Source organism: Streptomyces sp. NPDC037290 (assembly GCF_055603245.1).
This window is the reverse complement of sequence record NZ_JBVJVZ010000002.1, coordinates 523848-581424: the sequence shown is the minus strand read 5'-3', so window position 1 is coordinate 581424 and position 57577 is coordinate 523848. Positions and strand designations below refer to the sequence as shown.

Below are 57577 nucleotides of genomic sequence, written 5' to 3'. Positions count from 1 at the left end.
GACGACCCCCCAGGGACCTCCGCCTCGGGGGCCTGCTGCCTTGGGACAACCCGCGCTGGCCCGAAGGATGGGGTCCCCCCCCCCCCCCCCCGCCCCCCCCCCCCCCCCCCCACGGGGGCGAGCGCGGCCCTGGTGAGCCTCGTCGACCAGCCGGGCATCGGACCGGCGGCCGTGGCGCGGGTGCTCGATGCGTACGAGGACGAGAAATCGCTGGTCTCGGCGGCCTACGACGGTACGCGCGGGCATCCGGTGCTTTTCGGCCGGGCCCACTGGCCGGGCATCGCGGCGGCGGCCACCGGGGACCGCGGGGCGCGTGCCTATCTGCAGGAGCACGCGGGACGCGTCCGGCTGGTGGAGTGCGCGGACGTGGCCGAGCCGTACGACATCGACACGGAAGCCGACCTGCGCCACCTTGAGTGAACGGGGTGGCACTGGGCGCCACCTTGCCTCGACTCAGAGAATCTCGACATCAACAAACCATTGAAGTTCCACAATGAGGAAACTACTATCCACTGTTCAGAAGCGCCTGCCCGCACAGCTGGCGCTGTTTGCCCTATACGTTCCACTAGGCACCCGGTGCCACCGCTGAAGGAAGTGACAGCTCATGTCCGCACCAGCGCCGTCCCCGCTGGCCATCGTCGACGCCGAGCCCCTGCCCCGGCAGGAAGAGGTCCTCACGGACGCGGCGCTCGCCTTCGTGGCGGAGCTGCACCGGCGGTTCACCCCGCGCCGTGACGAACTCCTCGCCCGCCGGGCCGAGCGCCGCGCCGAGATCGCCCGCACCTCAACGCTCGACTTCCTGCCCGAGACGGCCGCGATCCGCGCGGACGACTCCTGGAAGGTCGCCCCCGCCCCGGCCGCGCTGAACGACCGGCGCGTCGAGATCACCGGCCCCACCGACCGCAAGATGACCATCAACGCGCTCAACTCGGGCGCGAAGGTGTGGCTCGCCGACTTCGAGGACGCCTCCGCGCCCACCTGGGAGAACGTGGTCCTCGGCCAGGTCAACCTGATCGACGCCTACACCGGCAGCATCGACTTCACCGACCCGAGGTCGGGCAAGTCCTACGCCCTGCGCCCCGACGAGGAGCTGGCCACGGTCGTCATGCGCCCGCGCGGCTGGCACCTGGACGAGCGGCACCTGGCCGACGCCGACGGTACGCCGGTCCCCGGTGCCTTCGTCGACTTCGGCCTGTACTTCTTCCACAACGCCCAGCGGCTGCTGGACCTCGGCAAGGGCCCGTACTTCTACCTGCCGAAGACCGAGTCGCACCTGGAAGCGCGCCTGTGGAACGACGTGTTCGTCTTCGCGCAGGACTACGTCGGCATCCCGCAGGGCACCGTCCGCGCCACCGTCCTGATCGAGACCATCACGGCCGCGTACGAGATGGAGGAGATCCTCTACGAGCTGCGCGACCACGCCGCGGGGCTGAACGCCGGCCGCTGGGACTACCTGTTCTCCATCGTCAAGAACTTCCGTGACGGCGGCGCCAGGTTCGTCCTGCCGGACCGCAACGCGGTGACGATGACGGCCCCGTTCATGCGGGCGTACACCGAACTCCTGGTCCGCACCTGCCACAAGCGCGGAGCGCACGCGATCGGCGGCATGGCGGCCTTCATCCCGTCCCGCCGGGACGCCGAGGTCAACAAGGTCGCCTTCGAGAAGGTCCGGGCCGACAAGGACCGCGAGGCGAACGACGGTTTCGACGGCTCCTGGGTCGCCCACCCCGACCTCGTCCCGATCGCCATGGAGTCCTTCGACAAGGTCCTCGGCGACAAGCCCAACCAGAAGGACCGGCTGCGCGAGGACGTCCACGTCGAGGCGGCCGATCTGATCGCGATCGACTCGCTGGACGCGAAGCCGACGTACGCCGGTCTCGTCAACGCCGTCCAGGTGGGCATCCGGTACATCGAGGCCTGGCTGCGCGGGCTCGGCGCCGTCGCCATCTTCAACCTGATGGAGGACGCGGCCACCGCCGAGATCTCCCGCTCCCAGATCTGGCAGTGGATCAACGCGGGCGTCGAGTTCGAGAACGGCGACAGGGCCACACCCGAACTGGCCCGCAAGGTCGCCGCCGAGGAACTGTCCGACATCCGCAAGGAGATCGGCGAGCAGGCCTTCGCCGCCGGCCACTGGCAGGAGGCCCACGACCTGCTGCTGAGGGTGTCCCTGGACGAGAACTACGCCGACTTCCTCACCCTGCCGGCGTACGAGCAGCTGCGCGGCTGACACCGCATGTGAACGCCCCCGGCACCGAGCGGTACCGGGGGCCTTCACGTGGGTAGCCCGTGCCGTCGGCGCTCCTCGGCGGTCAGCTCGGCCGGCTCGGCCGCGGCCCGTTCCAGGAGCGCTTCGCAACTCCGGGCGTCCGTGCCGTCGGGCAGCGTCCAGGTGTAGCGGCGGTGGTCCTCGCCGGTGACGACGAAGGAGCGGCCGTCGCCGGACCAGCGCGCGTCCAGCGGCAGCCGGCACGCCAGCCGGGACACGGCCTGGCACGCTCCCGTCTCCGCCCGCCAGAAGGCGACCCACCCGCCCCCCGCGGTCGCGAGCAGGCGGCCGTCCGGGGACCACAGGAGCACGGTGGCACCGCCGTAGGTGGCGGCTGAGCGCGCCAGGGGTGTGCCGTCGGCGGCGTCGCAGATCCGTACGGCCGACTCCCCGTCGAGGAAGGCGAGCCGGCGTCCGTCGGGCGACCAGCAGGCCGCGCCGGCGGTGGCCCCGTCGCCGACGGGGATGTCGAGCAGCCGACGCCCGGTCGGGGCGTCCCGGACCACGAGGGGGCCCTCCTTCCCGGCGGTCACCAGATGACGGCCGTCGGGGCTCCAGGCCAGCACCCCGGTCCCGCGCTCGATGTCCTCGGTCCGGGCGATACGGCTCCCGGTCACGGGATCCCAGAGCTCGACACGGTAGGTGCCCGTCACGAAGTCATGGCTGACGGTGGCGAGGCGCGAACCGTCGGGGGACCACACGGCACGGTCCACCACGTCGTACGCCGTCGAGAGCGCGGCAGCGCACCTGCCCGAGGCGGGGTCCAGGATCTCCACCCGGCCACCGGGGAAGGTGACGGCCAGCCGGTCCCCGCCCGGCTGCCAGGCGACCAGCATCGGCTTCGGGTCCCGGGCCGTGACAACCCTGCGCAGTGCGGTGCCGGGGTCCCTGACGTAGACGGTGTCGCCTCCCGGCATGGTGACGGCCACCCGCCCGGACTCCGACGAGACACTGCGCAGCAGGCCCCCTGGCAGCGCCCGGGGACGCCACGAACCGTGATCGCCGATCCACACCCCGCTGAACCGCGACCGCCAGGCGAAGCAGGCACTGTCGGCGCGCCAGGCGATCTCCTCGGCACCCCAGGGGACACGCAGCCGGCGCAGGAGCGTGCGGTCGGCGACCCGCCACACCGCGATGGCCGCGTCCGCCCCCTGGCCGGCGTCTGCCACCGCCACGGCCACCAGCTGCCCGTCGGGCGACCAGAAGACACCACCCGCATCCACCCCGACGTCCCACTCGTCCAGGACGGTGCCGTCCTCGGCGGCCCTGATCCGCAGGGTCCGGCCGGACACCTGGGCGACGCGCCGGCCGTCCGGGGCCCACGCGAACCAGGAGGTACTGCCGGGCAGTTCGTCATCACCTCTGGCCAGACGCCAGGCCGGGTCACCGTCCGGCACGCGGACGACGCGCAGCTCACGCCACGCGAACAGGGCGAGGAGCGAGGAGTCGGGCGACCAGGTCAGCGCGCTGACCGGCGGCGCCTCGAAGGAGCGGCGCTCGTCCGGAAGCCGGCCCTGCAGCACAGGCGCGAAGTCGATGATGCCGACACCGTTGTCGGACAGCTGAGCCGCGGCGTGCCAGCCGTCGGGAGACAGCCCCATGGTCCGGTCCCCGAAGACACCGGCCGCGCGCGAGGTGGGCGTGAATTCAGGGGAGTCGAAGCGTCGTACGGCGAGCAGATCCTCGGAGTCCGCCCAGTACGCGTCGCCGCCACCGCTGAAGGCGGCCCCGCGCAACTCCCCCAGCCCCAGCGACTCCTGACCGACCAGGTCACCACGCGCCGTCCACGTGCACAGATCGCCTTCCGACCCGATCGTCCGCAGCTGCCCGCTCCCGGAGTCCCAGCCGAGCGCGAGCACCTCCCCCAGGTGCCCGAATCCGATGCTGTCGACCACGGGCCCGTGCACCAGACCCCACAGGGTCAGCGCAACCTTCTCGGTCGCCCTGAACTCCCGTACCGCCGCAGCCGTCAGCGCCAGCGCCAGCCGCCGCTCCCCGCGCAGCGCGTAGGCCTGCTGCGCCCGGTCCGCGAGGTCGTCGGCGCGCTCCCCGGCGGCCGCCTCCGCCCTGGCCCGGGAGACGGCGACCAGCTCGGCGAGGGCCGGGGAGGTGCTGCCGTGCGCATCGACCAGTTCCCGTGCCTGCGCGAGCCGCTGCCCGAGCAGCAGGTCGTCCGCGGACCGGTCGTTCGCCAGCCAGGCCGCTGCCCGGCGTTCGAGGTCCGTGCGGCGGCGCAGTACGTCCTGATGGCGCTCCGCCAGCTCCCGCAGCCGGGGCCAGTGTCGCAGCAGCGCCTCGTGGACGAGGTCGAAGGCCTCGCCCTCGTCGACGTCCGTCACCAGCCGGGCCTGGCGCAGATCCTCGACGACCGCCAGTCCGGCCGCGTCCAGGGACGCTCTGCGCACGGACTGCCGGGAGAAGCCCCGTTCGCCCCAGGCGACGAAGCGCAGGAGCACCGCCTCCACCCGTTCTTCGGGATGCTCGGCGAGGAGCCGCGCCCAGGTGCCCTCCGCGTACCGGGAGATGGCCTGGGACAGCGGGCCGGTCCGCGCCAGCAGGTCCGGCCCGATGACGCGGTCCGGACCGGCCGCCTCGTACAGGTCGCGCAGCACCTGGCCGAGCAGGGGCAGGGCGTCGCCCTCGGTGGCCTCGACCACCAGGTCGTCCACCACCTCCTCGGCGATGTCCGCGCCCGCGGCCCGCGCGGGGCCCGCGATGACCGCCCGGGTCTGCCGTGAGGTGAGCGTGCCGAGCGGGAAGCGGGTGCGCAGGAGGTCGTCGTACGGCCGCAGCTCGGTGGCGTGCAGGAAGCCGGACGGCAGCGTGAGGACCAGGTGCAGCTGCGGGTGTGACCGCACGGCGTTTTGTAACGCGCGCAGGAACAGCTCCCGTTCCGTGGGCGAGGTCAGCCGGACGACGTCCTCGAACTGGTCGATCGCGAGGGCGACGCGCGGGTACCGCCCCTGGGCCGCTCGCAACGCGGCCGACAGTTCCGTCAGGTCACGTCCCTCCGCCGCCTCCTGCCGCAACCGCTGCGCGAGCCGTGCGACCGCGTCGGCGTGCTGCTCGGACCCGCGCGGGGTGAGCGCCTGCGCCAGGGCGACGAAGGGGCCGGAGCCGATCCGGACCGGGCCGAGGACCGCCCAGCGCAGTCGTTTCAGCCGGGGCAGGACGCCCGCGGCTACGAAGGACGACTTCCCGCAGCCCGACGGGCCGACCACGGTGAGCACCCGCTGGGCCGGGGTCCGGGCGGCGGCCAGTACGCGCGCCGCGTCGCGGACCTCGTCCTCGCGACCGAAGAACACCTCCGCCCGGTCCTCGGCGAACGCCTCCAGGCCCGGATATGGGCTGTCGGTCCGGGTCCACGGAACCCGGCGTCGTTCCCGCCGCCGCTGCCCCAGCTCCCAGACGACCACCGCGACGACACCGACCGGAAGCCATACCGCGGCGTAGCGGTTCACCGCGCGCAGCGGCGTCCACCAAGTGTCCGGGTCGGCGGTGAGGAGATTGGTACCGGTGCCGAACACGAGTCCGAGGACCAATGACGTGAGGTCGAGGCTCGTTCTGCGGGATCCCCTCACCCGACGCCGACCTTCCCCCCACGCTCGGCTTCACCGAGTCGATCTCCGTTTCCGGCAGCGTACGGATGCGTCGCAGAACCGCGTCAAGGCGTCGGAAGTGGCCACAGCGGCCGAAAACCGCCCGCTCGGAGCTGCCTCTTCCTCATCCCAGGTGTGCCGACCAGTCCTGTTCCGCCGCCGGTTTGCCGTGCAGGTCGGGGACGCGTTTGAGCCAGTCCGGGCGGCCCGCCTGGGTCTTCGCCACGCGGGCGGCCTCCTCGGCCGCGAGCTGGTCGCGGCTCGGGAAGTCGGTGGGCAGCCACTCGTGCGACAGGCGGGCACGGGCCAGGAGGTAGTCGACGTAGGCGGCGCGGACGTCGCCCGGGGTCGCGAAGCCGGCGTCCTCGGCCAGCCAGGCGTCCGGGACCTCGGCGACGATGCCGCGCAGCAGCTCCTCGGTCACCCGTGGGGCGAGTGCGGCGTCCGCGGCGCGGACGTCGGGGCCGTAGTGGCCGAGCGCGTGGTGACGGAAGTCGTACCTCTTGCCCGGGGTCGTGGTGTCCCAGCGGTGGTGGAAGACGAGGGCGGCGCCGTGGTCGATGAGCCACAGGCGCGGCGGTACGGTGCCGAGCGTGGGCCAGACCATGAGGTTGGAGCTGTGGACCGTGCGGTCCACGTTGGCGGTCAGCGCGTCCAGCCAGACGATCCGGCCGGCCTCCAGCGGGTCCACGGGGAAGGTCTTCGCGATCTCCGGGGTGAAGTCGCGGGCGCCCGGCAGATAGTCCATGCCGAGGTTCACGCCCGCGCTCGCGCCGTGCAGCTCGCGCACCTCCTGGTGTGGTTCACCGGCGGCGATGGCGGGGTCGAAGTGGACGAGGACCAGCTCGGGGAAGCGCAGGCCGAGGGCGCGGGCGAGTTCTCCGACGATCACCTCGGCGACCAGCGCCTTGTGCCCCTGCGCCGAGCCGGTGAACTTCACGACGTAGGTGCCGAGGTCGTCGGCCTCGACGATGCCGGGGACGGAGCCGCCGGAGCGCAGGGGTTCGATGTAGCGGGTTGCGGCGACTTCCCTCAACATCCTCGAAGGTCCCGTCGCTTGTTCGGCTTGCTTTCCACGGCCACCTCCAAGGCGGTGCGCCCCCCTGCTTCCGGCCTCCGGCATGAAGTGAGCATAGTAACCACGCGTGACGGCGGGCGAGGACGCCGGAGCCGTCGCGCCGGCTCAGTTGACCCGTCGGTCGCGGTCGGCCCAGAAACGCTCGCGCAGTTCCCGGCGGAGGATCTTCCCGCTGGGGTTGCGGGGCAGCCGCTCGACGAACTCGTACCCGCCCGGGGACTTGAAGTCGGCGATGCGGCCCTGGAGGAACATCTTCAGCTGCCGGGGCTTCGCCGTCGTCCCGGGCTTCAGCACGACGAAGGCGCGCACCGCCTCGCCCCAGCGCTCGTCCGGGACTCCGACCACCGCCGCCTCGGCGACCGCGGGATGGGTGCACAGCGCGTTCTCCACCTCGGCCGGGTAGACGTTCTCGCCGGCCACGATGATGGTGTCCTTGATGCGGTCGCAGACGTAGACGTAGCCGTCCTCGTCCAGGTAGCCGGCATCGCCGGTGCGCAGCCAGCCGTCGACCAGGGTCTTGTCGGTCGCCTCCTTCAGCCCCCAGTACTCCACCATCGCGGCCGGCGTGCGCAGGCGTATCTCCCCGACGGAGCCCGTCGGCAGGGACGTGCCGTCGTCGTCGGTCACCGCCACCTCCACGCCCGGGTAGGGCCGGCCGGCCGCGCGCAGCAGGGGGCTGCCGGGCACGTGATCGGCGGGCGGCAGGCACAGAGCGGTGTTGCCGCTCTCGGTGAGCCCGTACAACTGCGCCAGGTCGCAGCTCAGGGTCTCGATGCACCGCAGCAGCAGGGTCTCGGAGACGGGCGAGCCGCCGTAGGTGACCTTCCGCAGGGAGCGGAAGTCAGCGGCCCCGACGCCGGGTTCGGCCAGCATCATCTGGAGCATCGCGGGTACGGCGAGGGTCGTCGTGACCCCGAGCTCGCGGATCAGCCGTACGGCGTCGTGGGCGGTGAACATCCGCATGGCGACGCTCTTCACGCCGGCGTTGAAGGCCTGCATGGCCCACCAGATGCCGGCGACGTGGAAGCCGGGGATGCTGATGAGGCTGACGTCCTGCGGCTCCCAGTCGATCCAGTCCAGATCGTGCTCGGCGAGCAGCCCGGCGACGGCGAAGAAGCTGCGGTGGGCGAGGACCACGCCCTTGGGCAGCCCGGTCGTGCCGCTGGTGTAGAGCTGCACCACCGGGTCGTCGGGGCCCGGCTCGGCCGCGAGGTCGTTCTGCGCGTGCGGCGCCCGCCACGCCACGAACGCGGCGCCGCGCTCCTCGTCGCCGTCGAGCTCCACGACCGCGGGGCGGGAGGGGAGTTCGGCGCGGGCCGTCCGCGCCGCGTCGGCGTACTCCCGTTCCGCGAGGATCAGCCCGGCTCCGGAGTCGCCGAGGATGTGGTCGACCTCGGCCGGGCTGAGCCGCCAGTTGACCGGGACGAGGACAGCGCCGATCTTGGCGCAGGCGAAGAAGATCTCGTAGTAGTGCTCCGACTCCTTGCCGAGGTAGGCGACGCGCGTCCCTGGGCCGGCGCCAGCGGCGGCGAGGGCACGCGCGCAGCGGTTGCTGTCGCGGTGCAGCCGCTCGTAGGTCACCTCCCGGCCTTCGCACACCAGCGCGACCTGCTGTGGGCGGTGCGCCGCGTGGAACGCCGCGGTGTCCGCGACGGTCCTCAGATGGGGGTGGTGCATGCGGGCAGTCCAATCCGTAGGCGGTTCAGGTCCAGTCGTGGTGGTCCGGCCAGTACCGGCGACCGGTCAGGGCCGGTCCGGGCAGCCGGAGCAACGGGGGCCGCGGGGCGTCGTCGGGCCACAGCGCGGTGAGGTCGGGCGGGTCGCCCGCGGCGTACCGCTCGGCGAGCCGGGCCAGCGCGCGGACGCGGTCGCCTCCGTCGCCGTCCGCCGAGCCGCCGGCCCGCGCCCCGTCCGTGACCCGGGCCAGCTCCCGCAGCAGTCCGGCCCGGTCGTGTACGACGGCGGCGTACCTGACGGCCAGGTGGTCCCGGGCCTCGGCGAGCGTGCGGCAGACCCCGCCCGGGCTCCAGTCGGCCGTCTCCCGCAGCCGCCGGTGCAGCCGCCGGGCCGTGGCGGCGAGCGCCGTGCCGTTGTGGCCCGACAGAAGCAGCAGCCAGGGTCCGGCCGGATCGCCCTCGGCGGCGGGCCGCTCGGGCGCGCTCTCCAGGACGACGTGCGCGTTGGTCCCGCAGAACCCGAAGCCGCTCACCGCCGCCCGCCGGGGGCCCGGGCCGGGCCAGGGCAGGGCGCGGGAGGCCAGCCGCAGCGAGGTGCCGCTCCAGGGGATGTCGGGGTCGCGGTCGTCCTCGCCGGGCTGCGGGGGCAGTTCGGCACGGTCGAGGGCGAGTGCCGTCTTCATCAGTCCGGGGCCGCCGGAGGCGGTCTCCAGGTAGCCGATGTTCGCCTTGACCGAACCGATGTGCAGCGGCGCTGCGTCGGGGGACAGGCGTTGGTAGGCCTCGGCGATCGACTCGGCCTCGATCTGGCCGCCCAGCCGGGATCCGTTCGCCTGCGCCTCGACGTACTGCACGTCGGCCGGTGCCACGTCGGCGTCGCGCAGCGCGCGTTCGATCACGGCCTTCTGCCCGCGTGCGGAGGCCACGGACAGGCTCGGCCGGTCGCCCTGCGCGTGCAGCGCGCTGCCCCGCACGAGCGCGTACGGCAGGCGGCCGGCACGCACGGCGTCGGCGTGGCGCTCGAGGACGACGACGCCGCAGCCCTCGCCGCGCACGTGCCCGTCGGCCCGGCGCGTGAAGGGGCGGCTGCGGCCGCTCGGCGAGAGCATCCCGGCCCGGTCGAGCATGCCGGTGCTGAACGGCGACAGCAGCAGGTTGCAGGTGCCGACGAGGGCGATGTCGCACTCGCGGTGCCGCAGCGCCTGCACGGCCAGGTGCAGGGCGGTCAGCATCGACGACGAGGCCGTGTCGACGGTGACCGCCGGACCGGCCACGCCCAGCGCCAGGGCGATCCGGCCGGAGAAGGCGCTGGGCGCGCTGCCGGTGCTCATGTGCGCGGACAGCGCCCCGTCGGGCAGGCCGCCCCGCAGCCAGGCATGGGGGTACTCCACGGGCCCGGCCCCGGCGAAGACGCCGACGGCGGCCCGGCGCAGCCGCTGTCTGCTCAGTCCCGCGTCGGCGAGGGCCTGCACGGTGACCTCCAGCAGCAGCCGCTGCTGCGGGTCCATGTGGACCGCCTCCTGCTCGGGAATCCCGAAGTAGTCGGCGTCGAACAGGTCCACGCCGCTGAGGTAGGCGCCCTGGCGCAGCCGGCCGGCCAGCGGGGCCAGGTCGGGTGCGTCGAGGTTCCAGCGCGGCCGGCCGAGGCTGTCGGCCGGCACGCCGGCGGACGCGGTGTCGAGGACGTGTCCCTCGCGCACGGCGGTCCACAGGGCCGTGGGGTCGTCGATGCCGCCGGGCAGCCGGCAGCCCATGCCGGTCACGGCGATCTTCTGGGTCTGCTCCTGGCGCTGCCGGGCGAGCATCACCATGAGCTGTTTCCTGGACAGTGATTCCAGATGGTCGATGTAGCTCGTCACGTCTTCCGTCCCGCCTAGAGCATGCTCTCGCGCAGCGCCGCGAGTTCCTCGTCCGCCTCGGCCTCGGTCATGTCCCGCACGTCACCCGGCCGGTCCCCGGCCGGGTCGTCCGCCGGCGGTCCCTCCGGGACGAGCCGGCCGTCGATGAAGGCGGCCAGGGGCCGTACGGCTGGGTGGTCGAAGAGGGTGGAGGCGGGCAGCGGGATGCGCAGCAGCGCCTCCAGCGCGTTCTTCAGCTCCACGGAGGCCAGCGAGTCGAGGCCGAGGCTCACGAACGGTGTGTCGGGGTCGACGTCCTCGGGTGTGTCGTACCGCAGCACCTCGGCGACCTTGACGCGCAGCAGTTCGCGCAGCGCGGCCTCACGTTCCGCCCTGGGCCGGGACAGCACGTCGTCCAGATCGGCCTCCGGCCGCCGCGCCGGTCCGGTGCCCGAGACCAGGTCCCGGAACAGGGCGTTGGCGAACGGCTGGGCAGCGGTGTAGGCGTCCCAGTCGAACTCGCCGGCGATCGTCTGGGCGTGCGGCCCGCAGAGCGCCGTGAACAGGGCGCGGAGCGCGGCCCGGGGCCGGAGGAACTTCAGTCCGCGGGCCTCGATGCCCTTGATCTGCTGGGCGGTCAGCGAGGCGGCCATGCCGATCTCCGCCCACGGCCCCCAGTTGACGCTGAGGCCGGGCAGTCCTGCGGCGGCCCGCCACTGCATGAGGACGTCGAGGAACGCGTTGCCCGCCGCGTAGTTGGCCTGGCCGGCCGCCCCGAGGACGGAGGCGATGGAGGAGTAGCCGACGAAGAACCGGACCGAGGGCACGGCCGCGACCGCCCGGTGCAGCAGCCACGTCCCGTACACCTTGGCACGCAGCACGCTCTCCATGCGCTCCCAGGTCTGCCCGGTCAGCGGGGCGTCGGCGAGGACACCGGCCGCGTGCACCACACCGCCCAGCGGGGCGTCGCCGGCCGCGAGCGTGCCGATGATCCGCTCCACGTCGGCGGGCTCGGCGATGTCGCCCTGGTGGACGGTGACCTCGATGTCCTCGCCCAGCGCGGCGGCCAGCTCGGCCTGCTGGGCCGCCGTGGGCCGGCCGCGGCTGACGAGGGCCAGGCGGCGGGCGCCCCGTCGCACCAGCTCGCGTGCGGTGGCCCGGCCCAGCGCGCCGAGGCCACCGGTGATCAGGTAGGTCTCGCGGTCGCTGAGGCGGACGGGCTCGCCGGGCCGTTCGTGCTCGTCGCGGAAGTCGATGACGACCTTGCCGAGGTTGGCACCCCGGCTGAGCACCCCGAAGGCCTCCTCGACCTCGTCGAGCCGGTACCCGACGGTCGGCAGGGCGCGGAGCCGGCCCGCCTCGACGTGATGGGCCACCGTCGTCAGGATGTCGTGGTTCAGCCGGTCGAGTTCGTCCGGGGGCAGCTCGCTGAGGTCGAAGTTGTGGTAGTCCACGTCGGGCCGCTCGTCCCGCATCCGCTCCGCCGGCCAGATGCCGATCTTGCCGAGCTCGACGAACCGGCCGCCGTGGGCGAGCGCCCGCAACCCGGCCGGGACGTAGTCCTTGTTGAGGCTGTTGAGGACGATGTCGACGCCCTCGCCTCCGGTGGCCGCCAGCACCTCGTCGGCGAAGTCGAGGGTGCGCGAGTTCATGATGTGCGCGACGCCCTGGGAGCGCAGCAGCTCCCACTTGCGGGGGCTCGCGGTGGCGAACACCTCGGCGCCGGCGAGCCGTGCGAGCTGTACGGCGGCCTGTCCCACGCCGCCCGCGGCGGCGTGGATCAGCACCCGGTCCCCGGCCCGGATCTTCGCGAGGTGATGCAGGGCGTGGTACGCGGTGACGTAGGCGGCGGGCAGCCCTGCCGCTTCGGTGAAGCCCAGGTTCGCCGGCTTGCGCACCACCACGGCGGACGGCACGGTGACCCGGCGCCGCATGCAGCCGATGCGGCTGAGCACGACCTCGTCGCCGGGCCGGTACCGCGCGTCGGGTCCGGCCGCGAGGACCGTGCCGGCGGCCTCGAAGCCGAGCGGCAGCGGCTCGTGGGGCAGACCGTTGTCCAGGGCGTACTGGCGGAGCATGCCGAGGGCGTTGAGGACGTCCTTGAAGTTCAGGCCCGCGGCGTGGACCTGAACGGTGACCTCGTCGCCGGCCGGCTCCCGGTCCTCGGCCGCCACCGGGCGGACCGCGGAGAACTGGCCGTACTCGGTGACCGACAGCTCGAAGTTGCCGTCGTCGGCCGTGTCGCCGGCGCCGACGGCGGGCGTCACCCGCCTGACGTGGCGTGTTCCGCCCCGGTAGGCGATCTGGAAGTCGCCGCCCGCGCTGTCGCCGGCGAGCAGTTCGTCGGCGAGGGGGCGCAGGTCGGGGCCGTCGAGGTCGATCAGGGCGCAGCGCAGCGCCGGGTACTCGTTGAGCAGCACGGCGCCGAAGCCCCACAGGGTCGCGGGCGCCAGGGCGTCCGCGTCCGGTGTGCCGGCGCCGTCGCCGGGCAGCCACTGCGCCCGTTCGGTGACGAGCTGGACACGCAGGTCGCGGCCGGCGCCGAGGCGTTCGGCGGCGTCCGTGAGGGTCAGCAGGTCGCGGTAGTTGCGCTCGGTCTCGGCGCGCAGCCGTTCCAGGTCGTGTGCGGTGGGCTCGGGGGCCCAGAACCAGCACAGGTCGGTGACGGCCGGGCGCTCGTCGAGCATGCGCAGGGCGGTGGCCGAGTCCGGGGCGTACAGGAGCGTCGTCCCCGCTTCGGCGAGCAGCGTGGCCACCCCGGTGAGCGCGGACGGGTCGCGGTGGATCGCCAGCACCTCGCGGCCGCCTGCCGCGGACTTCGCCGGGGGCAGCGAACGCTTGACCCAACGGGGGCGCAGCAGCATCCGCCCGGCCGGGTCGGCGGGTGCGGCGGCGACCCGCTTGAGCCGCACGCCCTCGACGGCGAAGACCGGCCGGTCGCCCTCCAGGGCCGCGATGTCGGCGGTGAGTTCGCCCGCCGTCCGGTCGAGCGTGATGTCGATGAGGACGCGCAGGTCGCCCTTGGGCCGCTTGAGGAGTTCCACCCGGTCGAAGCCGACGGGCAGATAGGTGCCGTCGAGGTCCACGGCGGCGCCGAGGGTCTGCATGGCGCAGTCCAGCAGCGAGGCGCGCAGCTGTTCCGGCGCCGGGGTGTCCAGGCCGCGCAGCTCGCCGACCGCGAAACCGTCCGGGTAGCGGTCGACGGAGCGGACGCGGCGGAACTCGGGGCCGTAGGGCAGGCCGAGGTCGGCGTAGCCCTCGTACAGTTCCTCCTCGTGGCGCCGGGCCTGGAGGTTCCCGGGCCGTTCGGCGGCGGCCCTCAGCCGGCGGACGACGGTGTCGAGCGCGGCCGCGCGGGAGGTGCCGGGTGCCGCGTCCAGCGTGGCGGTCGCGTGGACGCGTTCGATGACGCCGTCCCGGCCGTCGACGCGGCTGACGATCTCGACCGTGGCCGGCCCGTCGGAGGGGGAGGCACCGGGCCGGGGCCGCAGCCGGGTGCGGACCTCGACCGGGTTGTCCTCCTGGAGGAACAGCGGTTCGAGGATGCGGACGTCCCGCACGGTCCGCGTGGTCTCGCCGTGCACGGCGTCCTGCAGGGCGAACAGGATCTCGACGTACCCGGCGCCGGGGAAGACGACCTGGTCCATGACCTTGTGGTCGGCGAGGTAGGCCGGCGTGCCCGGGTCGAGGTGCGTGGTGAACTCGCGCTCACCGGCGGCCCGCGGGCGTGCGCCGGGCACCTCCCGGCCCAGCAGCGGGTGGTGGACGAGGCCGCCGGCCGAGCCGTTCGGGACGGCGCGGGGGCGCGCGGTGGGCAGACGGTAGCGCTTCTTGGTGAAGACGTAACCGGGCAGCGGCACCAGGCGGCCCGGGCGGCCCTCGTGGTAGCCGGTCCACGAGACGGGCAGCCCGGCCTCGTAGGCGCGGGCGAGCGCGGCGCGGATGGTGGTCGCGTCGGTGTCGGACCGGGCGGTGCTGGTCAGCCACAGGTGGGCGGTGTGGTCGCCGGTCCTGCGGCCCAGGCCGGTGAGCGCGTCGGAGGGGCCGACCTCGACGAAGACGTGCCGGCCGCGGGCCTGTACGGCTGCCGTCCCGGCCGCGAAGTCGACCGGTTCGGCGATGTGCCGCACCCAGTAGTCCGCCGTCCCGACCTGGTCGAGGGTGGCGATCCGCCCGGTGACGCCGGAGACGAAACTCAGCCGGGGCTCGTGGAACACGATGCCGTCGATCGCCTCCCGGAAGGCGTCGAAGACCTCGCTCATGAGCGGGGAGTGGAAGGCGTGCGAGACCGGCAGGTCCTTGGTGCGCACGCCACGCTCCGTGAGCTTCGCGGTGATCTCGGCAAGGGAGTCACGGCCGCCGGAGACGACGCACTGCCGAGGGGCGTTGAACGCGCCGAAGCTGACGTCGGCGTACCCCTCCAGCAGCGGTGCCACCTCCTCGGCGGGGGCCGACACGGCGGTCATGCCGCCGGGCGCCGTGACGGACTGCATCAGGCGGCCGCGTACGGCGACCAGGCGGACGGCGTCGTCGAGGCTGAACAGACCCGCCAGCGCCGCCGCGGCGATCTCGCCCACGCTGTGCCCCAGCAGGATGGTGGGCCGCACGCCCCAGGACATCCAGAGCCGGGCCGTCGCGTACTCCAGGCAGAAGAGCGCGGGCTGGGTGAACAGGGTGCGGTCGATCGCCTCCGCGCTGTCCGGGGCCTCGCCGAACATGATCTCCTTGACCGAGCGGCCGAGCGGTTCGGCGAAGAGGCGGTCGCACGCGTCGAGGTGGCGGCGGAAGACCGGGTAACGCTCGTACAGGGCGCGCCCCATGCCGGGGTACTGCGAGCCCTGGCCGGTGAGCAGGAAGGCCACCCCGGCGTCCCGGAACCCGGTGGGCGCGCCCGGGCCGGTGTCACCGCGCTCCAGGTGGCGCGCCAGCAGGGCGTCCACGTCCTCGCGGGAGGAGACCGGGCCGGCGAGCCGGGCGCCGAGGTGGGTGCGGCCGACGTTGGCGGTGCGGCACAGGTCGGCGACGCTCAGGTCGGGGTGGGCGGCGAGGAAGGCGCGGTACCGCTCGGCCTGTGCCGTGAGCGCGGCGCGGTCCTTCGCGGACAGCGTGAAGACGCCGGGCCCGTCGGCGGGCGCGGCGGGCCGCTCGGGAGCGGGCGGCGCCTGCTCGATGACGACCGAGGCGATGGTGCCCGCGAACCCGAAGGAGTTGACCAGGGCGCGGCGCGGGCCGTCGGCCTCCCAGGCACGCGGGCCGCCGGTGGGCACGGTCACCCGGTAGCGGTCCCAGGGGATGTGGCGGGAGGGCGTCTGCAGGTTGATGTGCGGGTAGATCGCCCCTTCCCGCAGCTGGCAGACGACCTTGGCGACGCCGCCGATGCCCGCCGCGGCCTCCATGTGGCCGATGTTGGTCTTCACCGATCCGACGACGAGTGGCGGGCCGTCGCCGCGGGAGTCGGCGAACACGCTGTTGATGGACCCCATCTCGATGGGGTCGCCGAGGGAGGTGCCGGTGCCGTGGGCCTCGACGTACTGGATGTCGCCCGGTTCGAGGGAGGCGCTCTCCAGGGCGGCCCGCATCAGCGCGGCCTGCGCCGTGCCGTTGGGGACGGTGAGACCGCCGCTCTCGCCGTCCTGCCGGACCGCCGAGCCGCGGACCAGCGCCAGGACGGTGTCGCCGTCGCGCCGGGCGTCCGAGAGGCGCTTGAGGACCAGCATGCCGGAGCCCTCGCTGCGCGCGTAGCCGTCCGCCGAGTCGTCGAAGGTCTTGCACCGGCCGTCCGGCGAGAGCATGTTGGCGCGCGAGTAGACGATGTGGTTGCGCGGGTGGTGGTTGACGTTGACGCCGCCCGCCAGGGCGACGTCGCACTCGCGGCGCCGCAGCCCCTGCACGGCGAGGTGCAGCGCCACCAGCGACGACGAGCAGGCGGTGTCCACGCTCATGCAGGGGCCGCGCCATCCCAGGAAGTACGACAGGCGGCCGGCCGCGGCGCTGTGCGCCGTGCCGGCGGCGACGTGGGCGTCGAGGTCCGCGGTGTCCAGCGCCTCGACCTCGATCGCGAAGTCCATCTGGCCGACGCCGAGGTACACGCCTCCGTTGCCGCCGCGCAGCGTCTCCGGGTCGAGGTGCGCCGACTCCAGCGCACGCCAGGCGGATTCCAGGGCCCAGCGGTGCTGCGGGTCGATGAACTCGGCTTCCTTGGGGGATATGTTGAAGAACTTGGGGTCGAATTCGTCGAAACCGGAGACGAATCCCCCGCCCGCCGCGAGGGGGCGTTTTCCGGTCGATTCCTCGGCGGACTGCAGAGCGGCCTGGTCCCAGCGGTCGTCGGGCACCGGCCCGGTTCCGGACCGCCCCTCCCGCAGGAAGGCGGAGAACTCGTCGAGGCTTTCGTTGTCCCCCGGGAAACGAAGGCCCATACCTACGACGGCTATGGGTTCGTACTTTTCCAGGAGTAGTTGTCGGACCAGGGCGTCGGTGCGGGTCTCGGTCACTGGTACAGCTCCTTGAGCACGTCGTCGACCAGGTCCTTCAGGGAGGGTTCCGCCTGGTCCGAGGCCGCGGCGGCGTCCTCGGAGGGGGCGAGGAGATCGGGCAGGACCTCGGTGGCGAGAAAGTCGACCAGGTGCCCGACCGTGGGGTGGTTGAAGAGATGGGCGGCGTCGAACGGCCGGCCGATCGCCTTTTCCAGGCGTTGCCGGGTGTCGGTGGCGCCCAGTGAGGTCAGGCCGAGCTCGAAATAGCTCTGGTCGTGGGGCAGCACGTCCGTCTCGTCCATCATGAGTTCACGCTTGAACTCGGCCTCGACGAGCGACTCGAGCAGCGCCCTGCGTTCGGATGGCGGGGTTTTGCTCAATTCCTGCAGCCATGGTGCGGACGATGTCATGCTGCTCCTCGAAGCCGACGGACAAGGGGATTTCGATGACGGGGACGGACACGACCGGGACGAACGAGGCGGAACCTCTGGCGCGGCGGCGGGCCGAGGAGCTGTACGCCACGGACAGGACGTGCGACATGCTGGGCATCGTGCTGAAGGACGCCGGCCCGGGCCGGGCGACGGTGTGGATGCGGCTCACCGAGACCATGGTCAACGGCCATGGCACGGCCCACGGCGGCGTCCTGTTCCTGCTGGCGGACGCCGCCTTCGCGTTCGCGTGCAACACCCACGGCCCGGTGACCGTGGCGCAGGGCGCGCAGATCACCTTCCTCCGGCCGGCCGAGCCCGGCGACGAACTGGTCGCCGAGGCGGTCGAGCGGAGCCGGTTCGGCCGCGGCGGCCTGTACGACGTCACGGTGCGCCGGACGGACGGGACGGTCCTGGCGGAGTTCCGGGGCCAGAGCCACATGCTGGGCCGGCCGGCGCTGCACAAGGAGTGACCAGGTCACTTCGGTGACCAGGCGGGGTCACGGCCGAGGACCGCGAGCAGGCGGTCCTCGGCGCTCCCGTGCCCCGTCAGGGCGAGCGGCGGCCTGAACGACGCCCCGGGGCGCTCCCGGGCGGGCCCGACCGGCACCTCCGTGCGTGCCACCTCCGCCGCCGCCTCGACGAGGTCGGCGTCGTAGGCCGCCGGGATGCCGAGGGACGCGGCCACGTCCCAGCCGTGCACGACGTAGTCGAGGAAGTGGAAGCTCATGGCGCGGGCGGCGGGGAACCGTACCTTCGGGTGGATCTCCGGCAGCCAGAACTCCCGCTCGAGCACGCCGTCGGCGGAGAAGGCGGCGAGCACCTCCTCGACGGCCTCGGCATAGGCGCGCCCCGGATCGTCCAGTGGCTTCTCCTCCCACATCGAGGCGTCGGACACCTCGCCCCGGGCCGCCGCGGCGAACCCGAGGTGCTGCGCCGTCATGTGGTCCAGCAGCCGGCGCAGTGTCCAGCCCGCGCAGGGCGTCTCGGCGTCCCACTGGCCGTCGCGGACCTGTGCGACGATCTCGGCGCTGCGCTCCACGGCGCGGCGGTCGAGCGTGCGGAAGTCCTTCTCGTTGCTCATGGTCATGCCTCCTTGCGTGTGTTCTCGCGCCACCAGCGGCGACCCGACTCGGGCAGGGTGGCGATCGGGTCGTGGAACGGGTAGCGGCGCGTGAGCGCCTCCGGATCGTCCAGCTCGATCCCGGTGCGGTAGTTCTTGGTCCAGTGCGAGATACCCAACTCGCGGTCATAGGCCGCCAGTTGGTGGACCCAGCGCTTGCCGACGTACGGCACGTCACACACGATCCGCGGGGTGGCGTAGCCCGGCAGGTAGCCCATGATCCGGTGCTGCAGCTCCTGCGCCTCCCAGACCGCGACCCGCCAGTGCTCGGCGTTCGGGATCATGTCGCACATGTAGAAGTAGTACGGCAGGATGTTCGCCTCGCCCTGCAGGACCATGCACAGATCGAGCAGCTCCTTGGGCGTGGTGTTGACGCCCCGCATGAGGACGCCCTGGTTGCGGATGTCCCGCACGCCGGCGTCCAGGGCCGCCCGGGCCGCCTCGGCCACCAGCGGGGTGACCGACTGGACGTGGTTGACGTGGGTGTGCACCGCGATGTTGACCGACCGCCGGGCGGCCGTACGGGCCACCCGCTCCAGGCCCTCCAGCACCTGCGGCTGCAGCCAGTGCTGGGGCAGCCCGGCGAGCGCCTTGGTCGCGAGCCGGATGTCGCGCACGCTCTCCAGGTCCAGCAGCCGCATCAGGAACGACTCCAGCCGCGGCCAGGGCACGTTGGCCACGTCGCCGCCGGAGACGACGACGTCACGGACCCCCGGCGTGCGCTTGAGGTAGTCGATCATCTGGTCCTGGCGGTCGGCCGGCTTCAGGGTGAGCTTGAGCTTGTCCACCTGGGGCGTGGAGCCGCCCACCAGGTCCATGCGGGTGCAGTGGCCGCAGTACTGGGGGCAGGTGGAGACCAGTTCGGCGAGCACCTTGGTGGGGTAGCGGTGGGTCAGGCCCTCGACCACCCACATCTCGGCCTCGTGCAGTGAGTCCCGCTCGGCACAGGGGTGGCTGGGCCACTCCGGGTCGCGGTCGCTCGCCACCGGCAGCATGTAGTGGCGCACGGGGTCGGCGAGGAAGGTCTCGGTGAACGCCACGGGCTCGGTCGGCGCGTGCGGTGCCATGGTGTTGAGCATCTGCGGCGTCAGCAGCGTGGACATCGTCGCGAAGCGCCGGCGGTCCTCCTCCAGGTCCTCGTAGAACCGGTCCTGGAGCAACGGGCCCATCACGGACCGCAGTTGCCGTGGGGTCTTCACGCAGTGGGCACGCTGCCACTGGGCGTCGCGCCACTGCGCCGGGGTGACGTCGCGCCAGCCCGGCAGGCGCTGCCAGTCGGGCTCCACCGGGACGACACGCTCGTACTCGTAGGGCTGCTGGGCGGCGAGCGTGCCCGGCTCCGTTTCCGTCAGGGCGTCCATCTCATTCCTCAGCGTTCGACGTGGGCCGGGTGCCGTGGCGGTGGAGCACGCGCTCCACCAACTCCTCGGCCGCACCCAGATAGTTGGCGGGATCGAGCAGTTCGGGGAGCGTGATGCCGCCGGGGAGGCGGGTCTCGAGGCCGGGCGTCGCCGCCAGGACCTCCTCGAAGGGCCGGCGGCTGGTGACGGCCTCGCGTGCGACGTCGGCCAGCAGCCGCTTCGCGGCGGCCTTGCCCAGCAGCGGAGCGAGCACGGCGTTCAGCCGCTCGGAGACCACGGCACCACCGGTCAGGCGCAGGTTGCGCAGCATGCGGTCGGGGAAGACCTCAAGTCCCGCGGCGAGTTCCGCCGCGGTACGGGCGGCGCCCTCGGCCAGCCGCAGCACCTCGCGCAGCGGCAGCCACTCCGACTGCCAGCCGCCGGCGGAGCGTTCGTCCTCGGCGAGCAGGCTCTGCCCGAGGACCAGGGCGTGCGCGGGTGCCTGCCGGGCCGCGGACACGATCAGCGTGGCGAGCACCGGGTTGCGCTTCTGCGGCATCGCGGAGGACGCCCCGCTGCCCTCGGGCCCCGGCTCCGCCACCTCGTCGACCTCGGTACGGGCCATTCCCAGGACGTCGACGGCGAACTTGCCGAGCCCGCCGGTGACGGCGACCGCGGCCCAGCCGAGGTCGGCGACGGGGGTGCGGGCGGTGTGCCAGGGCGCCTCGGGTGCCCGCAGGCCCAGCTCCGCGGCGAAGGCGGTGGTCAGGGCGGCCGCGTGACCCACGGGGTCGACTCCGGCCAGGCGCGCGTACTCCCGGTGTGCGGCCAGCGTCCCGGCGGCCCCGCCGAGCTGGACGGGCAGGTGGGCCCGGACCCGGCGGACCCGGTCGCTCGCGTCCAGCACCAGGGTGAGCCAGCCGGCCGCCTTGAGTCCGAAGGTGACGGGGACGGCGTGCTGGGTGAGGGTTCGGCCCGCCATGGGGGTGGCCGCGTGCCGGGCGGCGAGTCTGGCCAGCGCGTCGGCCGTCCGGCCGAGGTCGGCGTCCACGCGGTCCAGGGCCCGGGAGGCGAGCACCATGGCGGCGCTGTCCAGGATGTCCTGGCTGGTGCCGCCGCGATGCACGAACTCCGCGGCCTCCTCGTCCCGTTCGGCGACGGCGTCCATGAGGGTGCGGACGAGTTCGACCACCGGGTTGGCGGAGCCGCGGGCACGACGGGCGAGCCGGGTGACGTCGACGGGCCGGGAGCGGACGGCGGCCTCGATGGGAGCGAGCGCCCAGTGCGGGACCACCCCGAGCCGCGCCTGGGCACGGGCCAGGGCCACCTCCACGTCGAGCATGGCCGCGACCCACGCCTCGTCGGACAGCGCCTCCTCACCGCCGGCCCGGACCGGTGACAGCAGGCCGGCGTCGGTGCCGGGGGCGTCGTCGTGGCACCGGTCCGCAGGCCCGGCAACGGCGGCGCGGCCCGCGTCGGGCGGACAGGGGGCGGGGCCGGTGTCGTGCGTCGCTCGCATGGTCAGTCTCCTTCCGCGGTCGCGAACGGCTCGGTGTAGCGGGGCGCCGTCTTGCCCGCGCTCAGGCAGGCCCGCGCGATGGCGTCCGCGTCGCCGAGGATCACCGAGTCCGAGCCGGGTCTGATCCCGGCGGCGGTCGCCCAGTGCACCGCCTCGGTGGGGATGCCGAAGGCGAAGCGGGACAGGTGCACCGCACCGGACGCCTCCACCAGCCGGTACGGCTTGCGGGTCACCGCCAGGCCGCCGGTGAGGTGGCCCGGACGCGCCGGGTTGGCGATCGTGTAGGCGCGGGCGGCGCCCCGCTCCATGAGGTCGCGCAGCAGGGGGTCGCGCGTCAGGCGCACATCGACCTGGGGCAGCCGTGCCTCGATCAGCGTCGACACCTGCTGCTCGGATCCCGGAACGCGCGGCGAGTGCGCGACGAACGCCTTCTCCCCGGGTGCGGTGTCCACCGTCATGCCCGGGCCGACGACGTGCAGCACGCCGGCCTCGACGAGGGCGGCCATCTCCTCGATCCGCGCGAGCGGCGGCCCGATGGACACGTACGCGTTGAGCGGCGTGTACCAGGTCTCCAGGTCGTCGCGGTAGGAGTCGCCGGTGACGCCGGAGTGGTCGACGACGAGGCGCACCTCGTTGCGCAGGTCGCGCATCACGTCCAGAGCGGCTTTCAGGGGGCCGCGCACGTTGCCCCGGCGCGCCTCCTCGATGTCCCGGCGCAGATGGGCGAGGAGCCAGTCGCGGAAGTCGGCGGCGCCGGTGAACTCCCGGTCGCCGTAGGGACGCGCGATCTGCTCCCAGTCCCAGCGCCGGTCGTCCGGGACGCCGAAGTGCCGCAGCACCCGCTCGGCCCGGGCCGAGGGGCCGGGCGCGCCGCCGTCGCCCGGGCGGTCCGGGTCCACGGCGGCGGCCGCACGGAACGCGTCGAGGAAGACGTCGGCGGCGTACCGGTCGCGTTCCTGGGCGATCAGGGCGTGGTAGTAGACCGCCCGTACCTCCAGGTCGACCAGCGGCCACACGTCCCGGGTGAACTCGACCGGCTCGCCCGCGGCGCGGCGCGCCCGCATCGCCCTGACGGCCTCCTCGGTCAGGAACAGCGGGTGGTGCCGGCCGGTGGCTCCCTTCTGGTTCTCGCCGCGGGCGTGGTAGGGCACGCCGCGCCGGGAGCCGGCGACCAGGACGGGTTCGGCGCCGGACGGCCGGTAGCGCAGTGTCCCCTCCTCGCGGACGAAGCAGCCGCCGCGTCCGGTGGTGAGCAGGGCCAGGTAGTCGAAGAAGTTCAGGCCCATGCCCCGCAGGGCCACCCGCTCCCCGGGGGCGATCCGGTCCAGTGGGGCGTCGGCCGGGTTGGCGGGCGGCAGGTAGCCCAGTCCGTGCTCCGCGGCGAACGCCTGCAGCCGGCGTTCCTGCGCGGTCGGCGGCATGTCGACGTGGCCGAGGGCGAGGACGACCGCGTCCAGGCCGGTGAGCCGGGTTCCGTTGTCCAGCGTGACGGTCTGCGTTCCGGCCGGTTCGTCCCGGGCGGTGACGGCGCGGGCGCCGTGCGGCTCGAGCACGACGTGTTCGGGCACGGTGCGCACCAGGCGGTCGAACACCCAGCCCAGGTAGCGCCCGTACAGGGCCCGCGTGGGATAGGAGTCGGGGCCGAGCCTCCTGGCCTCCTCGTACACGTGCGGCGGGTACGGCACGTACGGCTCCAGCCGTTCGAGCAGCTTGGCCCACTCGTACAGGCTGGGGCCGGGCGAGACGGGCCCTTCGCAGGTGACGCTCTCGTCGGTGAACATCGTGACCTGCGAGGCGACGGTGTTCATCAGGAGCACCGGAGGCTGGCTGACGCGCCAGACGCGGCTGCCGAGCCGCAGGTAGGGATCGACCAGATGCAGCACCACCCGCTGCCCGGTGGCGGTGGCGTTGGCACAGACGCGCTCGGCCACGGACAGCCCTCGGGGGCCTGCCCCGATCACGCACAGGGTCGTGGCATCGCTCTCTGCCATGAGGGGGTTCCTTCCTTCGTTCGAGGTGACCACGTGTCCGCCGACAGGTGCGCGCCCTCCGGCGTTCCTGCGGCTCCCCCGGCCCGCCGGACGGCGAGCCGGGGGCGGGGGGCCGGGGGCGGGGGCCGCCGGGCGGACGACGCGGCGTCGGGGCCCGCCTAGGCGGACGCGTGGCCGGGGCCGGTGAGAAGGGTGGCCCAGCGGGTCCGCAGCTCGCGCTTGAGGACCTTGCCGGTGACCCCCGTGGGGAAGTCGGCGGGCTCGCGCGCCACGATCACCTCGGCGAGCTGCGCCAGTCCGGCCGCGGCAAGGGCCTTGCCGGCCTGCTCGCGCAGTGCGTCCGCGGCGGGCTCCGCGATCCCCGGCTGTGTGCGCACCACCGCGATCGGGCGGTGTCCGGCGCCGTCCGCCGCGGGCACGCCCACGACGGCGCAGTCCTGGACGACGTCGGCGCAGTCGGCGAGCAGCACCTCCTCCAGCGGCAGGCTGTAGACGGGGCCGTCGGCGGTGTCGATGACGTCCACGGTCCGGTCGAGGTGGTAGAAGTTGCCGTCCTCGTCCTTGCGGGCGACGTCTCCGGTGAGCCAGTAGCCGTCGAGTTCGAAGCTGCGCGTGAGGTCCGGGTCGTTCCAGTAGCCGGGTGTGCGCGACGGCGTCTTCACGGCCAGCAGGCCGACCGTGCCGACGGGCACCTCACGGCCGTCGGTGTCCAGGACGGCGGCGGCGGTGACGACTTCCGTGGGCTTGCCGACACAACGGTCGTTGCGTTCCGTCTCCGGCGTCGTGACCTGTCCGAAGAGTGCCATGCCCATCTCGGAGGAGCCCAGGCCGTCGATGAACTGCGAACCGGGCAGCGGCTCCGCGGCGTCGTGGTCGCGGGGCAGCAGCCACGGCTTGATCAGGCCGGCGGGGCGCTCGCCGAGCTGTACGAGGCGCCTGATGTGGCCGTAGTGGGCACCGTCACCGGTGTTGAACCAGCTGTGCACCCGGGCGGCGGCCTCGACCGGCAGTTCCCCCGTGGCCAGTTCGACGAAGGTGCGCGGGAAGGAGGCGACCATGGTGGGCCGGAAGGCCTTCATGACCGGTTCCACGACCGACCGGCGCCAGTCGCCCATGACCACCGTGGGCAGTCCCAGGAGGGTGGCGGTGAGGAAGTAGCTGAGACCGCCGGCGTGCGTGTGCGGCATGAGGGACATCAGCCGGTCCTCGGGCTGGGCGGGGAACCGCTCCATCCTCGGCTCCTTGCCGGCCCAGAACTGCCGATGGGCGAGCATCGTCGACTTCGGCGTCCCGGTCGTGCCCGAGGAGTGGATGAGCGCGACCACCTCGTCGGGGGCGTGCCGGTGGGGGTATCCGGCCGGGAGCGCGCCGTCCGCCGGGTCGTACGCGCGGATCTCGGCGGCCGGTACGACGAAGCGCGGCCGGCGTCGGTTGCCGTCGGCGCGGTAGGCGGCGACGAGCCGCGTCGGGTCGTCCGCCACCAGGCCGACGGCGCCCACGTGGTCGATGTAGCGGATCGCGGTGCGTTCCGGCATGGCGTTGTTGATCAGCGCCGGGATCGCGCCGAGCGCGGTCAGCGCCAGGAAGTGCAGCAGCGGCTCCAGTCCCTCGGCGACGAACACCGCGACGGGCTCGCCCGGCCGGACGCCGTTGGTCAGGTACCAGTGGGCGTAACGGTCGCGCAGCGCGGCGAGGTCGGTCAGGCTGTGGCCGCGCAGGACGACCTGGCCCCGGTGGTCCGTGGAGTGGCTGTAGGCGTACGGGACGCGGCTGTTGGGGTTGGCTTCGAGGGCCTTCTGCAGGAAGTTGCCGGCGCCCAGGTCGGGATCGGTCATGAACTGCCGGCGCACTTCGAGCGGGGCGATGGGGCTGAGGTCGGTCACCGTGTACTCCCTGAGGTCGGATAGCGGTCGGCCACCTCGGCGGCAGCCCTGTGGCCGGAGCGGATGGCGCCTTCCATCAGCCCGAAGAACTCGGTGCTCGTCTCGGTGCCGGCCCAGTGGACGCGGCCGTGCGCCCGGGTCAGACGGGGGCCCTGGGCGATCCAGTCGCCGGGGCCGAACAGGGCCGCGTAGCAGCCGCGGCTGTAGGGCTCGTCCAGCCAGTTGGTGACGTGGAAGCCGACGGGCTCGGGCAGGCCGGGGAAGATCCGGGCGGCCTGGGCGACGGCGGCGGCGCGCTGCTCGGCGAGCGGCAGCGCCGCGTAGCGCTTGGCCTCCTCGCCGGTGACGAAGCCGGTGAGGACGCCCACCGAGCCGGCGGGCGAGTCGTCGACCGTGGACAGCAGCGGCCCGTCGGAGCTGACCGACCAGCCGGACAGGCCCGACTCCCGCCAGAGCGGGGAGGGATGGACGAGGTGGACCTTGACCGCGCAGCCGGGCGCGGTGCGCTCGCTGGAGCGGGGTGCGGGCAGGCCCGGGCGGAAGTCGATCCGGTCCGCGAGCACCGGCGGCACGGCGACCACGACCGCGTCGGCACGGTACTCGCCGCCCGCGGACCGCACGCGCACGCCGTGGTCGTCCTGGTCCACGGCCAGCACCGGCTCCGCGAGGCGGACGCGGTCGCCGAGCCTGGCGGCCAGCGCCTCGCACAACCGGTGGGCACCGCCGTCGATCCGGGACTCCTGGGCGCCTCCGGCGAAGGCGTTGAGGTAGCGCAGGCCGCCGCCGGAGCGCAGGTAGAACGCCATGTGCAGGACGGAGACGTCGGCGGGGTCGGCCGCCATCATCTCGCCGAGGAAGAGCGGGAAGAACAGCCGGGCGTCGGCGTGCCGGAGGTTCCGCTCGGCCCACTCGGCGGCGGTCGTGGTGTCCAGGCGCTCGGCGTCCGGGGTGAGCCAGGGCGCGTCCACCCGGACGGCCCGGGTCACCTCGTCGAGCAGGTCGAACATCTCGCCCAGGGCGACCGCGCTCAGCGGCGGGAAGCGGCCCGGCACGGACCGCACGTCCGGGGTGCGGCCGTCACCGGCGGACAGGGCGAACCGGCTGGCGCCCTCCATGGTGGTCGGCACCGCCTTCAGGTCCGTCTCGGCCATCAGGGCCAGCAGTGCGGTGTGGCGCTCGCCCAGGTAGGCGGCACCGGCGTCGGCCCACTGGCCGTCCGCCACCTCGATGCCGTGCATCCGGCCGCCGACGCGGTCGCGCGCCTCCAGCACCCGGACGTCGGCTCCGCGTGTGACGAGGCCGGTGGCGGCGGTGAGACCGGCCAGGCCGGCGCCTATGACGAGGACCTTCACCGGGCCACGCCCGCGATCTTCTTCGCCAGCCCGCCGGGAGTGGGCGCGTCCAGCAGGTCCTCGAACGTCAGCTCCACGTTCTGGGCCCTGGCGACGGCGCTGAGGATGCGGGTCCCCAGCAGCGAGTCGCCGCCCAGCAGGAAGAAGTCGGAGTCGGCGGAGACGTTGTCCGTCTCCAGTACGCGTTTGTATATCGCGACGATGTCGTCGGTGCTCATCAACTGTCCTCGTCTGTGGTGCCGTTGTGGGGTGGATGCCGTCGCGCCGTGAATGCCGTCGGGCGGTGGCGCGGGCGTAGGCGTGGGCGTGCGGCCGGGACCGGGTCGGCTCAGGTGGTGCCGGGCGCCGCCCGCCGGGTCCTCAGGGGCGGGGCTGCGCGGCCGCCCGTGGCTCGTGCCGCCGGTGGGTCGCGGCGCGGTCGACCTTGCCGCTGGCGGTCAGGGCGAGTTCCGGGACGACGGTCACCCGGTGCGGTACGAGATGGGCGGGCACGGTCTCCCGCAGATACGCCAGGACTTCCTGGGGCAGGGTGCCGGCGGCGTTGGCGTGCTGGGGCACGAGATAGGCGGTCATGGCGGTGCGGCCCCCGGTCCAGGAGCCCACGACGGCAGCGGCGCTCACCAGAGGGTGACCGGTCAGATGGGCCTCGACCTCCGCGGGGTCGACGCGGATGCCCCGCACCTTGATCTCGGCGTCGAGCCGGCCCTGATGCACGAGCAGGCCGTCGGCGCGCCGGCTGACCCGGTCCCCGGTGCGGAACCAGCGCGCGGGGCCGTCCGGGTCCTGCCGGGTGACGAAGCGCTCCGCGGTGGCGTCCGGCAGGTGCCGGTAGCCGAGGGCCAGCGAGGGCCCGGAGACCAGCAGTTCGCCGTCGTCACCGATGGCGTCCCGCACGTGCGGGAGGGGGGCGCCGATGGGCACCCGCTCGTTCTCGCCCCACCATGCGCCGTCCCCCGGCGCCTGCGGGCCGTGCAGGTCGACGGCGTGGGTGATCAGCGTGGTCTCGGTGCAGCCGTAGGTGTTGACGAGCCGTATGTGCCCGGTGTCGAGGGCGCGCCAGTCGGCCAGCCGGGCGGGGCTGACCGCCTCCCCTCCGATGACGACGGTGCGCACGCAGGCAGGCAGGGGCGTGGCGTCCTCGGCCAGGTGCAACACGAGTTCGTGCCAGAAGGCGGTGGGCAGGTCGAGCAGGGTGACGCCCTGTGCGGCGACGGCCTTCAGCAGCCGGGGCAGGGAGCCGGTGTACGCCTCGCTGTGGAACACGAGCGTCGCGCCGGAGGTGAGGGCGGGCAGGATCTCCTCGAAGCAGGTGTCCCAGTTCAGGGAGGCGAACTGCAGGACCCGGTCGGAGGGTTGGAGTCCGAAGAGGGCGTGCAGCGAGGTGACGGCGGAGTCGAGGGCACGCCGTGGGGTGACGACGGGCTTGGGCGCGCCGGTGGAGCCCGAGGTGAACAGGGTGTACGCCGGCAGCTCGGGGTCGGGGCGGGTGGCGGACGTGCCGGTCTCGGCGGGCGGTGCGCCCTCGGGCCACGGGTCCGGGTCGGCGTCGAGCACGCGCACGACGCCCTCGGTTCCGTCCGGGACCGTCGCGCCGGGCCTGGCCGCGATCACCGTCCGGCAGCCGGCGGCCTCCAGCAGCGCCCGTCGGCGGGCGGCGGGGAAGGCCGGGTCGACGGGGCAGTAGCTGCCGCCCGCCGCGAGCACGCCCAGCAGGGCGGTCACGGTCGCCGGGGAGCGGTCGGTGAGGACTCCCACGGGTCCGGGCGACGGGCCGAGCCGGGCCGCCGTGGCCCGGACCCGCCACAGCAGTTCTCCGTAGCTCAGTTCGCGGCCGTCGTGCCAGATCGCGGTTTTCTCGGGATGGATAAGGGACACCCTCTGCAGAGTGTCGATCAGGTGCGCCATGAGTTTTGAATTCCATTCGACGCCACTACGGGCTGTTCCAGATGATGGAAAAATTCGAGAATGGTGCGCTCATTTCGGTGCGGGCTCGACGCTAGCACCGTCACACCCCGGAAAGCCAACCGAAATATGACCGTGACGCGCGTCACAAGGAATTGCGGCGGGCATGCCGCTGAGGCAGGGTTGCCCGGGGTCGGCGAGTGGGGTATGAAAAGGGGGAATCTACGAAGGAGGCCGTCGAGTATGGCAGAGCCGTTCCAGATACGGATCGTCGTGCGCGGGTACGAACTCGACACGCAAGGGCATCTCAATCAGGCCATCTACCTGCAGTATTGCGAGCACGCACGCTGGGAGAGCCTGCGCGCGGCGGGCATTTCGCAGGACAAACTGATTTCGACCGGCATCGGCCCGGCCGTGCTGGAGAACACCATGCGGTTCCGGAATGAATTGCGTGGCGGCGATGAAGTCGACGTGACCTGCACATGGGTGTGGGGCCAGGGGAAGATATTCCACGTCGAGCAGCAGATCCGCCGGACCGACGGCGTACTGGCAGCCGAGTTGTCGAGTGTCGCCGGCCTCATCGACCTGAGCCGGAGAAAACTGATCGAGAACCCGGCCGAGCACTTCCACAAGCTGGCCGACCGCCCCGAGTTCATGGGGTTCTGAGCGCCACGGAGAAGCGCGGCGCGAGCGCCCGCCGGGAGATTTCAGCCGCTTATCGCGGCGGATCCCCGCGGGCGTTTTCCGTTTTCCTGGCGGTACCTGAATTCATGTTTCTCTCCCCCGTCGGTCCCACTCGGTCGCGCGCCTCAGTCGCGTCGGCGCCACGGGCCGGCCTGGGACAGCGCCAGCACCGCCCGCCCGATGTCCGTTCCCTTGCGCCCGAGCAGCTCGGCGTACCGGCGCAGCATCTGGTTCTCCCAGTTCAGTTCGGACTGCGGCAGCCCCGCCGTCCGGCGCTGGGCGTGGTAGTGCCTGGCCAGCTCGGCCCGGCGCAGCACCATCGCGATGATCTGTCCGTCGAGGTTGTCCAGCAGCGCGCGCAGGTCGCCCTCGTCGTGCGCCCGTTCCACCGTCGTCGGATGTGCCGGCACCGTCCGCGGGCGGTGCGCGCCCCGGGGTGCGGGCTGGCGCCTGGACTCCACCGGTGAGCTCACGGCTGCTCGTGCCGTTCGGCGCGGACGCGAGCGACGGACTCCGGCCGCCCGCGCGTCTCGGGGGCGGGCGGGAGCGCCTTGGGGGCGCCGGCGGCGCGGCCCGGTGCCGTGCCGTGTTCGCGGCTGCGGGCCGGAGTGTCGTACGGGTTCCCGGATACGAGGACGTGTGTCGGCATGGTGCGGTTGTCTCCCATGGTCGAGTGGGGTCGGTCTCGGTGGTCACAGTGATCTGTTCGACGAGCACGTCCGCCGGGTGGCGCCGGCCCCGGACACCGCGCACCGGCCACCGCCGGACGGCACAACGCGCCGGCTCGCCGGAGCACCGGGCGACGCCGCACGCGCGCACTCCGGAGCCGCGCCGGGCAGCGCCGTGCGCCCGCGGGCCGCGGCACCGCCCCGGAACACCGCACGCGCGCACCTCGGAGCCCCGCGGGAGGCCACCGCGCACCCGTGTGCCGACGGTGACCCGGACAGGTCCGGCACGGTGGAACGGATCGCCGGGCCGGAGCCGAGCGGTACCGACACCTCGTCAGAGGAGCGGCGAGCGGCCATGGCTGGGCGGCGGACCTGGCGTGCCTCGACACCGCCACCGTACGCCGGACGGGCCCGCGCGGCCGAGCGGTCCCCGGCCGGCCCCCCGTGCGGCACGGCCGAGCCGGACCGTGCGCGCCCCTCCTCAGCGCACGGGCCGCACAACGGGGCACGGGAAGGCCGTGCCCCGCCCCCCGGCCGGGCTCTTCGGCACCCCGGCCCCGTCGCGCGCCGGACGGACGCGGCGACGGCCGTTGCCCCCCGAACCCGGTCGCGGCGACCGTCACCGGGCACACGAAACCCCCGTACGCCGCCCCCGACGACAGCCCGGCACACCCGGTCGGCGACGCCGCTCGGACCGGACCGGTTCGGCCGGGCCCTCGCCGGACGATGCCCGAACCCGCGCGGCAACGGACTGAAGCCCGACGGCCCGTCGAGTCCCCCGGGCGGAGGGCCGCCCCTCGACGGGCCGCGCCCCGGGCTCCCCCGACCCGGCGCGCCCCCCGGCCCCGTCGCCCGCCGGACGGACGCGGCGACGGCCGTTGCCCCCGAGCCCGGTCGCGACAACCGTCGCCGGGCACACGAAACCCCCGTACGCCGCCCCCGACGGCAGCCCGGCACACCCGGTCGGCGACGCCGCTCGGACCGGACCGGTTCGGCCGGGCCCCTGTCCTCCGAGACGCCGGACGCCTCGGTCGATGGTCTGTCAGTTCTGCCTCGACGACGGTCACGTGAACGCGACCGTCGTCGCATGGCGCTTCGCACACCAGAGGCCCCCGTTTCGGCCCGTCAGTGAAGAGCGTGATCCCAATGGTGACGCGGGAGGCCGGCCGGCCACATCCCCCGTAGCCGCACGCCCTCCCCCGTTCACTCATCGAGGACGTGCGACGGCGAGCCAAACACAGTGGCGGGGTCAACTCAATGTCTTTAGCTGCCGCTAAATTCATTGACCGGCAGAGGCGCCGTGGCCATCCTTGTCCCTGACCATTGCTTGTTCGTGGCCTCCGAGGTGGTCTCACCCGAGAGGGCCACACCGCACCAGCTCACGCCAGCAAGGACCGGGGGAAAGCGTTGTTCTGTCGTGGCGTCAACGCCGCACGGCTCAGAGCGCGTGTCGAAGGAGTTCTCACGCCTCACACGCCGCCTCATTCTCGACCCGCCGTTCGTACGGCGCCGTGACGCGCGAACACTGCGCGAACAGCACGTGAACAACGCTTAATTCAACCGCGCCCACCGTCCGGGCGCGCTGTTTCTCCCTTTCCGCACGTGCGGGCTGCGTTTGGCCATATTCCGCGCAAACAGGGGTCTCCCGCCCCCGCCATCCAGGAGAACTCGAGTGTCAGAACGCCAGCAGCAAGACGTCGTGGTCGTCGGCAACGGGGCGGTCGGAGCGTCCATCGCCTTCGAACTGTCGCGCCGGGGATTCGGCGTCACCCGCGTAGGACGGTCCGACCGTCCGTACGCCGCCTCCCGGGCCGCCGGAGCCATGCTCGGCTGCTTCGGCGAGGTGACCACCTCCCTGCTGGAGAGCGACCACGGACGCGCCAAGCTGGACATGGACCACCAGGCGCGCCGCTACTGGGAGCAGTGGGACCGGGACCTGAGCGAGAGCTCCGGGGACGAGGCCTCGCTGTTCACCGCGAAGGGCACCTTCGTCCTGCTGAACACCATGGGGTCGGCCCCGGTCGACTCCGGGAACATGCACGCCATCGAGGCCGCCCTCGGGGAGTACAACGAGCCGTACGAGACCGTCGACCCGGAGGAGTTGGACTGGCTGGCGCCCAACGACCTCTCCCGCTCCCTGAGGGGCCTGTGGATCCCGGGTGAGCACGCCGTCGACTCGCACCGGCTGCTGGCCAAGCTCGACCAGTCCCTCGTGCGGCTCGGCGGCCGGATCGTCGACGGCCAGGTGCGGCGGCTCAGCGTCGCCGGGGGCCGGGTCGTCGGCGTGGAACTGGAGTCCGGGGACGTGCTGAGCGCGGAGCACGTGGTCATCGCGGCCGGCGCCCAGTCCCTGACGCTGCTGGACGGGCTGGAGGACGTCCGCCGGCGCATCCCTCCGATGGTGAGCGGCTACGGGGTCTCCGCCCTGGTGGAGACCGAGGACCGCGCCCTGCCCTCCTCCGTGATACGCACCCCGAACCGCGCCTTCGCCTGCGGCCTCCACTGTGTCCCGCGCGCCGACGGCGTGCTGTACCTGGGAGCCACGAACATCATCTCCCGGGAGCCGAGGCAGTTCGCGGCGGTGGGAGACCTGCAGTTCCTCCTGGGCTGTGCGGTGGACCAGCTGCACACCAACCTCGCCGAGGCGGCGCTGCTGTCGGTGCAGGTCGGCAACCGGCCGGTGCCCGCCGACGGCTTCCCCCTGCTGGGTTCCGCCGGCGTCGAGGGCCTGTGGCTCGCCACCGGCACCTACCGCGACGGCCTGCACCAGTCGCCGCTGCTCGCCCGTCACCTGGCCTCCCAGCTGGAGGGCAAGGGCGGGGAGTACGACTTCCTGTCCTCGTTCGCGCCGGTGCGCGCGCCGCTCGCGACGGGCACGCGTGAGCAGATCGTGCGCACCACGGTGGACCACATGATGGCCACCGGCTACGAGCACAAGTGGAACGTCGTCTCCGAGTGGCCGCCGCGCATCGAGCGCCACCTGCGCCGCTACTACACGGCCACGGTCGAGGAGCTGCATCCGCGCTTCACTCCGCCGGCCGAGCTCGTCGCGGCGATGACGGACGAGATCCACGACGCCCTGGTCGGCTACTACCAGGCCTGGTCATGACGCGGGACGAGAGGACCGAGGCCGTGCTCGGCCAGGCCCGCGAGCGCCTGGCCGCGGCGGGCGTGTGGGACGTGGACGGCGATCTGTCCGCCCTCGTCGACCGCTTCCTCGTCCGGTCCGATCCCGACGCGGCGCTCGCGGAGTTCGAGACGGCGGTCGCCGAACGGTGCGACCGCATCCCGCTCGGCCACATCACCGGGTCCGTCCTCTTCGACGGCCTTCAGTTCGCGGTCGGCAGCGGTGCCTTCGTCCCGCGCTCGCAGAGCACCGCCCTGGTGGAGTGGGCGGCCGGGGACGACGTCCTGCCGCCGGGCGGCCGGGTGCTCGACCTGTGTTCCGGCGTCGGCGCCCTGGGGATCGCCCTGGCCGCGCGCCGCCCGGACGTGACCGTCACCTGCGTGGAGCGCGACGACACGGCCGTGCAGTACCTGCGCCGCAATGTGGCACGGCACGCCAAGGCGACCTCGGAGGTGACGGTCGAGGTCAAGGACCTCCTGGATCCGCGGTGCCTCGACGAACGGGCCGGCGGCGTCGACCTGGTGCTCGCCAATCCGCCGTACGTCCCGCCGGACGTCAGGCTGCTGCCGGAGTGGTCCGTGCACCACCCCAGGGCCGCCGTCTACAGCGGCCAGGACGGCCTCGACCTGATCCGGGCCGTGGTCGGCCACGCCACCACGGTGCTGCGGCCCGGAGGCCGCCTCGCGCTGGAGCACGACGACGAACAGCCGGCCGTCGTCCGCGAACTCCTCGCCGCCGAGGGCTTCTCGGAGGCGACCACCCTCTCCGACTCGGACGGCGATCCACGCATCACCGTCGCACGCATCACCCCACAGGAGAACGCATGACGCCGCCACCCTCTTCGAGCAGCAACTGGATGGCAATCCGACGGGACCGCACGTCCTCGACGCTGGACCGTGCCTTCGCCGAGGAGCTCACCGGCCACACGGTGACCGCACGCGACGGCAAACGGGTGACGCTGCGGGACGGCTCGACGGTCACCGAGTTCGTCTCCTGCTCGTACCTCGGCCTGGAGTCGCACCCGGCCCTCGCCGAGGCAGCGATCGAGGCCACCCGTGCCTTCGGTGTGCACCTGTCGTCCTCGCGCAACCGCATGCGGCCCCACTACCTGCCCGAACTGGAAGAACTCCTGGGGCAGATCTACCCGGGGACCGCCCCGTGCGTCTTCACCTCCACCAGCAACGTGCACCTGGGCGTGCTGCCGCTGCTGGGCTCAGGGTCGCTGCCGAGCTATCCGGTCCCGCACGAGCCGCACTTCCTCGTCGACCAGACCGCGCACGCCTCCATGCAGGTCCTGCGGGGCATCTTCGAGCAGTTCGGGCCGGTGAGCCGGTTCCGCTCCGGTGAGTCCGGCTCCGTGCGCGAGGCCCTGGAGCGGGCGCGGGAACAGCGCCGGACACCGATCATGCTCGTCGACGGCGTGGGCTCCATGAACGGGCTGGTACCGGTCGCGGAACTCGCCAAGCTGACGGCGGAGGCGGGCGGTTACCTCTACGTCGACGACGCCCACGGCATCTCCATCGAGGGCGCGTCCGGCTCGGGCTACGCCATGCACGCCTTCGGCGGCCGGTTGCCGGAGAACGTGATCCTCGCCGGGTCGCTCTCCAAGGGCTTCGGCGGCTCCGGCGGCTTCCTGCTCGCCGCGACGCAGCAGGACGTGGCCGTGGTCCGCAAGCTGGCCAACCCGCTGGTCTTCGGGCACTCCGTCATGGTGCCGATGATGGCCGCCAACGTCGCCGCCGCGCGCGTCCACCTGTCCCCCGAGATGGCGGCCCTCCAGGAGCGCCTGTGGGCCAACGCGGCCCACCTGGACGAACTCACCGGCGGCAAACTCGCCAACGCCCAGGTGCGGTCCCCCATCCGCGGCGCCGTCTTCGACTCGGAGGACGCCGGACTGGAAGCGACCAGGCTGCTCAAGCGCCGCGGCGTCATCATGCTGCCGGCGTTCTATCCCACGGTCCCCGAGGGCAGCGCCCTGCTCCGGTTCGCCCTCTCGGCGCTGCACGCCCCGGAGGACATCACCCTGCTCGCCACCACGCTGGAGGAGGTCGGAGGGTACGGCTCCGGCACCCGGGGGACGTCCGGGGCGGCGGCCCGTGGCTGAGGACACCGTGCTCTCCCCGCCGCCGGCCGTCAGGCTGGGCCGCGAGCTGCGGCCGCTGGCCGCCTCCAACGTCGCCACCTACGTGGGCGACGGGCTGTTCTACGTGACCGCGGCCCTGTACTTCACGCAGGTCGTGGGGCTGAGCCCGGTCGTCTACGGAGCGGCCCTGACCGTCGCCTGGCTGGTGGCCATGGGGCTCAGCGTCCCGGTCGGCCACCTCGCCGACCGCTTCAACCCGCGGACGGTCACGGCCGTACTGCTCGTCCTGACCGGCCTGGCCACCTGCGTCTACCTCGTCACCCACCAGGTGCTGGTGTTCTTCGCCGCCGCCTGTGTGTTCACCACCTCCACCGAGGGCACCCACTCGGCACGCTCGGCACTGATCGGCCGGACGTTCCCGGCGGACCAGGTGACCCGGGTCCGCGCGGTCCTCATCTCCGCCTCCAACGCCGGACTCGCCCTCGGCGCGGCGCTCGGCGCGCTGACCATCGCCTCGGGCACGGCGGGCGCGTACCGGCTCGGCTTCGCCCTGGACGCGGCGACGTTCTTCCTCTCGGCCGCGCTGCTGCTGAAGGTGCCCTCGCCGAAGGCGCCGGAGCCATCGGAGGAGGACGAGGCAGAGCCGGCCGGCGGCGGCTCGGTGCTGGGCGTCTTCCGCGACCGGGGCTATGTCCTGCTGGGCGTCCTCAACATGCTGATGACCCTGCACATCCCGCTGACCGACGTGGCCCTGCCGCTGTGGGTCGTGCGGCAGACGGACGCCCCGGCGTGGAGCATCGCCGTCCTGTTCGTCGTCAACACCCTGCTGGTGGTGCTGTTCCAGTACCGCCTGTCCAAGGGCGTGGAAAGCGTCGACGACGGTGTCCGCGGCATCCGGCTGGCCGGCCTCCTCCTCTTCGTCGGCATGGCCCTGTACTCGGTGTCGGGGATGCCGAGTTCACCGTGGGCGGCGACCGCGCTGCTCATCGCGGCCGCCGCGGTGCTCACCCTCGGTGAGATGCGGCAGACGGCCACGATGATGGAGATCAGCTTCCGGCTGGTGCCGGGCGAACGGTACGGGCAGTACCAGGGGTTCTTCGGGATGGGGTCCACCCTGTCCGAGGCCGTCGGCCCGCTGGTTCTCACCTGGCTGATCCTCTACCAGCGCACCTGGGGCTGGCTCCTGCTCGGCGTCGTCTTCCTCGTCGCCGGGCTCGCCGTGCGCCACGCCGTCGACCTGGCCCGCCGGTCACCACTCGTGAGGGAGAACGCCCAGTGACGGCAGACCGGCCGGTGCTCCTCGTGCTCAGCGCGAGCCACCGGGTCATCGAGAAGGCCACCGGCCTCGGCCTGGACGTCGTGCACATCGAGGCGCCGTCGATCGCCGAGCCCGAGCTGGAGCCGCTGTGCCTGCGGACGATCCAGACGGACCTGCTGGACGTCCCGGCCGTCGTCGAGCTGGCGGCGGAACTCGACCGCGAGTTCCACTTCGCGGGGGTGCTCAGCAACCACGAACCCGCCTGCCCCGCCGCGGAGGCGGCGGCCCTCCACCTCGGGCTGCGCGCCGCCGGCAAGGGCGTGACGTCCCTGCTGCGTGACAAGGCACGCACCCGGGAGGCCCTGGACGCGGACGGCCCGCCCGGCACCTGCTGGTCACGCGTACGCTCGGCCGCCGACATCCGCGCCGTCGCCCGCACCGCGGGCTATCCCGTGATGGTCAAGCCCGCGGACGGCTCGGCAAGTCTGGGCGTCGTCAAGGTGAACGGCCCGGACGAGGTCGACGCGGCCTGGGAGCAGGCTCGACGGACCCTGCGCAACGAACACCGCTACCACGACGTCCTCCCGGTGACCGACTACCTCGTGGAGCCCTTCGTCGAGGGGGAGGAGTACAGCGTCGAGACCTTCTCCCGCGAGGGCCGCCACGAGGTCTGCGCCGTCGTGCGGAAGATCACCGACGCCGCGTTCGTGGAGACCGGGCACATCGTCCCGGCCGGTCTGGACGAGCCGCTCGCGGACGCGGTCGCCTCCGCCGTACGGCTGCTGCTCGACCGGGTGGGACTGCGCGAGGGACCGGCGCACACCGAGGTGATCGTCCGCGACGGCGAGGTGCATCTCCTGGAGTCGCACGCCCGCACCGGCGGGGACGGCATCCCCGCGCTGGTACGGCTGGTCACCGGCCGGGACCTGGAACTCGACATGATCGCCCATTTCGCGGGCCTGCCGCTGCCCCGCCCCGTCCCGCCGGTGGCCCCGGCCGCCGCCAAGGCGTACCTGGTGGCCGGCGCCCCGGGCCGGGTGCGCGCGGTGACGGGGCTGGAGGCGGCCGCCGCGGGACCGGACGTGCGCACGGCGGACGTGTGGGTCCTGCCCGGCGACACGGTACGGCCGGCCACCGCGAGCTGGGAGCGGCTCGGCGAGTTCGTCGCCGTCGGCGCGACCGCGCGGAGCGCCTGGGCCGCCGCGGACGGCGCCGCCCGCGCCATCACCCTTGATCTGGAGGCGGAGTGAGACTCCTCGACGACCTCGCGGTCGACCGGCAGGTCCTGCTGGACGCGCAGGCGGAGAACCTCGAACTGATGCGCCGGGCCGTCCTGGCGTCCGAGACCTGTACGGCGTTCGGGCCGTCCGCCCGGCTGCTCACCTCCGACGGGCTGGCCGGGATCCCGCCGACCACACGCGAGCAGCTGGCCGACTGGGGGGCCCGCCCCGCGGCACCCCACCGGATCACCTCGGGCGACACCCGGCTGATTCTGCGCTCGAGCGGCTCGTCCGGCCGGGTGCGGACGCTGCGGCACGACCGGCTCTTCAACGAGCGGGTGGAACTGCTCGGCGCGCGCGGACTGTGCTGCGACGGCCTCGGCGACAACCCGGCCGTCGTCAACGCCATGGCCCCGGGCGACCTGTTCGGCGGGTACGGCTTCGTCGACGCGGTCCTCGCCCGCCGCGGCGCCGCCGTGCTCCCGGCGGGGACCTCCCTGCCGGCGGCCCATCTCGCCGAGCTCATCGACGACGTGGACGTACGGGCCCTGGTGAGCCTGCCCATCCACATCGAACGGCTCCGGGCGGCCGTCCCCGAGGCCATGGCCCGGCTGACGGCCGTCTACTACATCGGTGACCGGATGGACGCCACCCTGACCGAGTGGTTCGCCGCGAACGGCACCCGCGTCAGGTCGTTCGCCTACAGCACCACCGAGACCGGTCCGATCGGCTACCAGTGTGCCCGTCTCACCGGCGCCGAACACCATGTGCACGAGGACCTCGTCATCGCCGAGGTCCTCGACGACGAGGGGCGGCGGCTGCCCGACGGCGTGGCGGGCTCGCTGGCGGTGACCGTGCTCGCGACCACGGGGGCGGCACTGGTCCGCTACCTGGTCGGCGACCACGCGGTGCTGCGTCCGTCGGACTGCCCGTGCGGGTCGCCCGCCCGGATCCTGCGCATCGGCGACCGCGACGGCGCCTCGGCGAACATCGACGGCACGGTCGTCACCAAGGCCATGTTCGACGAGGCGCTGCGTCCGGCCGGGCTGCCGGAGGACGGCGTCTACCAGGTCGACGTCACCACCCGTGACGGCCTCTTCTCACTGGTGCTCAGAGGTGCGGCGCTGGCCCGCGTCACCGACGAGGCCTGCGCGGCCGCCCTGGCCAAGCACCAGACGTTGTGCATCCTCACCGACTCCTCGCGCTTCGCCGGGCTGAGCGTGGAAGCAGGCGAACCACCCCGTGCCACGACCCGGGGGAAGGTCCAGTTCTTCTGGCACGAAAGGAACACCGATGACTGACCAGGCGAAGGCCGGCGGGACGGACCCGGCCGAGGTCCTCACTCCCTACCGCGACCGTCTCGACGCGATGGACGAGCAGATCCTCGGTCTGCTGACGGCGCGCATGCAGGTGTGCCTGGACATCGCACGGCTCAAGGCAGAGCACGGCATTCCCATGATGCAGCCCGAGCGCGTCGGGCTCGTCGTCGGACGGGCCCGTGCCCATGCCGCGGCGCACGGTCTGCCACAGGAGTTCCTGGCGGACGTCTTCCAGCGCGTCATCGACGAGACCTGCGCCCAGGAGGACGCGCTGATAGCCCGGTTGACGCGTGAGGAAGCCCGGTGAAGATCCTCCTCGTCGACAACTTCGACTCCTTCACCCTGAACATCGCGCAGTACCTCTACGAGGTCTCCGGCACCATGCCCGTGGTCGTGCCCAACACCACGCCGTACGAGGAGCTGCCCCTGGGCGAGGTGGACGCCGTCGTGCTGTCCCCCGGGCCGGGACGGCCCTCGCGGCACGCGGACTTCGGCGTGTGCCGCGACGTCATCGCCGCCTGCGAGGTCCCGGTCCTCGGGGTGTGCCTCGGGCACCAGGGCATCGCGGAGTTCTTCGGTGCGCGCACCATCCACGCGCCCGAGCCGGTGCACGGCAGGGTGGACACGATCCGGCACACCGGCACCGGGCTGTTCGCGGGCCTGCCCCAGGACCTGCCGGTGGTGCGGTACCACTCGCTGATCGCCACCGACCTCCCCGACTGCCTGGTCCGCACGGCGTGGAACAGCGAGGGTCTGGTGATGGCGGTGGCCCATCGCGAGAAGCCGCTGTGGGGCGTGCAGTTCCACCCCGAGTCGATCGAGACGCAGGGCGGCCGGGAGCTGCTCATCAACTTCCTCTCCATGGCGGCCGGCCGGCGCACCGGCCCGGAGGCCGCCGAGCCGGTTCCGCCGCCCGCGGTGCAGGCGTTCTGGCGGGTGGGCGGTTCGACGCGGCTCCGGCTGGACATCAGCGAGCTGGAGGCGCCGGGCACCCCGCTCGAGGAGTTCACCGCCCGCTACTCCGGGCGGCCGCACAGCTTCTGGCTCGACGCGGAGGGCAGCGACCGCCCGGGCTCCCGGTACTCCATGATGGGGGCCTGGGACGGCGAGGGGAGCGTCGTGCTCTCCTACGACCTGACGGACCGCCGGCTGACACTGAGCGGCGAGGGCCGGTCCGAGCAGGTCACCGGTGACGTCTTCGACCTGCTGGAGCAGATCACGCGTTCGGTGGAGGTGCGGGCGCCCGAGGGCTGTCCGCTCCCCTTCCAAGGCGGTCTCGTCGGCTACTTCGGGTACGAGCTGAAGGCCCTGACCATCGGCAACGAGACCCGTCCCGCCCCCGAACCCGACGCCTGGTTCCTGCACACGCGTACGTTCCTGGTCTTCGACCACCACGAGGACCGGGCCTTCGAGTACCGGCTGACGCCCGTCGACGCGTCGCCCGGCGCGGCCCCCGCGGGTGCCGCGACCACGGCGGCGGCCGGCGTCACGCCCGGCCGGCCCGGCGCGGCGCGGGGCTACCGGCCGGGACCCGTCGCGGAGGAGCTCCTGCACCTCAGGGACGGCCGGGACGCCTACCTCTCGCTGGTCAAACAGGCCCAGCAGTACATCCTGGACGGCGAGACGTACGAGGTCTGCCTGACCAACAAGGCGCGTGTCCCCGAGGTCGGGGACGGGCTGGGCGCCTACCGCGAGATGCGGGCCGTCAGCCCCGTCCCCTACGGCGCCTACCTGCGCTGCGGCGGCATCGAGGTCCTCAGTTCCTCCCCCGAGACGTTCCTCAGGGTGGACGGGAACCGGGTGGTGGAGTCGCGGCCCATCAAGGGCACGCGCCCGCGGGGTGCCACCCCGGAGCAGGACGCCGCGCTGAAGCGGGATCTGCTCGCCTCGCCCAAGGACCGTGCCGAGAACCTGATGATCGTCGACCTGGTGCGGCACGATCTCAACGCTGTCTGCGAGCCGGGCAGCGTCCACGTCCCCGAGGCGTTCGTGGTGGAGAGCTACTCGTCCGTCCACCAGTTGGTCTCGACGATCCGGGGCCGGCTGCCGTGGAACCGCTCGGCGCTGGCCGCCGTACGGGCCTGCTTCCCCGGCGGTTCGATGACCGGTGCGCCCAAGAAGCGTACGATGGAGATCATCGACGAGTTGGAGAGCGAGGGCCGCGGCATCTACTCCGGCGCCCTCGGCTGGCTGTCGTTCTCCGGTTCCCTCGACCTCAGCATCGTGATCCGTACGGCCGTCGTGCGCGACGGTTCGGCCACGTTCGGGGTGGGAGGAGCGATCACCTCGTTGTCCGATCCCGACGAGGAGTTCCAGGAGATCCTGGTGAAGGCCAGTGTCCCGCACCACGGGCTGCGCGCCGGCAAACGGGAGGCGCAGTGACAGCGGCACGCCGGTTCGTCGTGCTCGGAGCCGCCGGACTGGTGGGGCGCTGGGTGCTGCGCAGCCTGGTCGGCGACGACGACCGGGTGACGACCGTCGACCGGGCCGGGCGGGCCGAGCACCTCGCGGACGTGACCGAGCCTCCCGAGGCCGTGCGCGCGGCCGTCGCCGCGGCGGACGTCGTGGTGCTGGCCCTTCCGGAGGAGACCGCCGCGCACTGCCTGGGCTGGATCGCGCGGACCGCCTCCGGACGGGCGGTGATCGTCACCACCTGCTCGGTGCAGGGCCCGGTGTTCGACGGCGCCGCGGAACTCGGGGTCGGCCAGCTCGTGCTGGGGGTGAACCCGATGTTCTCCCCCACGCTCGACTCGGCGGGCCGCCCGGTGGTCGTCGTGGCGCGGCACCCGGACGACGCCGAGGTGGATCTGGTCCGGGCGAGGCTCGAGGACGGGGGCATGGTGGTCTCCGTCATGGGCCCGCAGGAACACGACACCGCCATGTCCCTGTTGCAGACGCTGCCCCACGCCGCGGTGCTCGCCTTCGCCACCGCGCTGCCGCAGCATCCGGTCGCCGTGGAGACGCTGATGCGGATCGCACCGCCGCCCGCCCGGATGCTGATCGCGCTGGCCTGCCGCATCCTGAGCGCGCCGGCCGAGGTCTACTGGGACATCCAGAGGGCGAACCCGCAGAGCGCGCCCCGCCGCGCCGAGTTGCTCCGGTCGCTGGGCCATCTCGACAGCGTGGTCGCGGGCGGCGACGAGACCGGCTTCCGCGCCGCGCTGGCCGCCGCGGCGGACTGGCTCGGCCCGCACACGGAGACCGGCGCGCGGGAGTGCCACCGTCTGTTCGACCAGTTGCAGACCCCGTCGGCGGACGGCCGGCCGGAGCGTGCTGCTCCGGCCGGCCCGCCCGGCGTCAGCGCTTGAGGTCGGCGGCCAGCGCCGCGTAGATGTACTCGCTGCCCCAGCGGTCCCCGTCGAGGTCGTTCTCCACCAGGTGGGCCTCGCGCCGCATCCCCAGGCGCTCGCAGAGCCGGACCGAGGCGACGTTCTCCACGTCGAGACGGGCGAACACCCGGTGCACGCCCAGCTCGTCGAAGGCCAGCACGGCGAGGGCACGTGCGGCCTCGGCGGCGTAACCGTGCCCGTGGAAGCGGGGGTTGAAGACCCAGCCGATCTCGGCCTGGTGGGCGTGCGAGTCGGCGAGCTTGAGCGTCACCTCGCCGACGACGCCCGGCTCGCTCTTCCGGCAGACGGCGAGGACCAGTTCGTCCCCGTCCTGCACCCACGCCGGGGCCTTGGCCGTCTCGGCGACGACCTCCTCGCACCGCTCACGGGTGCGGGGCGGGCGGTAGAGGTAGCGGGCGACCTCCTCCAGCCTCTGGTAGTCGTACATGTCGTCGACGTCGCTCGGCGTGAACAGCCGCAGCTCGAGGCGGTCGGTGGCCAGGGGCAGCAGGGGAGCAAGGTCCATGCGTCGTCTCCGGGGGTTCCGGCGGTGCGGCCGGCAGGCAGGGGGTGTGATCGGCAGTCCATCTTAGGACACCACCATGCTCCTCACAGGGTGAGCGGGGCCTCTTTCGCCGCCTCAACCTCAGGTTTTTCCAGCCGAGTTGGCAAGCGGTACGGCGGCCTCCGCCTCCCCCGGGCGGCACGTGCACCCCGCGGGGGGATGCCGTTAGGATGGCGGTGGAGCGAGCGGACGCGTCGACGGGGAACGACGGCCCGACGTGGGTCGCGGCGCCTGCTCGGGACAGGGGGAGGCGAAGTGATCCGCTACGAGGCAATGGCGGATGACGTCGCGAGGGTCCGCTTCTCACTCTCCCCGTTGGGCGAGTGCGTGTACAGCCTGCGGATGCTGGCATGGCCGGAACTGCGCCGGCAGCACCTTCCCTGGGTGCACGACGTCCAGTCGAGGCTGAAGACCGTCGATCTCAGGCCACTGCGCGCCGTGATCCCGCCTTCCGGCTACATACCCGACTTCCTCACACCGGCGCCCGGCGCCGCGTCGGCGGGCATCGACCAGGAGCTGGAGGCGGTGCGGGCCACGGATCCCGAGGACCTGGTCCGCGAAGTGGCCTGGATGGCCTCCGACACCGGCACCCCGTCCGCCTGGCGGAGCGGCGCGGAACCCGTGCACCGGCAGATGCTGGCCAAGCCGGAACGCGCGATCAGCACGCTCACCGACTTGCTGCACACCTACTGGCAGTTGGCGCTGGAACCTCACTGGCGCCGGCTGCAGCGCGAACTGCACCACGACATCGGGTCCCGGATGCGGATCATGGAGAGTTCCGGCGCGGCCTCGGTCTTCTCCTCGCTCCACGAGCGGGTGGGCTGGGACGGCTCCCAGCTCTCCGTGCAGAGCAGCTACGAGTTCCACACCAAGCTCGACGGCCAGGGGATCGTGCTCGTACCGAGCATCTTCTGCGGCTCGGAGGTCCTCACCATGCTCCCGCCGCTGCAGTCGATGGTCGTCTACCCGCGGCCCGGCGGAGCGGGCATATGGAAGCACGGCCAGTCCGACCGCCCCAGTCCGCTGGCGGCTCTGGTCGGAAAGGTCCGGGCCTCGGTGATCGAGTCGCTGGTGATCCCCGCGTCCACCAGTGAGCTGGCCGCGGAGATCAACTGCACCCCCGGGGCCATCAGCCAGCACATCAGCGTCCTGCGGGACTGCAACATCGTGGTCAGCCGGCGTGTGGGCCGCCGCGTCATCCACTCCCTGACCGAGACGGGCGAAGCGATTCTGCGTGGCGCGGCCATGGGCTGACCCGTCTCACACCGGCGCTGAAGGTGAGGTCTGTCACATGGCCCCGGGCTACTAGTCCTACTGGTTAGTAGGAGCCGCCACGGTGACATATGGGATTTGTCCGGCTTGCCATGGACGTGGAGCGCTGTTCGAGCGACGGCCCGGCGCCCGCCCGGCACCCTCCCGGACTCGTCTCCGGCAGCGCCCTTCTGACGGGTCGCCAGCAACGAGCAAACATCGCGAACGCGAAGCCTGCATTCCTTCGCCCGCCTGGCAAGGGCCCGCCGCGCCTACGAGCCGAGGTAGTAGCGGGGCCTTTTGCGCTCCTTGTGAGGCCGTCCTGAGAATGAGCGCCCGGCGATCACCGAGTGAGGTTCACGCATGGGCAAGCACCGCAGGACACAGCATGTGCGGCAGATAGTCGTCGCCGCCGTCACCATCGGCGCGGTGGGCGTGCCGTCCGTCGCCCTGGCCTGTTCCGACTGGCCGTACGGCACGGCGGACCAGTCCGACGTCGCGGCGACGAGCACGCCACAGCCGCGATGGCACCACGCCCATGGGCATCACCACCGCAACGGCCACCACCACGCCGGCGCCCCGTGGGCCACCGCGTCCCCCGAGGCCCGGGCCACCGCTCACCCCGGCACCCACAAGAAGGTCACGGCCCACAGGAAGGTCACGGCCCCCGCGCCCACCAGGACCGCTGCTCCCAGCGCCCCCCGGCCCACCGCCACCGCGCCCGCCGCCCCCGCCGCACCGAGCACGCCGAAGGCCACGCCGAGCGCCCCGAAGACCACGCCGAGCGCGCCGAAGGCCACCGCCACGGCGTCGGCGGTCGTCGCGCGCATCGTGCAGCTCGTCAACGCCGAGCGTGGCAAGGTCGGTTGTCAGCCCCTGACCCTGAATTCCGCGCTGACCAAGGCCGCGCAGGCCCACAGCGCGGACATGGCGGCCCACCAGAACATGTCGCACACGGGGTCCGACGGGTCGGCCCCGGGCGACCGCATCACGGCCGCCGGCTACAACTGGAGCGCCTACGGCGAGAACGTCGCCTACGGCTACGCCACCGCGGACGAGGTCATGGCGGGCTGGATGTCCAGCCCCGGACACCGGGCCAACATCCTCAACTGCTCGTTCCAGCAGATCGGCGTCGGTCTGGCGCAGCCGGGCAGCTACTGGACCCAGGACTTCGGCACGGCCCGGTGAACCGCGCTGGTGGTCAGCGGGCCGACAGCGGGTTCGGCTGCGGCAGGTAGCGGGCGTCCGCGCCGTCCGCGCCGGTCCAGCGCAGCAGCAGGTTGGTCTTGCCGGGCAGGGTGGGCGAGGTGAGCAGGGCGGGGATCTCGGGCAGACGGTGCCGGGCGAGTTCACCGCGGGCCGCGGGCCAGGGGTCGAGACCGGGGTGGTGCTCGGCGAGGGCGGCGGCGATCTCGGTGAGGTGGTTGACCACCAGGCAGTAGACCAGCCGCTCCCAGCCTCCGGCCCTGCTCACGTCCGGCAGCAGCTTGACGCCCTCGGCGTCCCGGAACAGCGCCTGGACGGGTGTGCCGGCCGCGTCCACGGCGACCAGGGTGTTCTGGAGGTGGGCCTCCAGGACGACTCCGTGGTCGTCGAAGGCCGTCAGGGCGGGTGGCACGACCTGACGCAGATACGCCTCCCACCAGGCCTCCGGGTCGGTGGCGGTGGCCAGCGGGCTGCCGTCGAAGCCCTCGGCGAGGCCGGCGGCGAGCAGCGGGGTGGCACCCGGCAGCAGGTGGCCGCGCAGACCGTCCCGGACGAGGACGGCCAGTTCCTCGAAGGCGAAGGCGGCCGTGCGGTAGCCGCGGTCGCTCAGCCAGGCGGCGGGCGGCCCCACCGCGGCGAGGGCGTGCCCGGCGGCGGTGTCGGTGCGGCGCAGTCTGCGCAGGTCATGGCGCCACAGCCGGCGGATGTCGTTGGTGATGCGGACATCCAGACTGAACTTCAGGAACAGGTCGCGCCGCGGCTCGTACACCGTGCGGACCGCCGCCGTGGGCCAGGTGTCGAAGGCGGTTTCGCCGAGGCGCAGCAGGCGGCCGTCGGCGAAGGCCTCCGTCAGCTCCCGGCCCACCAGCTCCAACTGCCAGGGGTGGGCCGGCAGCAGCCGGTAGCCCGGCGGGGCGGCGCCGAGCGCGTCCAGGGCGCTGGTGTCGCCCTCCTCGGCCACCTGGTCCTCGCGCACCCCGAGCAGCACCAGCGGGAAGCGGGCGTGCGCCTCGGGGGCGTAGGGCAGCCAGGACCCGACCGGGCCACCGCCGCGCGCCTTGGGGGCGGGGTGGCAGGGGTGGCCGGTGATCAGGGACTGCTCGGAGCGCAGATAGGGATCCTCAGGCGGCGTCGCCCGGGCGCGGGCGGTGAGCAGCGCGGCGACCGCGTCCCGGCTGTCGATCATCTCGGCGGGCAGGTCGCCGCCCGGCAGTCCGGTGTGCCGGCGCAGCTCCTCGGCGACCAGTTTGACCAGCTCGGTGTGCCCGACCCGGTGCCAGCCCCCGGCGGTGCGCACCTCGGGATCGGTGGGGCGCCGACCGGCGCGCACCCGCAGCAGCCGTCCGCTCGGCAGCCGGTGGACCGGCGGGTCACCGGGGTCCGGGAGCGGCTCGGCCACCTCGCGCAGCAGGCAGTTCAGCAGGGGCGCGGCCGCGTAGGCGTCGGCGTGGCGGCCGACGGTGCCGGTGGGGGGTGAGAGGTCCACGCGATCCGTTCGTTTCGTCGGGGGTCGTCGCGCCCAGTATGTCTGTCGTCCCCGACAATCGTCCTGCGTGCAGCGTGCAACCGAGGAGCCGACCGTGCACCGTCCCCCCACCCCCGAGGCCCGGGTCGCCAAGGAGCTGGCCGCCGTCCGGCCGGCGCTGCTGCCCCGGTACACGGCGGAGCTGCCGGGCGCCCGCGCCGCCGTACTGACCCGGCTGTGGCGGTCGCTGGCCCACGAGCCGCTGCCGTGGATCACCGGCCGGACGCACGGCGCGCACAGCCTGGCGCTGCGGCTCGCCGACGGCCGGAGTCTGTACGGGCCGCCCGCGGACCCGTACGCCACCAGCGCGTACGTCACCGGCGTCCGCCTGGACCGGGAGCGCCAGGTGGATCCGGCCGGGCTGATGACCGCCCTCGCGGTGCCGCACGGCACCGCCTTCGCCGCCGAACTGGCCGACAGCGTCGCCTCGTTGGCGCTGTCGCGGGCGGCCGCGGATCACCCGAAGGAGTGGCCGGAGCTGGACTGGGAGTGGGAGCAGCGGGTGACCGACGGGCATCCGTACCACCCGGGCTGCCGGTCCCGCCCCGGCTTCTCGGTGGCCGACCAGCTGGCGTACGGTCCCGAGCACCGGCCGGTGGTGGAGCTGGGGACGGTGCCGGTGCCGGCGGCCGGGTGCCTGGTCAGCGGTGACTGGCCGGAGGAACTGCGCGACGGCGGGCGGCTGCTGGTGCCCGTGCACCCCTGGCAGGCCGACCACGTCCTGAAGCGGTCGTACGACCCCTGGCGTCCCGGCCGTCCGCTGCTGTCCCTGCGCACCCTCGCGCTGCCGGACGGCCCGCATGTGAAGACCGCGCTGAGCGCCCGGCTGACGTCGTCGGTGCGGGACATCTCGCCGTACTCGGTCCGGGCGGCCGCGCCGCTGTCCGCTCTCGCCGCGCGGCTGGCGGCGCGCACCGACGGACTGCTGCACGTCACCCGTACGCTGGGCGCGGTCTCGGCCCACTCCCCCGACCTGGCCGCGCTGCTGCGCGAGTCGCCCGAGGTGTACGCGGGCCCGGGCGAACGGGTCGTCCCGGTGGCCGCGCTCGCCACCACCGCCCTGCCGGACTCCCCCGCCTGGCTGACCGCGTTCGCCCGGCTGGCACTGACCGTGGGCCTGCGCCTGCTCGACCTCGGCGTGGCCCTGGAGGCGCACGGCCAGAACCTGCTGGTGATCCTGGCGGCCGACGGCACGCCCCTGCGGCTGGTCTACCGCGACCTGGCCGACATCCGGATCAGTCCCGCCCGTCTGGCCCGGCACGGCATCGCCCCGCCCGCGCTCACCGGACGCCTGATCACCGACGACGAAACGGCCCTGCGACGCAAGCTGTTCGGTTCCCTGGTGGGGGGCGCGCTGGCCGGTACGGCGGGTTCGGGCGCGGCGCTGGGGGCGGCCCTGGCCGCCGCCGTACCCGACCTCCCGGACACCGCCGGGCTGCGCGCCCTGCGCGAAGGACCGCTGCCCGCGAAGGCGTTGACCCTGATGCGGCTGTCCCCCGAGACCCCGGGCGACCAGTGGACGTGCCTGCCGAACCCGCTCGTTTTGGAGCCCGGCCCGTCCGGTCAATAAGATCCGCCGATGATCACAAGACAACGGCTGGCGGCGGGAGTCTGTGCTCTCCTCGCCGCCCTGGCGGCCGGGATCGCTTTCCCCGGCGGAGCCGTCGCCGACGAGACGGAACAGGCCGCTCCCAAGGTCGAACTGGTGCTGGACGTCAGCGGTTCGATGCGGGCGCGCGACATCGACGGCGGCTCGCGGATGGCCGCGGCGAAGCAGGCGTTCAACGAGGTGCTGGACGCGACCCCCAAGGAGGTCCAGCTCGGCATCCGCACCCTGGGCGCCAACTACCGCGGCAACGACCGCAGGGAGGGCTGCAAGGACACCGCACAGCTCTACCCGGTCGGCCCGCTGAACCGGACCGACGCGAAGACGGCGGTGGCCACGCTGCAGCCGACCGGCTGGACGCCGATCGGGCCGGCGCTGCTGAAGGCGGCAGACGACCTGAACGGCGGCGCGGGCACCCGCCGTATCGTCCTGATCAGCGACGGTGAGGACACCTGCCAGCCGCTCGACCCGTGCGAGGTGGCCCGCGAGATAGCGGCCAAGGGCATCGGGCTGACCATCGACACCCTCGGCCTGGTGCCCGACGCCAGGACCCGCGACCAGCTCAGCTGCATCGCGGACGCGACCGGCGGCACCTACACCGACGTACGGCACAAGGAGGAACTCTCCGACCGGGTCGGGCAGTTGGTGGACCGGGCGGCCGATCCGGTGGTCACGCCGGTGGCCACCGAGGGCGCCGCGAGCTGTGAGAAGGCGCCGGTCCTGAAGTCCGGGCTGTACACGGACCGTGCGGAGTTCGGGCAGCCGCGCTGGTACAAGGTCGACGTCGACCCCGGCAAGGAGCTGCGCGCCTCGGTGAGCGTGGCCGACGACCGCGCCGTGAACCCGGACTACGGGGTGCTGCTGCGGGCGGTGACCCTGCACGGGCGGGAGATCGTGCGCGGCGAGGCCGGCGGCACGGGCCGCACGGACGCCGTCTCGACGGGGTTGCGCTACCCGAAGCCGGAGGGCGACGACGACACGGCGACCGCGGAGACGGTGTGCCTGCAGGTCACCAACTCCTTCTCGGCCGCGGCGGGCGTGAAGACCACGCCCGGTCTGCCGCTGGAGCTGACCGTCGATGTCGTGGACGGACCGTCCGGGCATCACGACGTGGCCTCCTTCGGTCTCGGTCGCGGCTGGTGGCTGCTGGGCGCGCTGGTGCTGACCGGCTTCCTGGCAGGTCTGGTGTGGGGCTGGCTGTCGCGCTGGCGGGTCACGGTCTGGAGGACGAACTGATGCGGATCACACGCGTGTGGGGTGCGGCACTGCTCGCGCTCGGGCTCGCGGCCGGACCGGCCGCGGCCGACTCCTCCCCGTCGCCCGGCGCCTCCGCCGACGGCAGCGCGCCCACGCGGGCGGGCACGTCGTTCCGTACGGCGACGGAGCTCCGGCAGGGGCAGCAGGCCACGGCGTCGGCTTCGACGGGTGACTACCTGTACTGGTCGTTCCCCGCGGACACCGGGCAGCGGCCCACCGTCAGGGCGACGGTGAAGCTGCCGGCGACGCACGGGGCGCAGAGCTGGCAGATCGACGTGTACGACGGGCTGCGCCGGCGCCAGGCCTGCCAGTACGGGGCTGCGACCCGTACGGCGGCACAGGATGCGTCCTCCGTGCAACTGGCCTGTGTGCTGCGCACCGTGCGGTCCTGGTCGGAGCCGTGGGGGAATGATCCGCTGCCGGGCACGTACTACGTCCGGCTGACGGTCGTGGACCTCGGCTCCGCCGACCTGGGCAAGCCGGTGGGCGTCGACGTCCGCGTCGGCTCCGAGGACGTCGGCGGCGCGGCGGCGGTGGACGGCTCGCTGGGCAAGCCGCTGGTTCCCGGGATCGGCGTCAAGTCCGAGGAGGGCGGGGGCGGTGCGAAGGCGGCGGTGCTGTCCAGCTTCGGCTCCGACGACGGCTGGTCCTCCGGCTGGTGGTCCGACCGGTGGGTGTGGACGGCGATCGGGGGCGCGCTGGCGGCTCTCGCCGGGGTTGGCGGGTATGCGCTGACCCGGGGGTCCGGGCGCCCCTAGGGCCTGTCCGGCGGATCATGCCGGAGTCGCGGGGCATGGCACGCCCGTCTGCGCCGGGAAGCGCCGGAGGCAGGGGCGACCCGGCCACCGTCAGGTGCGGGCGGGTGGTTCAGGAGTCGCGGAGGGCCTTGGCCAGGGTGCCGGTGCCTGTCACCGTCACGCGGCCGGCCCGTACCGCGTCCGGCAGGCTCAGTTCGCCGCGGGCCACGGCCTCGCAGGTCGCCGCGTCCAGCGCCAGCCGGGCGTCGGCCTCGTCGGGTGCGGGGCCGTCGCCGTACACCGCGCCCTCCTGGGTGCCGACGCGCACATGGAAGTCCCCCTCCTCCAGGTGCACTTCCACGGTTCCCTCCCCCTCCAGGGACCGCAGCAGCGGCAGCGCGAACCAGTGGGCGCGGACCGCGTCGGTGGGCCGGCGCTCCCCCAGCTCGCTCTCGCCCCAGCTGCCCAGCGCCTGCAGGACGGGCAGCAACCGCCTTCCCCGGCCGGTCAGTTCGTAGACGTACGCCGCTCCGGGCGGAGGCAGCCGGCGGCGGGTGGTCAGGCCGTCGCGCTCCATGTCCTTGAGCCGGGAGGCGAGTACGTCCGTGCTCACGCCGGGCAGGTCCGCGTGCAGGTCCGTGTAGCGGCGGGGGCCGGCCAGCAACTCCCGGACGATCAGCAGGGTCCAGCGGTCGCCGACGAGGTCGAGGGCGCGGGCTGCGGAGCAGTACTGGTCGTAGCTTCGGCGTGGTGACATGCAACGCAGTCTAGACAAGATGTTGGACTTTCCAAGCGTCCACTTGGTAAAACCAAGCAACACCAGTTTCCGGAGGGGCGCATGGAGTTCCGGCAGTCGAACAAGCTCAGCGAGGTCTGCTACGAGATCCGCGGCCCGGTGATCGAGCACGCCAACGCGCTGGAGGAGGCGGGGCACAGCGTGCTGCGCCTGAACACCGGCAACCCGGCCGCCTTCGGATTCGAGGCGCCGGAGGAGATCCTCCAGGACATGATCCGGATGCTGCCGCAGGCGCACGGCTACACCGACTCGCGCGGCATCCTCTCCGCCCGCCGCGCGGTCGCCCAGCGCTACCAGAACCTCGGCCTCGACGTCGGCGTGGACGACGTCTTCCTGGGCAACGGTGTCTCGGAGCTGGTCTCCCTGGCGGTGACGGCGCTGGTCGAGGACGGCGACGAAATCCTGGTCCCCGCGCCGGACTTCCCGCTCTGGACGGCCGCGACCACCCTGGCCGGCGGCAAGGCGGTCCACTACCTGTGCGACGAACAGGCCGACTGGAACCCGGACCTGGCCGACATGGCCTCGAAGATCACGGACCGGACCAAGGCGGTCGTGATCATCAATCCGAACAACCCCACCGGTGCGGTGTATCCCAAGGAGGTCGTCGAGGGCATCCTGGGCCTGGCCCGCCGGCACGGCCTGATGGTGTTCGCCGACGAGATCTACGACCAGATCCTGTACGACGACGCGGTCCACCACTCGGCCGCCGCCCTCGCCCCCGACCTGGTCGTCCTCACCTTCTGCGGCCTGTCGAAGACGTACCGGGTGGCGGGCTTCCGCTCCGGCTGGCTGGTCGTGACCGGACCCAAGCAGCACGCGAAGGACTACCTGGAGGGCCTGACCATGCTGGCCTCCATGCGTCTGTGCGCCAACGCCCCCGCCCAGTACGCCATCCAGGCCGCGCTCGGCGGCCGTCAGTCCATCCTCGAACTGACCCGGCCCGGCGGCCGGTTGTACGAGCAGCGGAACGTGGCCTGGGAGAAGCTCAACGAGATCCCCGGCGTGTCCTGCGTGAAGCCCAGGGGCGCGCTGTACGCCTTCCCGCGCATCGACCCGAAGGTGCACAGGATCCACGACGACGAGAAGTTCGTCCTCGACCTGCTGCTGCGCGAGAAGATCCAGGTGGTCCAGGGCACCGGCTTCAACTGGCCCTCCCCCGACCACTTCCGCATCCTCACCCTGCCGCACGCGGAGGACCTGGAGGCCGCGATCGGCCGGATCGGCCGCTTCCTCGGCGGGTACCGGCAGCATTAGCCCGTTCGGCCGCGTCCGTGCGAAGATCAGCCCCGCATGATCAGGGGGACCCCGCACAGAGCCGACTCCGGCCGTGCGTGGGCGCCCGACCAGCGCGCCGTCGCTCCCCCTGGTCCGGTTCCAGCAGACCAGGGGGAGCTTCGTTGATATCGGATCGAATACGCCGGGCGGCCGTCGCCGTGCTGTGCGCGACGGACGTGGTCCTGATCGCTCCGGCCGCACACGCCGGGGTGTCCCCGGCGCCCAGAGCCTCCGGCGGCCAGGAGGCCCGGCAGGCCGCGCGCTTCTGGACCGCGCAGCGCATGGCGGACGCCCGGCCGCTGGACGCGGCACGCGTCGCACCGAGCGGGCCGGGGCAGTCGGTCGCGGCGGCCGGCCGGCCACAGGGCACCATGTTCGGCGGGAACCCGCTGATCGGCACCTTCTTCGGGTCCGACGGGCCGGGCGGCACCACCTGGCACTGCACCGGCAGCGTGATCGACACCCCGGTCCGGAACATCGTGCTCACCGCGGCCCACTGCGCGCTGAACATGAAGGGCGACTACGTCTTCGTCCCGAAGTTCGTGAAGGGCGCCGGACCCGACAAGCAGCCGTACGGCATCTTCCACATCCAGCACGTCTCCATCGATCCGCGCTACGTCCCCGACAAGGGCTCCTCGACCACCAAGAAGCCCTGGTCCGACCTGGACACCGCGTTCGCCCGGGTCTCGGCCAACCAGAAGGGGCAGAGCCTGCAGGACGCGGTGGGCGGCGGCCTGACGTTCACCCGGCCCGGCAGCTACACACAGAAGCACGTCACCGTCGTCGGCTACCCCTCCTACCAGCACAACAGCGCCGGTCGCGCCATCAAGTGCACCGTGCCGACCAGTCAGCTCCCCGGCTACCGGCAGATGTCGATGACCTGCGGCGGCTACTACGGCGGCGTGTCCGGCAGCCCCTGGATCACCGACTACCAGGACGGCAGCCGCAGCGGCCACGTCATCGGCAACCTCGGCGGCTACAACGGTGGCGGCAACGACGCGAACGTCGACTACATCAGCTACGCCCCGGCGTTCGGCGCCGACGCCGCGAACCTCCTCGCCGACGCGGTGGCCGGCCAGGACCCGCCCGCCGGTCTGCCCCCGTACCTGGGGCTCCAGCTGCCCGGCGGCGCGACCCGCTGGCAGAAGGCCGCGCTGATGGCCTCCGCGGACTACACCGGCGACGACCTCGGCGACCTGCTCGTCGTCTGGTCCGACGGCGGGGTGACGCTGTACCCCGGGGACGGCAACGGCGCGTTCGGTGCCGAGAAGCGGCTGCTGAAGGCCAACTCCACCTGGACGCACGCCCGCAGCGTCACCGGCGGGACCTTCGGCGGCACCCGGCCGGGCCTCCTGGTGCGCTGGTCGGACGGCGAGGTCACCCTGTACCCGGCGCTCGGCACCTCCGGAGTGGGCAGCGAGGTGCAGATGGCGAAGCCCAACTCCGCCTGGAAGGACGTCGTACAGCTCACCGCCGGGCAGTTCCACGGGGCGAACGGCGCGACCGATGTGCTGACGCGCCGGTCCGACGGCAGCCTGGTCCTGTACACCCAGATACGCTCCGGCTCCTTCGGCACCGGCAAGCGGATCCTCGGGCCGAACGGCACCTGGACCAAGGCCGCGCTGCTGACCGGCGGCGCCCTCGGGGGCACGGCCGGCGCGGACCTGCTCGTGCGCTGGTCCGACGGCTCGCTCGACAGCTTCGCCGGTGTCTCGGCCTCCGGGCTCGGCACCCGCTCCCGGCTGCGCGGCCCGAACGGCACCTGGCAGCACGCCCAGGTCATGACCACCGGCGACCTCACCTCCGACCACACCGGCAACGACCTGGTCGTGCGCTGGTCCGACGGCGAGACCTCGCTGTACGCCGACACCGGCGCCAAGGCCCTCGGCACCGAGAACACACTGGTCCCGCCGGGCAGCTGAGCCACCGGGAATGCCCCGCGGCCGGTACCCGTTGACGATCCCCGTCGGATGTCAGCGAAGAGGGGGAACGACACATGCCGGTCGATGTGCACGGAACGGTCGCGGAGGGATTCGAGGGCGTACGCGAGGAGTTCGCGGCGGTGCTCGCCGAGGAGCGGGACGACCCGGGCGCCCAGCTCGTGGTGTACCGGCACGGGCGGCGGGTGGTGGACCTGTGGGGCGCCCCCGCCGACGGCGACGGCATCGACGGGGACTCGCTGACGACCCTGTACTCCCTCGCCAAGGCAGCCGCGCACCTCGTCGTCGCACTGCTGGTGCAGGACGGGGTGCTCGACCTGGACCGCGAAGTCGCCGCGTACTGGCCCGAGTTCGGTGCCCACGGCAAGGACCGGCTGACGCTGGGCGAGCTGCTGGAGCACCGGGCCGGACTCGTCAGCGACGCCGAACGGCCCTTCACCGTCGAGGAGCTGGCCGACGACCGGATCACCTCGGCCCGGCTGGCGGGGCGCAGGCCGCTGTGGGAGCCGGGCACCGCCTGGGGCTACCACGCCTTCGTCATCGGCGCCCTCACCGGCGAGGTGGTGCGCCGGGTGACCGGACGGTCGATCCAGGAGCTGTACGAGGAGCGGATCCGGGCGCCGTACGGGCTCGACTACTACCTGGGGCTGCCCGCGGAGGCGGAGCCCCGCTGGGTGGACGTGCAGCCGCTGGTGCCCACCCCGGAGGAGGCCGCGCTGCTGAAGGAGCGGGCGGCGGCTCCGGACAGCATCCGGGGCATCGCCTTCAACGCGCACGGGCCGGAGCCGACCGACCTGGTGGCCTTCGGGAATCACCCCCGGGTGAAGGCCCTCGGGCCGGCGTCCTCCGGCGGGGTGGGCAACGCGCGCGGGGTCGCGGGGATGTTCGCGGCCGCCATCAGCACCGTGGACGGCCGGCCGCCGCTGCTCACGCCCGGGACCGCGGCGCTGTTCGGCGCGCTGCGCACCCCGGGCGGACCCGACCTGGTCACCGGCAGCCAGGACCACTTCGCGCGCGGCTTCGAGTACACCCCGGGGCTCTACCCGTTCCTCGCCCCCGGCACCTTCGGGCACAGCGGCGCGACCGGCTCGCTGGGCTTCGCCGACCCGGCGAACGGCATCGCGTACGCCTACACCCGGCGCCGGTTCGCCTTCCCCTCCGGGGTGGGCGCCGCCCTGGAGAACGGCCGTCTGGCCGAGTCCGTCCTGCGGGCGGCCGCCTGACTGTGACACCGTGCTGACAGGCGAGCGGGAAGGGCGCTGACGTGGGTGACCTCTTTCTCGTCCGGCACGGTGAGACCGAGTGGTCGCGGTCCGGACGGCACACCGGCTGGACCGACGTACCCCTCACCGAGCACGGGCGGGAGGAGGCACGCCGGCTGGTGCCGCTGATCCGCTCGCACCGGATCGGGGCCGCGTTCGTCAGCCCCCTGCAGCGGGCCAGGGAGACCGCCGAACTCATCGGCATCCCCGACGCCCGGGTCGACGCCGACCTGCGCGAGTGGGACTACGGCGGCTACGAGGGCGTGACCACCGGGGAGATCCAGCGGGGCCGGCCCGGCTGGTTCCTGTTCACGGACGGGGTCGCGCCCGGGCCGCCGGAGCACCCGGGCGAGACGCCGGAGCAGGTCGGCGAGCGCGCCGACCGGATGCTGGCCAAGGCCGACGCCGCCCTCGCCGACACCGAGGGCGGGGTCGTCCTGATCGCCCACGGCCACTTCCTGCGCGTCCTGACCGCCCGCCGCCTCGGCCTTGCGCCCCGGCACGGGGCCCTGTTCCAGCTGGCGACGGGGGCCCTGTGCCGGCTGGGCACGGAGCACGCGCGGCCGGTGGTGGCGGGGTGGAACATCCGGCCGCGGGAGTGACGGGCTGCCCACGGGCCGCTGTCGGGCTCCCGGGGGTGTCAGACCCGGGTCGTACTCTGCGCAGTGGGCCTGCCCCGGGCGGGTCCGGACAGGGACGGCACCGGAAGGAGTGCGCTGTGACGCGACCGCCGACCGCCGCACAGCGGCGGCTGATCGAGGCCGCCGATCCGGAGACCGGGCGGCTGCGCGGTACGGAGGCGCAGCTCGCGGCGCTGGTGAAGCGAGGGCTGGCCTTCCGCCATCCCCGGCCGCCGCACGCGTACTTCCTGACCCCGGCCGGGCACCGGGCCCGGGAGGCGGAGCCCGCGCCGCCCGAGGAGACCGGGCAGGACGCCGGGGTGTTCGCGGCCAGGGTGGGTGGCGAGGAGGAGCCGCCCGGGCAGGGGCCGGCGCGCCTGCGCGAGGTCCGCAGTGCCTGGCAGGGGCTGCTGGAGCTGCGCCGGATGACCAGCCCCGACGGGGCGGTGGACCGGCCGTGCGGCTGGGAGCGCGCGCATCTGGTGCGGGCCGCCGCGCTCGCCCTGGAGGCGGCCGGGCACCGTCCGGCGGGCGGGGACGCGGACGGCTACCGGGTCCGCGCGACCGCGCAGCCGGAGGCGGTCGCCGTGTACGCGCCGGACGCGGCGGCCCTGGCGGCCTGCGCGGCCACGCTGGAGCACGCGGGCTGGCAGGCCGGGGAGTACACGGAGCCGCGGACGAGGGTGCGCTTCGTGCTGGCCTCGCCGCGCCGGGTGTGAGCGCGTGCGAGGATCGGTGGTCTGTGTGTCGTACACGAGGAGGGGAACCCGTGAGCGAACCGTTTTCCGTGCGCCTGACCGTCCGCGGCTACGAGACCGACGTGCAGGGCCGTCTGAACCAGTCGGTCTACGTCAACTACGCGGAGCACGCCCGCTGGTCCCTCTTGCAGGCGGCCGGAGTGACCCAGGCGGAGCTCATGGGCCAGGGGGTGGGGCCGGTGGCGCTGGAGACGACGATCCGCTACCGGCGGGAGCTGCTCGCCGGTGACGAGGTCGACGTGACCTGCGCGTTCGAGTGGAGTGGGGGCAAGACCTTCCGGATCCGGCAGGAGATCCGCAAGACGGACGGGACGGTGGCTGCCGAAGTCACCGCGGTCGCCGGCCTGCTGGACCTGAAGGAGCGCCGGCTGGTCGCCGATCCGGGCGGCGTCTTCACGGAACTGACGGCCGACCCGGGCCTGTTCGGCCTGTAGCGTGCCGCGGCCCCAGCACCTCGGGTACGTCCCCGGTGACCGCACACGGCGGGGGGGGGGGGGGGGGGGGGGGGGGGGGGGGGGGGGGGGGCGGGGGGGGGGAGGGGGGGGGGGGGGGGGGGAGGGGGGCAGGGGGAGGCAGCGGGTGTCTCTCTATGCGCTCTCTGTTTGGCACCCTCGCCC

Annotated in this window: 42 protein-coding genes and 1 pseudogene; 24 read left to right on the top strand and 19 right to left on the bottom strand. The window is 73.2% G+C overall.

Annotated features, from left to right (window positions below; genetic code table 11):
* Positions 1 to 420: pseudogene (locus ACZ7HQ_RS08250) on the top strand (nucleotidyltransferase family protein); the annotation flags it as partial.
* Between the two features lie 184 nt (positions 421 to 604).
* On the top strand, positions 605 to 2230 hold the full coding sequence (gene aceB, locus ACZ7HQ_RS08245; protein WP_470986354.1) for a malate synthase A: 1626 nt from the start codon (positions 605 to 607) through the stop codon (positions 2228 to 2230).
* A gap of 44 nt (positions 2231 to 2274) precedes the next feature.
* Here aceB and ACZ7HQ_RS08240 read toward each other — a convergent pair whose 3' ends face one another.
* The 6 genes from ACZ7HQ_RS08240 to ACZ7HQ_RS08215 all read right to left on the bottom strand — a co-directional run bounded on the left by ACZ7HQ_RS08240 (position 2275) and on the right by ACZ7HQ_RS08215 (position 17346).
* The gene (locus ACZ7HQ_RS08240; protein WP_470986351.1) at positions 2275 to 5850 is read right to left on the bottom strand and encodes an nSTAND1 domain-containing NTPase; all 3576 of its coding nucleotides are present in this window, start codon (positions 5848 to 5850) and stop codon (positions 2275 to 2277) included.
* A gap of 142 nt (positions 5851 to 5992) precedes the next feature.
* On the bottom strand, positions 5993 to 6907 hold the full coding sequence (locus ACZ7HQ_RS08235; RefSeq protein ID WP_470986348.1) for a HipA family kinase: 915 nt from the start codon (positions 6905 to 6907) through the stop codon (positions 5993 to 5995).
* Between the two features lie 144 nt (positions 6908 to 7051).
* Positions 7052 to 8623, bottom strand: coding sequence for a long-chain-fatty-acid--CoA ligase (locus tag ACZ7HQ_RS08230; protein ID WP_470986345.1), 1572 nt, complete (start codon positions 8621 to 8623; stop codon positions 7052 to 7054).
* 25 nt (positions 8624 to 8648) lie between these two features.
* Positions 8649 to 10481, bottom strand: a complete 1833-nt coding sequence (locus ACZ7HQ_RS08225; RefSeq protein ID WP_470986342.1) for a polyketide synthase — start codon at positions 10479 to 10481, stop codon at positions 8649 to 8651.
* A 14-nt stretch (positions 10482 to 10495) separates the two neighbouring features.
* Positions 10496 to 16954 (bottom strand): type I polyketide synthase, encoded by a 6459-nt coding sequence (locus tag ACZ7HQ_RS08220; protein WP_470986339.1) that lies wholly within the window; start codon positions 16952 to 16954, stop codon positions 10496 to 10498.
* Entirely contained in the window at positions 16951 to 17346 is a 396-nt protein-coding gene (locus ACZ7HQ_RS08215) for an acyl carrier protein (RefSeq protein ID WP_470986336.1), read from the bottom strand. Before ACZ7HQ_RS08215 ends, ACZ7HQ_RS08220 begins: the two co-directional genes overlap by 4 nt.
* Positions 17347 to 17381: 35 nt before the next feature.
* On the opposite strand from ACZ7HQ_RS08215, the gene paaI reads away from it, so the two are divergent.
* On the top strand, positions 17382 to 17837 hold the full coding sequence (paaI, locus tag ACZ7HQ_RS08210; RefSeq protein WP_470986333.1) for a hydroxyphenylacetyl-CoA thioesterase PaaI: 456 nt from the start codon (positions 17382 to 17384) through the stop codon (positions 17835 to 17837).
* A 5-nt stretch (positions 17838 to 17842) separates the two neighbouring features.
* Here paaI and ACZ7HQ_RS08205 read toward each other — a convergent pair whose 3' ends face one another.
* The 8 genes from ACZ7HQ_RS08205 to ACZ7HQ_RS08170 all read right to left on the bottom strand — a co-directional run bounded on the left by ACZ7HQ_RS08205 (position 17843) and on the right by ACZ7HQ_RS08170 (position 28477).
* Positions 17843 to 18448, bottom strand: a complete 606-nt coding sequence (locus tag ACZ7HQ_RS08205; RefSeq protein ID WP_470986330.1) for a TIGR03086 family metal-binding protein — start codon at positions 18446 to 18448, stop codon at positions 17843 to 17845.
* A 2-nt stretch (positions 18449 to 18450) separates the two neighbouring features.
* On the bottom strand, positions 18451 to 19848 hold the full coding sequence (locus ACZ7HQ_RS08200; RefSeq protein ID WP_470986328.1) for a KamA family radical SAM protein: 1398 nt from the start codon (positions 19846 to 19848) through the stop codon (positions 18451 to 18453).
* Position 19849: 1 nt separating this feature from the next.
* Positions 19850 to 21346 (bottom strand): class-II fumarase/aspartase family protein, encoded by a 1497-nt coding sequence (locus ACZ7HQ_RS08195; protein WP_470986325.1) that lies wholly within the window; start codon positions 21344 to 21346, stop codon positions 19850 to 19852.
* A 2-nt stretch (positions 21347 to 21348) separates the two neighbouring features.
* Positions 21349 to 23337 (bottom strand): FAD/NAD(P)-binding protein, encoded by a 1989-nt coding sequence (locus tag ACZ7HQ_RS08190; protein WP_470986322.1) that lies wholly within the window; start codon positions 23335 to 23337, stop codon positions 21349 to 21351.
* A 158-nt stretch (positions 23338 to 23495) separates the two neighbouring features.
* Positions 23496 to 25220: a class I adenylate-forming enzyme family protein gene (locus tag ACZ7HQ_RS08185; protein WP_470986319.1), complete on the bottom strand. Its 1725-nt coding sequence runs from the start codon at positions 25218 to 25220 to the stop codon at positions 23496 to 23498.
* Positions 25217 to 26572, bottom strand: a complete 1356-nt coding sequence (locus tag ACZ7HQ_RS08180) for a flavin monoamine oxidase family protein (protein ID WP_470986316.1) — start codon at positions 26570 to 26572, stop codon at positions 25217 to 25219. Before ACZ7HQ_RS08180 ends, ACZ7HQ_RS08185 begins: the two co-directional genes overlap by 4 nt.
* Complete coding sequence (locus ACZ7HQ_RS08175; RefSeq protein ID WP_470986313.1) at positions 26569 to 26790, bottom strand: phosphopantetheine-binding protein; 222 nt, start codon at positions 26788 to 26790, stop codon at positions 26569 to 26571. The genes ACZ7HQ_RS08180 and ACZ7HQ_RS08175 overlap by 4 nt, the downstream gene beginning before the upstream one ends.
* 142 nt (positions 26791 to 26932) lie before the next feature.
* Entirely contained in the window at positions 26933 to 28477 is a 1545-nt protein-coding gene (locus ACZ7HQ_RS08170) for an amino acid adenylation domain-containing protein (RefSeq protein ID WP_470986310.1), read from the bottom strand.
* A gap of 240 nt (positions 28478 to 28717) precedes the next feature.
* Here ACZ7HQ_RS08170 and ACZ7HQ_RS08165 point away from each other — a divergent pair, with 240 nt between their 5' ends.
* Complete coding sequence (locus tag ACZ7HQ_RS08165) at positions 28718 to 29140, top strand: acyl-CoA thioesterase (protein ID WP_470986307.1); 423 nt, start codon at positions 28718 to 28720, stop codon at positions 29138 to 29140.
* Between the two features lie 143 nt (positions 29141 to 29283).
* On the opposite strand, the gene ACZ7HQ_RS08160 is transcribed toward ACZ7HQ_RS08165, so the two are convergent.
* Both ACZ7HQ_RS08160 and ACZ7HQ_RS08155 read right to left on the bottom strand, forming a co-directional pair.
* On the bottom strand, positions 29284 to 29631 hold the full coding sequence (locus tag ACZ7HQ_RS08160) for a chorismate mutase family protein (protein ID WP_470986305.1): 348 nt from the start codon (positions 29629 to 29631) through the stop codon (positions 29284 to 29286).
* Positions 29628 to 29807 (bottom strand): hypothetical protein, encoded by a 180-nt coding sequence (locus tag ACZ7HQ_RS08155; RefSeq protein ID WP_470986303.1) that lies wholly within the window; start codon positions 29805 to 29807, stop codon positions 29628 to 29630. Before ACZ7HQ_RS08155 ends, ACZ7HQ_RS08160 begins: the two co-directional genes overlap by 4 nt.
* A 1691-nt stretch (positions 29808 to 31498) precedes the next feature.
* Here ACZ7HQ_RS08155 and ACZ7HQ_RS08150 point away from each other — a divergent pair.
* Genes ACZ7HQ_RS08150 through ACZ7HQ_RS08110 form a run of 9 tightly spaced genes read left to right on the top strand, consistent with a single transcriptional unit; the run spans position 31499 to position 42141 of the window.
* Entirely contained in the window at positions 31499 to 32935 is a 1437-nt protein-coding gene (locus ACZ7HQ_RS08150; protein WP_470986301.1) for an NAD(P)/FAD-dependent oxidoreductase, read from the top strand.
* A complete protein-coding gene (locus ACZ7HQ_RS08145) occupies positions 32932 to 33780 on the top strand; it encodes a N5-glutamine methyltransferase family protein (RefSeq protein WP_470986298.1) in 849 nt (282 codons plus the stop codon). The genes ACZ7HQ_RS08150 and ACZ7HQ_RS08145 overlap by 4 nt, the downstream gene beginning before the upstream one ends.
* Positions 33781 to 33809: 29 nt before the next feature.
* On the top strand, positions 33810 to 35057 hold the full coding sequence (locus tag ACZ7HQ_RS08140; RefSeq protein ID WP_470986296.1) for an aminotransferase class I/II-fold pyridoxal phosphate-dependent enzyme: 1248 nt from the start codon (positions 33810 to 33812) through the stop codon (positions 35055 to 35057).
* Complete coding sequence (locus tag ACZ7HQ_RS08135; RefSeq protein ID WP_470986294.1) at positions 35050 to 36315, top strand: MFS transporter; 1266 nt, start codon at positions 35050 to 35052, stop codon at positions 36313 to 36315. Before ACZ7HQ_RS08140 ends, ACZ7HQ_RS08135 begins: the two co-directional genes overlap by 8 nt.
* Entirely contained in the window at positions 36312 to 37544 is a 1233-nt protein-coding gene (locus ACZ7HQ_RS08130) for an ATP-grasp domain-containing protein (protein WP_470986293.1), read from the top strand. Before ACZ7HQ_RS08135 ends, ACZ7HQ_RS08130 begins: the two co-directional genes overlap by 4 nt.
* The gene (locus ACZ7HQ_RS08125) at positions 37541 to 38815 is read left to right on the top strand and encodes a phenylacetate--CoA ligase family protein (protein WP_470986291.1); all 1275 of its coding nucleotides are present in this window, start codon (positions 37541 to 37543) and stop codon (positions 38813 to 38815) included. Before ACZ7HQ_RS08130 ends, ACZ7HQ_RS08125 begins: the two co-directional genes overlap by 4 nt.
* On the top strand, positions 38808 to 39140 hold the full coding sequence (locus ACZ7HQ_RS08120) for a chorismate mutase (RefSeq protein ID WP_470986289.1): 333 nt from the start codon (positions 38808 to 38810) through the stop codon (positions 39138 to 39140). The genes ACZ7HQ_RS08125 and ACZ7HQ_RS08120 overlap by 8 nt, the downstream gene beginning before the upstream one ends.
* The gene (gene pabB / locus ACZ7HQ_RS08115; protein ID WP_470986286.1) at positions 39137 to 41215 is read left to right on the top strand and encodes an aminodeoxychorismate synthase component I; all 2079 of its coding nucleotides are present in this window, start codon (positions 39137 to 39139) and stop codon (positions 41213 to 41215) included. The genes ACZ7HQ_RS08120 and pabB overlap by 4 nt, the downstream gene beginning before the upstream one ends.
* Positions 41212 to 42141: a prephenate dehydrogenase dimerization domain-containing protein gene (locus tag ACZ7HQ_RS08110; RefSeq protein ID WP_470986284.1), complete on the top strand. Its 930-nt coding sequence runs from the start codon at positions 41212 to 41214 to the stop codon at positions 42139 to 42141. Before pabB ends, ACZ7HQ_RS08110 begins: the two co-directional genes overlap by 4 nt.
* Here the strand turns inward: ACZ7HQ_RS08110 and ACZ7HQ_RS08105 are convergent.
* On the bottom strand, positions 42131 to 42688 hold the full coding sequence (locus tag ACZ7HQ_RS08105) for a GNAT family N-acetyltransferase (RefSeq protein WP_470986281.1): 558 nt from the start codon (positions 42686 to 42688) through the stop codon (positions 42131 to 42133). The two genes, ACZ7HQ_RS08110 and ACZ7HQ_RS08105, sit on opposite strands and share 11 nt — an antisense overlap.
* A 294-nt stretch (positions 42689 to 42982) precedes the next feature.
* Between ACZ7HQ_RS08105 and ACZ7HQ_RS08100 the strand changes: the two genes are divergently transcribed.
* Both ACZ7HQ_RS08100 and ACZ7HQ_RS08095 read left to right on the top strand, forming a co-directional pair.
* A complete protein-coding gene (locus ACZ7HQ_RS08100; protein WP_470986279.1) occupies positions 42983 to 43981 on the top strand; it encodes an ArsR family transcriptional regulator in 999 nt (332 codons plus the stop codon).
* Positions 43982 to 44341: 360 nt separating this feature from the next.
* A complete protein-coding gene (locus tag ACZ7HQ_RS08095) occupies positions 44342 to 45166 on the top strand; it encodes a CAP domain-containing protein (protein ID WP_470986277.1) in 825 nt (274 codons plus the stop codon).
* A 13-nt stretch (positions 45167 to 45179) separates the two neighbouring features.
* Here the strand turns inward: ACZ7HQ_RS08095 and ACZ7HQ_RS08090 are convergent, their stop codons facing one another.
* Positions 45180 to 46670, bottom strand: coding sequence for an IucA/IucC family protein (locus tag ACZ7HQ_RS08090; RefSeq protein WP_470986274.1), 1491 nt, complete (start codon positions 46668 to 46670; stop codon positions 45180 to 45182).
* Positions 46671 to 46764: 94 nt separating this feature from the next.
* Here ACZ7HQ_RS08090 and ACZ7HQ_RS08085 point away from each other — a divergent pair, with 94 nt between their 5' ends.
* Genes ACZ7HQ_RS08085 through ACZ7HQ_RS08075 form a run of 3 tightly spaced genes read left to right on the top strand, consistent with a single transcriptional unit; the run spans position 46765 to position 50330 of the window.
* Positions 46765 to 48279, top strand: coding sequence for an IucA/IucC family protein (locus ACZ7HQ_RS08085; RefSeq protein ID WP_470986272.1), 1515 nt, complete (start codon positions 46765 to 46767; stop codon positions 48277 to 48279).
* A 9-nt stretch (positions 48280 to 48288) separates the two neighbouring features.
* Positions 48289 to 49551 (top strand): VWA domain-containing protein, encoded by a 1263-nt coding sequence (locus tag ACZ7HQ_RS08080; RefSeq protein WP_470986269.1) that lies wholly within the window; start codon positions 48289 to 48291, stop codon positions 49549 to 49551.
* Positions 49551 to 50330 carry a hypothetical protein gene (locus ACZ7HQ_RS08075; protein WP_470986266.1) on the top strand — a complete coding sequence of 260 codons (780 nt, stop codon included), beginning with the start codon at positions 49551 to 49553 and terminating at the stop codon, positions 50328 to 50330. The genes ACZ7HQ_RS08080 and ACZ7HQ_RS08075 overlap by 1 nt, the downstream gene beginning before the upstream one ends.
* Before the next feature lie 109 nt (positions 50331 to 50439).
* Here the strand turns inward: ACZ7HQ_RS08075 and ACZ7HQ_RS08070 are convergent, their stop codons facing one another.
* On the bottom strand, positions 50440 to 51066 hold the full coding sequence (locus ACZ7HQ_RS08070; protein ID WP_470986264.1) for a winged helix-turn-helix transcriptional regulator: 627 nt from the start codon (positions 51064 to 51066) through the stop codon (positions 50440 to 50442).
* A gap of 81 nt (positions 51067 to 51147) precedes the next feature.
* Here ACZ7HQ_RS08070 and ACZ7HQ_RS08065 point away from each other — a divergent pair, with 81 nt between their 5' ends.
* From ACZ7HQ_RS08065 to ACZ7HQ_RS08040, 6 genes are all read left to right on the top strand, one after another.
* Positions 51148 to 52359: a pyridoxal phosphate-dependent aminotransferase gene (locus ACZ7HQ_RS08065; protein WP_470986262.1), complete on the top strand. Its 1212-nt coding sequence runs from the start codon at positions 51148 to 51150 to the stop codon at positions 52357 to 52359.
* Between the two features lie 143 nt (positions 52360 to 52502).
* Positions 52503 to 54302 carry a trypsin-like serine peptidase gene (locus tag ACZ7HQ_RS08060; RefSeq protein WP_470986260.1) on the top strand — a complete coding sequence of 600 codons (1800 nt, stop codon included), beginning with the start codon at positions 52503 to 52505 and terminating at the stop codon, positions 54300 to 54302.
* Positions 54303 to 54376: 74 nt separating this feature from the next.
* Positions 54377 to 55543, top strand: a complete 1167-nt coding sequence (locus ACZ7HQ_RS08055) for a serine hydrolase domain-containing protein (protein WP_470986257.1) — start codon at positions 54377 to 54379, stop codon at positions 55541 to 55543.
* 41 nt (positions 55544 to 55584) lie between these two features.
* Positions 55585 to 56184 (top strand): histidine phosphatase family protein, encoded by a 600-nt coding sequence (locus ACZ7HQ_RS08050; RefSeq protein ID WP_470986256.1) that lies wholly within the window; start codon positions 55585 to 55587, stop codon positions 56182 to 56184.
* A gap of 116 nt (positions 56185 to 56300) precedes the next feature.
* Positions 56301 to 56921, top strand: a complete 621-nt coding sequence (locus ACZ7HQ_RS08045; protein WP_470986255.1) for a hypothetical protein — start codon at positions 56301 to 56303, stop codon at positions 56919 to 56921.
* A 50-nt stretch (positions 56922 to 56971) separates the two neighbouring features.
* The gene (locus tag ACZ7HQ_RS08040) at positions 56972 to 57394 is read left to right on the top strand and encodes an acyl-CoA thioesterase (protein ID WP_470986252.1); all 423 of its coding nucleotides are present in this window, start codon (positions 56972 to 56974) and stop codon (positions 57392 to 57394) included.
* The last annotated feature ends 183 nt before the right edge of the window (positions 57395 to 57577 follow it).

Coding starts and splice junctions, on each gene's coding strand:
- ACZ7HQ_RS08120 (WP_470986289.1), top strand. CDS start 38,808: ATGACTGACCAGGCGAAGGCCGGCGGGACGGACCCGGCCGAGGTCCTC.
- ACZ7HQ_RS08215 (WP_470986336.1), bottom strand. CDS start 17,346: ATGACATCGTCCGCACCATGGCTGCAGGAATTGAGCAAAACCCCGCCA.
- aceB (WP_470986354.1), top strand. CDS start 605: ATGTCCGCACCAGCGCCGTCCCCGCTGGCCATCGTCGACGCCGAGCCC.
- ACZ7HQ_RS08200 (WP_470986328.1), bottom strand. CDS start 19,848: ATGGACGCCCTGACGGAAACGGAGCCGGGCACGCTCGCCGCCCAGCAG.
- ACZ7HQ_RS08170 (WP_470986310.1), bottom strand. CDS start 28,477: ATGGCGCACCTGATCGACACTCTGCAGAGGGTGTCCCTTATCCATCCC.
- ACZ7HQ_RS08140 (WP_470986296.1), top strand. CDS start 33,810: ATGGCAATCCGACGGGACCGCACGTCCTCGACGCTGGACCGTGCCTTC.
- ACZ7HQ_RS08205 (WP_470986330.1), bottom strand. CDS start 18,448: ATGAGCAACGAGAAGGACTTCCGCACGCTCGACCGCCGCGCCGTGGAG.
- ACZ7HQ_RS08055 (WP_470986257.1), top strand. CDS start 54,377: ATGCCGGTCGATGTGCACGGAACGGTCGCGGAGGGATTCGAGGGCGTA.
- ACZ7HQ_RS08235 (WP_470986348.1), bottom strand. CDS start 6,907: ATGTTGAGGGAAGTCGCCGCAACCCGCTACATCGAACCCCTGCGCTCC.
- ACZ7HQ_RS08195 (WP_470986325.1), bottom strand. CDS start 21,346: ATGCGAGCGACGCACGACACCGGCCCCGCCCCCTGTCCGCCCGACGCG.
- ACZ7HQ_RS08080 (WP_470986269.1), top strand. CDS start 48,289: ATGATCACAAGACAACGGCTGGCGGCGGGAGTCTGTGCTCTCCTCGCC.
- paaI (WP_470986333.1), top strand. CDS start 17,382: ATGACGGGGACGGACACGACCGGGACGAACGAGGCGGAACCTCTGGCG.
- ACZ7HQ_RS08075 (WP_470986266.1), top strand. CDS start 49,551: ATGCGGATCACACGCGTGTGGGGTGCGGCACTGCTCGCGCTCGGGCTC.
- ACZ7HQ_RS08095 (WP_470986277.1), top strand. CDS start 44,342: ATGGGCAAGCACCGCAGGACACAGCATGTGCGGCAGATAGTCGTCGCC.
- ACZ7HQ_RS08190 (WP_470986322.1), bottom strand. CDS start 23,337: ATGGCAGAGAGCGATGCCACGACCCTGTGCGTGATCGGGGCAGGCCCC.
- ACZ7HQ_RS08175 (WP_470986313.1), bottom strand. CDS start 26,790: ATGAGCACCGACGACATCGTCGCGATATACAAACGCGTACTGGAGACG.
- ACZ7HQ_RS08155 (WP_470986303.1), bottom strand. CDS start 29,807: ATGCCGACACACGTCCTCGTATCCGGGAACCCGTACGACACTCCGGCC.
- ACZ7HQ_RS08065 (WP_470986262.1), top strand. CDS start 51,148: ATGGAGTTCCGGCAGTCGAACAAGCTCAGCGAGGTCTGCTACGAGATC.
- ACZ7HQ_RS08105 (WP_470986281.1), bottom strand. CDS start 42,688: ATGGACCTTGCTCCCCTGCTGCCCCTGGCCACCGACCGCCTCGAGCTG.
- ACZ7HQ_RS08070 (WP_470986264.1), bottom strand. CDS start 51,066: ATGTCACCACGCCGAAGCTACGACCAGTACTGCTCCGCAGCCCGCGCC.
- ACZ7HQ_RS08145 (WP_470986298.1), top strand. CDS start 32,932: ATGACGCGGGACGAGAGGACCGAGGCCGTGCTCGGCCAGGCCCGCGAG.
- ACZ7HQ_RS08165 (WP_470986307.1), top strand. CDS start 28,718: ATGGCAGAGCCGTTCCAGATACGGATCGTCGTGCGCGGGTACGAACTC.
- ACZ7HQ_RS08230 (WP_470986345.1), bottom strand. CDS start 8,623: ATGCACCACCCCCATCTGAGGACCGTCGCGGACACCGCGGCGTTCCAC.